Raw genomic sequence first — 55,410 nt, 5'->3', positions numbered from 1 at the left:
TCCCACAGTTTTGATCCCGGTGTTCACAGACTTAGCGTCGACCCGTGCTCCTACAATTTAGAAGAAGCTGTATTTAACACCGACCCGCAGCCGCAACTGGCGATCGCTGTCGACCGAGTTGACTTTAATATCACCCACTTCAAAGAACGGTGCCCAGCGTTTATCCCACTGGTATTTGACCACGGCGTTCTGTTCATAGTCGTCGGTGCCGCCGTTATAGCGAATGTAGTCGGCATCGAAGTAAGTCAACTGATATTCATAGGCCCACGGTCCTTGGGGGCCATAGTTGATATATACATCGTAACGATTGACCGTCTGATCGTCCTGCCCATTATGCGGCACGTCACGGTCGATCTTGTCGCGGTCCAGTTTGGCTGAATCCAAACGGTAGCGACCGGCGATGCTCAACTCTTTGGTCACGCGGTAACCCAGGCGCAGGCCCAGCTTGTAGGTGGTGGATTCTTCGTCGCTGTCCAAGGCCAACGAGGGCGTCAGCATCCAGCGATCATTGATCTTGTGCTGGTAGTTGACGGTAAATTCATGACCGCTGCCGACGGTATTGTCGAAGGCGACGTCTTGCCGGTCACCGGCGGTCTTGTATTTGAGTTCACCCTCCAGACCCAGGCCACTGTCCAGCCGAATACCAAACTTGGCACGGTCGGCATGCATGCGACTTTTTTCCGCATATTGGTGGCGTACATTGATATAGCCGGTATCGGCCTGGGCAATAACCGAAGTAAACAAGGAAGCGAGAGAAAGTATTACCAATGTCTTTTTCATGTTTTTTTATTCTTGTTGGTTGAACGGGTTAGTTGGGTTAAACGCTAAATCACAGGCGAGCGCGTGCGCGGCATTGAAACCTGGGGTTCAACGTCTTTTACGGGTTAAAACAAATGCAACTGATGAATCAGGGTTTAATTCAAACGGCGACAGGGATGCCTTGTATGTCGCGACTGGCCTGCACCAGCAAACGGGTGTACGCGTGCGTGGCACCGTCACTCGCCAGAAGCTGACTGTCGAGCGTCTCCACCACCCTGCCCTGCTGCATCACCGCGACCCGATCGCACAAGTGCGCAACCACCGCCAGATCGTGGGTCACCATCAGGTAGGTCAGGCCTTCCTGGCGGCGCAAGTCGGCCAGCAGGTTGAGGATTTCCGCCTGCACCGAGACATCCAGCGCCGAGGTCGGTTCGTCCAGCAACAGCACCCGGGGACGCAGGATCAACGCGCGGGCGATCGCCACGCGCTGGCGCTGGCCACCGGATAATTGATGCGGGTAACGAAAGCGGAAGCTGTCGTTCAAGCCGACCTTGCGCAGGATCTCGCTGACCTTCTGCGCACGCCCGTCGATGCCGTGGATGCGCAACGGTTCCTGCAACGCGGCATCAATGGTGTAGCGCGGATGCAGCGAGGCGTAGGGATCCTGGAACACCATCTGCACCGTACGATAGTGGTTCAGCGGCAGGTTGCGGGTCACGGCCTGGCCGGCGATCTGCAGTTGCCCGGTCCAATGCTGATACTGCCCGGCCAGACAGCGCAGCACGGTGGTCTTGCCCGAACCGGACTCCCCTACCAGGCCGAATGCCTCGCCTTCGGCAACACTCAAATCGACGTCGTGCAATACCGCGTTCAGTGCCGCGCCGGTGCCAAAACAAAGGTTCAGGCCGGCGATTTCAATCATGCTCATGACAGGCTCCTCAAGCATTCAACCACTGCGGGTCACGCTGCAACACCGGCAGCGTGGCGCGTCGATGATCCAGGCTCGGCAGTGCGGCCAGCAGGCCACGGGTATAGGGATGGCTGGCTTGATCCAGGTCGGCGGCGGCAATCGACTCGACCACGCGGCCGGCGTACATCACCAGCACGCGGTCACAGAAATTCCGCACGAGATTCAAATCGTGGCTGATGAAAATCAGCCCGAGGTCGCGCTCGCTGACCAACTCCTCCAGCACGTTGAGCACCTGCCGGCGCACCGACACATCCAGGGCAGAAGTGGGTTCGTCGGCGATGATCACCTGGGGGTCGGTGATCACCATCATGGCGATCATGATCCGCTGGCCCATGCCGCCCGAGACTTCATGGGGGTACAGGTCGTAGACCCGCTGCGGGTCGCGAATGTGTACCTTGGCGAGCATGTCCAGGGCGCGTTCGCGGGCCTCGCGATGGGGCACTTTGTGATGGGCCAGATAGGCCTCGGCGATTTGTTCGCCGACCCGCACCACCGGGTTCAGCGAGTACTTGGGGTCTTGCATGATCATCGACATGCGCGCACCGCGAATCGCCTGGATCTGCTTTTCGCTGGCGGCCAGCAAGTCGATATCGGCAAAACGCAACGTCTTGGCGGTGACTCGCGCCGTCGGCGGATGCAAGCGCAAGAGACTGCGGCCAACGGTGGACTTGCCCGAACCGGACTCACCAACGATGGCGAGTTTTTCCCGGCCCAAAGTGAACGACACGTCACGCACCGCCCGGGAGATTTTGCCGGCGTTGCGAAACTCCACACACAAGTCCTGTACGGCAAGTTTTATCTCAGTCATGGGGCTGCTCCTCAGGATTGGCTACGTGGGTCAAGGACGTCGCGCAAACCGTCGCCCAACAGGTTGAAGGCCAGGCTGACCAGCATGATCGCCGCACCGGGCGCCGCCACCAGCCACCAGCTTTCGAGCATGTAGCGCCGTCCGGTCGAGATCATAGCGCCCCATTCCGGCAACGGTGCCTGGGCGCCGAGGCCGAGAAAGCCCAGGGCGGCGGCGGTGAGAATGATGCTCGCCATGTTCATGGTCAGGCGGATGATCACCGAGGACAGGCACATCGGAATGATGTGGCGCAGGATGACCCGGGTACTCGACGCGCCTTGAAGCTGCACCGCCACGACGAAGTCAGCGTTGCGCAGCGGCAGGGTTTCAGCGCGAGCGAGTCGGGCAATCGGCGGCCAGGCGGTCAGTGCGATGGCGATCACCGCATGCTCAAGGCCCGGGCCGAGGGCAGCGATGAACGCCAGCGCCAGGACCAGGCTGGGAAACGAGATGAAGATGTCGGTGATGCGCATGAACAGGCTGTCGACCCAACCGCCGAAGTAACCGGACACCGTGCCCACCAGCAAGCCGATTGGCCCGACAATCACGGTCACCAGCAAAACGATGTACAGGGTGATGCGCGAGCCGTAAACCAAGCGGGCGAAGACATCGCGACCGTATTCGTCAGTGCCGAACCAGTGGACGCTGCTGGGTGCTTGCAACGCCCCGGCAAGGTTCTGCAACAGCGGATCGTGACCGGCAATCCATGGCGCGAAAACCGCGACCAGCATCAGGGTCGAGACGACGATCAGGCCGGCAAAGGTCATCGGGTTGCGCAGCAGGAAACGCAGCAGGCGCAAGGCACTGACGGCCATCGCTGCCGTACTTGAAGATGGCAGCGCGGCACTGCCGGCTGCGCTGGAAGCAAGAGGCAGGTTCATTAGCGAGTCCTCGGGTCGAAGATCTTGTACAGCGCGTCGCTGATCAGGTTCAGCGTCACGAAGATGAGGCCGATCAGCAGGACACAGGCCATCACCGCGTTCATGTCGCCAAGCAAAAGGCTGCTGGTCAGGTACTGACCGAAGCCCGGCCAGGCAAATACGGTTTCGATCAGCACCGCGCCTTCCAACAGCCCGCCGTAGGCCAGCGCAACGATGGTCAACAGCTGCACGCGGATGTTGCCGAAGGCATGGCCCCAGACAATGCGCCGCTGGGACAAACCCTTGACCCGGGCGGTGATGATGTATTCCTGGGACAGCTGCTCGAGCATGAAGCTGCGGGTCATGCGGCTGATGTAAGCCACCGAGTTGAAACTGAGGATCACCGCCGGCAGCAGGATGTGGCGCAACGCGCTGCGAAAGGCCTCCCAGTCGCCGGACCAGGCGGTGTCGATCAACAGCAGCCCGGTGTGTTTGGGGATCAGCCCATCGTAGGCCAGGCCGATGCGCCCGACGCCACCGGCCCAACCCAGCCAGGCGTAGAACACTAGGAAGGCCATCATGCCGATCCAGAAAATCGGCGTGGAGTAACCGAACAGCGTGATCAGCCGCGCGATATGGTCCCCGGCACGCCCCTGATGTGTCGCCGCGTAGACGCCCAGCGGCAAGCCCGCCAACACGCCGAACAGAATGGCCAGGGTGGCCAGTTCCAAGGTGGCCGGGAAGACCCGGGCGATGTCGGTGATGACCGGGTTGCCTGTCAGCAAGGCCATGCCGAAGTCACCGTGCAGCAGATCCCCGAGGTAGATCGCGAACTGCGTCCACAACGGTTTATCCAGGCCCAGCTCTTGGTGCACCTGGGCATAGGCCGAGGTGTCAGCGTCCGGGCCGACAATGGCCAGCACCGGGTCCAGGGGCATGACCCGTCCGATGAAAAAGGTCAGTAGCAGCAGCCCCAGCAGCGTCACCGCCACCGACCCGCTGCGCCGGGACGCCGAAGCGACCCGGGATGTCCAGATTGAAAAGGATGCAGTCGACATGTTCATTCCTGCCTTGGCCCTGCGGCCGTCGATTTCAGCGCTGCTTGTAAACGTCCCGAAGACGTGTGGTGGCGGCGGTATGGCCGATGTAGTTGCGCACGTCAGCGTGGATCACCACTTCGTCGACCATCTGTGAAACCGGCATGATTGCTCCGGCCTGCTGGTCGTAGAGGGTCTGGATCTGCGCGTACATTTCCCGCTGGCGCGCGGAGTCTTGCTCGCGCTCGGCCTGCTCGATCAACTGATTGAGCTGCGGGTTGAAGAACGAGGTGCGCCAGCCCTGGAAGTTGCTCAGCTTGGCTTCGGTGCGGTTGTCCGGGTTGTAGACCAGGGCCCGCAGGCTTGAATGCGGATGACGCTCCGCCCCGCCCCCACCACGACCGACGAGGATGTCGAACTGGCGGTCGCGCATTGCACCGTAAATCTGATTTCCCGTGCCGGTGATGATCGTGGCCTGGATACCTGCCTGGGCCAGCGTCGCTTGCAGGCTGGTGGCGATGTTGATGAACGGCGGATCGGTCAGCGAGCGGATGCTCACCTTGAAGCCTTCGGCGTGCCCCGCCGCCGCCAGCAGACGCTTCGCCTCGGCCACATCCAGGCGATAGCCAGGATCTTCCAGGCGTGCCGGCAGCCCCAGTTGCATCGGCCGCTGATTGATCACCCCGTAGTGCGGCATCACCACATCGTTGATGCCCTGGTAGTCGATCAGCAGGCGGATGGCTTGGCGCACGCGGATGTCCTGGAACAGCGGCTGTTGCATGCTCATCGCCACGTAATACAGCGTGCCACGGGCGATGCTCTGGATGCGTACCTCATCGACCTTGCCCAGCGCCTTGATGTCAGTGGCCGCCATGCCTCGGGCGACGTCCAGGTCACCGCGCTCGACCATCAGGCGCAAGGCCTGGGACTCGGTCATGTTGCGCATGATCACCCGGCGCAACTTCGCGGGGCCGCGCCAATAGTCGTCATGACGACTCATCAGAATCACGTCGTTGGCGCGCCAGATGTCGAGCTTGAAGGCACCGGAGCCGGCTGTGTGGGTCGCCAGCCACGCGGCGCCCTGATCGTCACCGACCTGATGTTGCAAAGCGACCGAGCGATCAATGATGAAGGCGCTGGGAGAGGTCGCCAGAGTGTTAAGCACCAGCATCGGGTCGGTGCTGCGCGGCAGGTCCATGACAAAGGTATGCGGCCCTTCGGCGCGCATCAGTTTGCTGACGTTGTCGGCGGTGAAACCGTAGGCTTTCCAGGTCGAAGCCAGGGCGCGGTTGAGGGTGACCACCCGTTGTAGCGACCAGGCGACGTCTTGCGCGGTGAGCGGTGCGCCGGAGTGAAAACGCACGTCATCGCGCAACTGGAAGGTCAGGCGCATGCGGTCGGGGCTGACCTCCCAGGTTTTCGCCAGGGCCGGGATCAGCGTGTCCGGTTGCGCCGCGTCCTGCTCCAGGAGCATGTCATAAACGTTGGCGTTAACCTCGGCGACCTCCAGGCCGGTTGCCGCGGCGGGGTCCAGGGACAGCAGGTTTATCATGCTCATGCCCACCACCAATTGGTCGGCGGGCGTTTCGCCTTGAGCCAGGCTGACGGGCACCTGCACTGTGCACAGGGCCACGGTGACACACAGCAGCCTGGTCAGGCGCTTGGGCCAGAGTTTCATGGTTCAGTCCTTTCTTATATTTATAAAGACTTGTCGTCCGGGCAGCTATCGGCCGCGGACGTGGTGCGCGATCAATGTCGAGACAAGGTATTGGCCTCGATATACGCGAAGTTGATGTCCTCGCCCAACCCAGGCCGATCAGACAGGTGCACAAAACCGTCGGCGTCCATCGGGTCGACGATGCTATTGAGGTGCGCAGGGACTTCTTCGTAGTCGAGGAAGGGATGCAACAGGCCGCGCTCGTACCAGCGGCAATTGCTGATTGCACCGACTACAGCCAGGTTCGCCGCGCCATTGCCGTGGACTTCACAGTCCATGCCGAACGACTCGGCCAGGTGCGCCACCTTCAGGCACGGCCCGATCCCCCCGACCCCGGCCACGCCCGCGCGCAGGATGTCACAGGACTTATGGGTGACCCAACTGGCGCGGCTGTGGAACTTGCCGGCGATGCTTTCCGGGCCCAGTACCGGGATGTCCAGATTGGCCGCCAGCCAGGCATAGGACTCAGCGGAATCTTCCATCATCGGTTCTTCGAACCAGGCGAAATTGAGTTGCTCGAGCGCCCTGCCAATGGTCAGCGCGTCCATGCGGCTGTACCAGTGGTAGCCGTCGAGCATCAGCGCGATGTCCGGACCGACTGCCTCACGCACGGCGGCGCAGGCTTGAATGTCCATCTGCGGATTCGGGGCGAAGGAAATCGGCGGCATCCAGGTGTGCAACTTGATGGCCTTGTAGCCGCGCTGGACCAGTTTTTCGGCGAACTGGCCGTACTCGTCCGGCGTGGACAAGCCCCCCGGCAGATCATCGCCACACATCGTCGAACCGTACGCCGGCACTTTGTCGCGATAGCCGCCAATCAGCTTGTGTACCGGCAACTTGAGCTTGCGCCCGGCCAGGTCCCACAGCGCTTGTTCCACCAGCGCCAACGCGCGGTCGGTGAACTGCCCGGCGCTGCCGCGCTGCCAGTGCGCCAAGTCTTGCCAGATGCTTTCGCGGTCCATTGGGTCCCGGCCGATCAGCACCTTGCGCACAAAGGACTCGATGATGTGCGGACGAACCAACTCAGGCGGACCGAAGGCATAGCCCTCGCTGCCGTCATCGCAGCCAATTCGCAGCAAGGCCATCTTGATCAGAACCTCCTCGCCCGGATGAGCGTGGCCGGCGCTGTCTTGAGCGCGGCGCGAAGGGGTGGAAAAGACTTCGACGTGAACGCCTGTGATTCTCATAAGGGGAAGAACACCATGTATTGTGATTTTTATTTGTATGTCGTCATACAACGTAGCTGATTATTCGGACGTTTCCGTCAGACTGTCAACCGGTAAATCACACAAAAACCAACAGATGATGGGGTCTCCATAGCGAAGAGGTTATTTCTCACATCATAAAAAACAGAAGTCGTCATACCACAGCGTTACCAGGTAGGACTTGGAAAGACCGGAACACCGGCGATCAAAACTGTGGGAACGAGCTTGCTCGCGATAGCGGTCTGTCTGAACCGGTGATGTTGGATGGGCCGCCGTCATCGCGAGCAAGCTCGCTCCCACAGGGGATCTGTGGCGGGCACAAAATTCGTGAACACCGTCAATCAAAACTGTGGGAGCGAGCTTGCTCGCGATGGCGGTCTGCCTGAACCGGTGATGTTGAATGTGCCGCCGTCTTCGCGAGCAGGCTCGCTCCCACAGGGGATGTGGGGCGGGCACAAAATTCGTGAACACCACCAATCAAAACTGTGTGAGCGAGCTTGCTCGCGATAGGGGTCTGTCTGAACCGGTGATGTTGGATGGGCCGCCGTCATCGCGAGCAAGCTCGCTCCCACAGGGGTTCTGTGGCGGGCACAAAATTCGTGAACACCACCAATCAAAACTGTGGGAGCGAGCCTGCTCGCGATAGCGGTCTGCCTGAAACGGTGATGTTGAATGTGCCGCCGTCATCGCGAGCAAGCTCGCTCCCACAGGGGATCTGTGGCGGGCATAGAATCTGTGAACACCGCGATCAAAACTGTGGGAGCGAGCTTGCTCGCGATAGGGGTCTGTCTGAACCGGTGATGTTGGATGGGCCGCCGTCATCGCGAGCAGGCTCGCTCCCACAGGGGATGTGTGGCGGGCACAAAATTCGTGAACACCACCAATCAAAACTGTGGGAGCGAGCTTGCTCGCGATGGCGGTCTGCCTGAAACGGTGATGTTGGATGGGTCGCCGTCATCGCGAGCAGGCTCGCTCCCACAGGGGATCTGTGGCGGGCACAAAATTCGTGAACACACCGATCAAAACTGTGGGAGCGAGCTTGCTCGCGATAGGGGTCTGTCTGAAGCGGTGATGTTGGATGGACCGCCGTCTTCGCGAGCAAGCTCGCTCCCACAGGGGATGTGTTGCGAGCACAAAATTCGTGAACACACCGATCAAAACTGTGGGAGCGAGCCTGCTCGCGATAGCGGTCTGCCTGAAACGGTGATGTTGGATGGGCCGCCGTCATCGCGAGCAGGCTCGCCCCCACAGGGGATGTGTGGCGGGCTTTCGCTTATAGCGTTCCAATACAAAATCCGTATTCACTTACTTCCATCAGGTCTTGGCTACTGTCAGATATGACAGTGGTCCTCACTGCGGCTCACTTCTAACCTGATCCAGCCTCGCAAGTACGCGAAGCCAATCTTCGATGACCCGCAAGGAGTTCATGATGAACACAAGATACTGTCCCACTAAACCGACCCTGCTGGCTCTTTCCCTATTATTGAGCGGCATGACTTTTCAAGCTTTCGCGGCAGGACGCGAGCCTTGCAGTGCGGACAAGGTCGCGCAAGCCAAGGATTTGAAACCAGGGGGATGGGTGAAACGGCTCTGTCCGAAGAAGAGTACGTAACGCAACTGAACCTGGAAGCGGTCAGGGTCACCGGAGTAGTCATGACCAAGGACTTGAGAAGTGATCGTCTCACTGTGGTTACCGACAGCTCCAGCAGCAAAATAGTGACCGACATGTACTGCAAATGAACGGTCCCGAAGGACTCGCCACATGCCCCCTCATTGAAGTGGCATGTGGCTGTCACCCTGCGCCACTTCACCCCCCGAGTTTCCGTATTCACTCAGGGTCACTGACATCAGGCCAAAAGATGCCTGGAGATCAGCTTCGATATTTCGACGATGCCTGTCTTGCCGGTGAATTCGAACTTCACCTTGCCCAGGGATGAAAAGTAAATCTCCAGTTCCGAATCCAGGTCGAAGGTGCCGGAGGTTTCTACCGAGTAGGCCACGATGTTTTTATAAGGCAGAGAGGTGAAGTCTTTTTTGCTGCCGGTGATGCCTTGCACGTTCACTGCGATGATGCGTTTGTTGGTGAAGACTACGCCGTCGCGCATGGACTTATAGGCGTCGATGACCTGTTCGCCATCCAGCAGCAGGGCTGTTACGCGTTCGGCGTACTCATCGTTCTGCTTGAGCTTGAAGAAGCCTTTGTTGTTGAAGTCGATCATCGGTAAATCCTTGTGGGGTTGAAAAGCGTTCCAGACTTCCTGGGCCCATACAGAGAAGGGCGTGGGGATTCTGGCTCAGCCCCGGATGACGTCACAAGACTACGGCGGCCCCCATTCTCCTGCTCATCGGCCTAGCGCCTCCGACACCAGGCGCGAGGCAAGCGAACAGGCCAGTAGCCATTATTTCGCTTTTATGGTTTCCTGACCCCCGTTACGGTTGCAGGCTGAAACCTTTCGCCCTGTTTCGGTCCCGATGGTTGTCGCCCCAGCCCTGGAAGGCTCTAACGCACCCTTTTGAGGCGTTAGCCAATACTCGCGATTTTTCCCGCACTGACCGTCACAATCCCCCGGCAAACTGTTTTTCTGCCTAGACTTGCAACTGTCCGCCGTGCGCTGTGTTTTGAATGAGCCCGCACGATAAATACAAAAACAAAGAGGAAACCCCACAATGTTCAAACCTATCTGGAAAGCGCTCGCCTGTACGCTGGCACTCAGTGCGTTGAGCACGGCCATGGCGGCGGATCCTGTCGTCATCAAGTTCTCCCACGTAGTAGCCGAACAAACGCCCAAGGGCCAGGGCGCACTGATGTTCAAGAAGCTCGTGGAAGAGCGTCTGCCAGGCAAAGTGAAGGTCGAGGTGTACCCCAACTCCTCGCTGTTCGGCGATGGCAAGGAAATGGAAGCCCTGCTGCTGGGCGACGTGCAGATGATTGCGCCGTCGCTGGCCAAGTTCGAGCACTACACCAAGTCCGTGCAGTTGTTCGACCTGCCGTTTCTGTTCGATGACATCTCCGCCGTGGACCGCTTCCAGTTGAGCCCTGAAGGCCAGAAGCTGCTCAAGTCCATGGAAAGCAAGAACATCACCGGCCTGGCCTATTGGCACAACGGCATGAAGCAGTTGTCGGCGAACAAGCCACTGCGTGAACCCAAGGATGCCCGTGGCCTGAAGTTCCGCGTGCAGGCCTCGGCCGTGCTGGAAGAGCAGTTCAAGGCGGTGAACGCCAACCCGCGCAAAATGAGTTTCGCCGAGGTGTATCAAGGCCTGCAGACTGGCGTGGTCAACGGTGCGGAAAACCCGTACTCGAACATCTACAGCCAGAAAATGCATGAAGTACAGAAGTACATCACCGAGTCCAACCACGGTGTACTCGACTACATGCTGATCACCAACACCAAGTTCTGGAACGGCCTGCAACCTGACATCCGTACCGAGCTGGACAAGATTCTGGTTGAAGTCACTGCCCACGTGAACAACGAGGCGGCGCAACTGAACCAGAAAGACAAGCAGCGCATCCTGGACGCCAAGACCACCGAAATCATCACCCTCACGCCTGAAGAGCGCGGCGAGTGGCGCGACAAGATGAAGCCGGTGTGGAAGAAGTTTGAAGGTGACATCGGTGCTGATCTGATCAAAGCCGCCGAAGCCTCCAACAAGGCTCAGTAATGGGTTGGCCGGTGCTGCCGCCCTGGCAGCGCCGGCCTGTCGTCCCCCCTGCAGGAGATGTCATCCATGAACGCCCTTCGGCGCATCTGGGAACACTTCGAGGAAGGTTTCATTGCCTTTCTTCTGGCCGCCATGACGCTGGTTACTTTCGTCTACGTGGTGCTCAACAACCTCTACACCGTTTTTTATAGCCTCGGCGACAACTGGCCAGCCGCCAGCGAGCCGGCGTTCGCCATTGGTGACGGCATCATGGGCATGGCCCAGGCGATGACCTGGAGCACCTCGCTGACCAAGGCTCTGTTTGGCTGGCTGATCTTTTTCGGGTTGTCCTACGGCGTGCGCACGGCCGGGCATATCGGCGTGGATGCGCTGGTGAAACTGGCGAGCAAACCGGTACAACGCTTTATCGGCGTGATCGCTTGCCTGTGCTGCCTGACTTACGCCGGGCTGCTGGCCGTCGCCAGTTACGAGTGGATCAATACCCTGATGATCGCGCAGATCGGCGCAGAGGACCTGGGCCACTTCGGCATCATGCAATGGCACATCGGCCTGATCGTGCCGGTGGGTTTTGCGTTGGTGTTTATCCGTTTCGCGGAAATTCTCGTGCGCATCCTGATGAATCGTCAGACCGGCCTGGGCCTGGCCGATGAAGCGGCCGAAGCCATCAAATTGACTGAACACGAGGAAGACAAGCCATGACCATTGCCTTCCTGTTCGTGGCGCTGTTCGTGCTGATGTTTATCGGCGTGCCCATCGCCATTTCGTTGGGGCTGGCCGGTTCGCTGACCATCATTTTCTTCAGCCCGGACTCCGTGCGCTCCCTGGCGATCAAGCTGTTCGAAACCTCTGAGCACTACACACTGCTGGCGATTCCGTTCTTCCTGCTGGCCGGTGCGTTCATGACCACCGGTGGCGTGGCGCGACGCCTGATCGACTTTGCCAACGCCTGCGTCGGGCATATCCGTGGCGGTCTGGCGATTGCGGCGGTACTGGCGTGCATGCTGTTTGCCGCGTTGTCGGGTTCAAGCCCTGCGACGGTGGCGGCGGTCGGTTCCATCGCCATTGCCGGTATGGTGCGCTCGGGTTATCCACAGGCGTTCGGCGCCGGCATCGTCTGCAACGCCGGCACCTTGGGCATCCTGATTCCGCCGTCGATCGTGATGGTGGTGTACGCCGCCGCGACCGAAACCTCGGTGGGCAAGCTGTTCATGGCCGGGGTGATTCCGGGCCTGCTGCTGGGGTTGTCGTTGATGGTGGCGATCTACGTCGTTGCTGTGAAGAAAAACCTGCCGGCCCTGCCTCGGGCGACGTTTCGTGAATGGCTGTCCACGGCGCGCAAGGCCCTCTGGGGTCTGCTGCTGATGGTGATCATCCTCGGCGGGATTTATTCCGGGATGTTCACACCCACCGAAGCGGCGGCTGTGGCAGCGGTGTATTCAGCCTTCATCGCACTGTTCGTCTACAAGGACCTCACGTTCCGTGAGACGCCCAAGGTGCTGCTCGAATCGGCCAAGCTGAGCATCATGCTGATGTTCATCATCGCCAACGCCATGCTCTTCGCCCATGTGCTGACCACCGAGCAACTGCCGCAGCAAATCACCGCCTGGGTGATCGAGGCCGGGCTGACGCCGGTGACCTTCCTGCTGGTGGTGAACATCGTGCTGTTGATTGCCGGTGCGTTCATGGAGCCTTCGGCGATCATCCTGATCCTGGCGCCGATTCTGTTCCCTATCGCCATGCAACTGGGCATCGACCCGATCCACCTGGGCATCATCATGGTGGTGAACCTGGAGATCGGCCTGATCACGCCTCCGGTGGGGCTGAACCTGTTCGTCACCTCGGCGGTGACCGGCATGTCGCTGCCCGCCACCATCCGCGCAGCCATGCCATGGCTGATGATCCTGCTGGCGTTCCTGATGCTGATTACCTATGTGCCATGGATCTCGCTGGCCTTGCCGAACTGGTTGGGGATGAACTAGCCCCGACTCAAGACAGGCGCAGCGGCGAGGGCATTTGTTCCCTCGCCACTGCGCTGTCGGGCTAAGCCTGCGTGTCGCACCGTCGACCAATAAAAGGGAAGCCTCACCATGCTAAAACCTCTTTGCAAAGCGCTCGTCTGTACCTTGAGTTTCAGCCTGCTGGGCTCAGCCATGGCGGCTGAACCGATCGTGATCAAGTTTTCCCATGTCGTGGCCGAGCAAACGCCCAAGGGCCAGGGCGCGTTGATGTTCAAGAAACTGGCGGATGAACGATTGCCAGGCCGGGTGAAGGTCGAGGTGTATCCCAACTCCACGTTGTTTGGCGATGACAAGGAGATGGAAGCGCTGCTGCTGGGTGACGTGCAGATCATTGCGCGCTCGCTGGCCAAGTTCGATCAGTACACCCGATCCGTGCAGTTGTTCGACTTGCCGTTTCTGTTCAACGACATTGCCGCGGTGGACCGCTTCCAGCAGAGCGCGGAAGGCCAGAAACTGCTCAAGTCCATGGAAAGCAAGAACGTCACTGGCCTGGCCTATTGGCACAACGGCATGAAGCAGTTGTCGGCCAACAAACCACTGCGTGTACCCGAGGATGCCCGTGGCTTGAAGTTCCGGGTGCAGAGTTCGGCCGTGCTGGAAGAACAATTCAAGGCCGTGAGCGCCATCCCCCAACCGATGATTTTCTCTGTGGTATACCAGGGCCTGCGCACCGGTTTGGTCAACGGCACGGAAAACACCTACTCAAACTTCTACAACCAGAAACAGCATCAAGTGCAGAAGTACATCACCGAATCCAACCACGGCATTCTCGACTACATGCTGATCGCCTCGTCCGACTTCTGGAACGGCCTGCCGCCGGATATCCGTACCGAACTGGACAAGATCGTGGTCGAGGCCACCGCCTATGCAAACAGTGAGGCGGACCGACTGAACCAGCAGGACAAGCAGTTCATCCTCGACGCCGGGACCACCGAGATCATCAGCCTCACCCCCCAGCAGCGCAACGCCTGGCGCGAGAAGATGAAACCGGTGTGGGCAAAGTTTGAAAAAGAGATTGGGCCGGATCTGATTAAAGCCGCTGAAGCTTCCAATCAGGCGCAGTGAGGCAGCAAAGCCCAGTGCAGCCTGTGGCGAGAGAGCTTGCTCCCTCGCCACAAGAGCTGGAGCACGTCGCCTTTTCACCGAGTCCCAGTTCTCCAGCGCATTGCGTTATGATCCCCGCCTCCATCGGAGCCAGAGCTTTACCCGCGAATGTTGCCGTCCTCATCTGACATCTCCCCTGCCCTGCCCCCTGTCCTGGTCGGCCCGCTGCTGCGGCGACTGGAGCCCACACGGCTGGTGATGTGGCTGGTGGGTACACGCCCCCTCACGTTGACGCTGCGTGTGGCCGGTGTGGGCGATCTCACCCTGGATGCCCCGCGCTGCACCGTAGTGCCGGTGGGGCAGCAGGCTTTTGTGCACCTGATCGATGTACGACTCGACACCGCCCTGCCCCAGGACGTGGTGATTGACTACGACCTGCTGGTGGACGGCGCGCCCATTGCCGAATGGGCGCCCCATCTGTTGTATGGCCAGGCGCAGTGCCCGAACTTCGTCCTGCATTCGCGTATCGATCAACTGGTCCATGGTTCCTGCCGCAAACCCCACTATCCGACCCACGACGGCTTGCTCTGCGTCGACCGGCTGTTGGCACAAGCCCCACAGCAGCGTCCGGCGTTGTTGATGATGAGCGGCGATCAGGTCTATGCCGATGACGTCGCCGGGCCCATGCTGCGGGCGATTCATGCGTTGATCGAGCGGCTGGGGCTGTTCGAGGAATGCCTGGACGGCGCGGTGGTTGAAGACAGCGCCAAGCTCTATGAACACCCGGCCAGCTACTACCACCGCGCCGATTTATTACCGGCGCTGGAAAGCAATGAAACCCTGCGCGAGCGTTTTTTCGGCGGGGCCCGCAAGCCAATATTCACCAGCAGCAGCGCCGACAATCATCTGGTGACCTTCGCTGAAGTGATGGCGATGTATTTGCTGGTGTGGTCACCCGTGCCGTGGACCCTGATCGACCCGCAACCGCCGGAACTGACCGCCGAGCGGCGCCAGCGCTATGCGCTGGAACAGCAGCGCATCGAGGGTTTCAAGACCGGTCTTGGGGGCGCGGCGCGGGTGTTTGCACACCTGTCGTGCCTGATGATTTTCGACGATCACGACATCACCGATGACTGGAATCTATCCGCGCAGTGGGAAGAAACGGCCTACGGCCACCCGTTCTCCAAGCGCATCATCGGCAACGCACTGATCGCCTACATGCTCTGCCAGGGCTGGGGCAACAACCCCGACGCGTTTGATGAGGTGATCCAGCAAACCCTGGCCCTGAGCGACACCGCCCGGGACCGCTACCTGGACAGCGGCCCACAGGACAAACTGATCGACACGCTGCTGGGTTTCCAGCAATGGCACTACGTGTTGCCCACCACCCCGGCCCTGGTGGTGCTCGACACCCGCACCCGCCGCTGGCGCAGCGAGCGCAACCTCAAGCAGCCTTCGGGACTGCTCGATTGGGAAGCCCTGAGCGAACTTCAGCAGGAACTGCTGGATCATCCCTCGGCGATCATCGTTTCACCGGCGCCGATCTTCGGTGTCAAGCTGATCGAAACCGTGCAACGGGTGTTCAGTTGGTGCGGTTATCCACTGCTGGTGGACGCGGAAAACTGGATGGCCCATCGCGGCGCGGCGCAAGTGATCCTGAACATTTTCCGGCACTCGCGCACGCCCGGTAATTACGTGGTGCTGTCCGGGGATGTGCATTATTCCTTCGTCTATGAGGTGCTGATCCCACACCGTAAGGGCGGTCCGCGCATCTGGCAGATCACCAGCAGCGGCATCAAGAATGAGTTCCCGCCGGCGCTGCTGGAATGGTTCGATCGTCTGAACCGTTGGCTCTACTCTCCCCGCTCGCCCCTGAACTGGTTCACCAAGCGTCGCAGCATGCGCATCATTCCTCACACCCCCGAACACGCCGAGGCGGGAGAGCGGTTGTGGAACTCGGCGGGGATCGGGCAGGTGTTCTTCAATGAACAGGGGCAGCCGACGCAGATATTCCAGCACAACGCCAACGGCCAACCGCCGACGCGCATGCTGGCGCCGCAAGAGCCTTCGGCCTGAACCGAGTGAGTCCTGTGTGGGAGCGAGCCTGCTCGCGATAGCGCAGGCCCATCCAACATCCATGCAAGCTGACCTTCCGCGATCGCGAGCAGGCTCGCTCCCACAAGGGATTTGCAGTGTTATGGGTTTGCGGCCAAATGAAATAACTCAAAACACCAACTGCAGCGTCTGCTGACCTTCCAGGCTCAGCAGGAACTGTTTGGCCGCAAGGCCGCCCGCAAAGCCGGTAAGGCTGCCGGAGGTGCCGATGACGCGGTGGCAGGGGGCGATGATGGAGATGGGGTTGCGGCCGTTGGCGGCGCCTACCGCCCGCACCGCCGTGGGCTGGCCGATCTGGATGGCGATGTCGCGGTAGCTGCGGGTTTCACCGAACGGAATGGTCAGCAGCGCCTGCCAGACCCGGACTTGGAAGTCGGTGCCGGCAAAGTCCAGCGCCAGGTCGAAACGGCGGCGCTGGCCGGCGAAATACTCCATGAGCTGGCGCTCGGTTTCCTTGAGGATCGGATGCTGGCTGTCCTCTTCCAAAGGCCCCAGGCGCACGCGGTTGAGACGCTCGTTTTCCCAGAGGATGGCCGCCAGTTTTGTATCCCGGGCGACGAGGATCAGTTGGCCTACGGGGGATGGGATGGTTTTGTACAGGGGTAACATCAAGCATTCCTTATCGCTGACCAACTGCTTGGCACAAGTAACCAGTCCTAGCCCAACAACCCCAGCACCTTCGCCCGCGCCACGGCCTGGGTGCGGCGCTCCACGCCGAGTTTGCTGTTGATGTGGCTGGCGTGGGTCTTGACCGTGTGCAGCGAGATGAACAGCTGCTCACTGATTTCCTGGTTCGAACAGCCTTGGGCAATCAATTGCAGCACCGCCCGCTCGCGGCTGCTGAGGGTTTCGACGGGGGCCGGTGAATCAGCAGCCACCGTCGACGGCAAGCGCTCAAGCAGGTTCTGGCGCAAGGGGCTGGGGGGTGCGCGCAACAATTGCTCGCGCAGCCACTCCCGATGTTCGCCCAGCAACCATTCGAACGGCTGCAGCACACCGCCAGCGGCGGCTTCGAGGGCTTGGGCCAGGGTACTGCGGGCTTCGGGTTCGCGGCCGACGCTCAGCAGCAAGGCGACCTTCTGGTTGAGCGCCATCACACTGAGCATCTGCCGGCCGGTTTGCTGGCCGTGTTCAAGCAAGGCATTGAGCCGTCCTTCGGCCAACATGGGCTGGCCGCGGATGGACTCCAGCACCGCCTGTTGCAGTTCGACGTGCAGCGGCAGTTGCGGGTGGAATTCCGGCGGCGCGGCGGCCCGCTCACCGGTGTAGGTCTGCCCCAGCCGCGCCAGCCAGGCTTCGGCCAGGTCCGTACGCCCCTGGGCCAGCCAGAGTTCGCATTTGACCAGGGTGATCATCGCCAGGTAATAAATCGGCGGAACGTCCCAGATATGCATCAGGCGCTCGGCTTCGGCCAGTTCGGCAAAGGCCCGGGCGAATTCACGAGCGTGGCCTTCAACCCGCGCGATCACGCAGTGGCCGATCAACACGCTGATGTCGCGGCACGCCCGCGCTTCGGTAAGACCGGCCTGCAACCGCGCCAAGCCGGCCTGGGGCTGCATGCGCAAGGTCAGCAGGAACCCCTCGTACAGAATCAATCGCGCCCGCACGGCATACAGCCGTTGCGGCGAGAGTGCGTGCAGGCGTTGCAGGCCCTGGCGCACTTCATCGAGCGCCCGCAAGATCTCCCCTCGCGCTTGCAACACCCGGGCGCGGTCGTAATGGGCCAGGGCCTCGAACAACGGGTTACCGACGCGCTGCGCCAGCTCCAGGGAGTCACGGTTCAAGGCCCGGGCGCGCCACAGGTCACCGTCGGCAATCGCCAGGTTCGACAGCGTGGACAGGCACATCAGACGTTGGCCATAGCGCTTTTGCGGCAGGCTCTCCAGGGCTTCGGTGCAGTAACGCACAGTGGCCTCGCGATCCCCACGGCCACGGGCAATGATCCCGCTCAGGGCCAGCCATTGGGCAAGCATGGATTTTTGCGCAGTGGCCGAAGGCGCCGGCAGGAACCGGCTCAGGTGGGCGGCCAGTTCTTCAGCGGCGTCCAACTGGCAGGCCAGCCCCAGCGCCCAGCTGTACAGCACGATCAAGCGCGGTGTGCTGATGAGCAGGCTGTCGGGCAAGTCCATTTTCCAGCGCAGCAACATGCCGACGTTCTGCTCGGCCAGCAATTGCTCCTCCGAGAGGTTCTGCACCAGGTTCGCCGCCACATCCAGGTGCCCGGCCCGCAGCGCCTGCTCCACGGCCTCGTCGATCAAGCCCTGGGCATTGAACCAGCGGCAGGCCCGCAGGTGCAGGGTCGCAGCCGGCACCATGGCCGGCGCACTGGGACGGCTGCGCAGCAAATCGGAAAACAGATGGTGGTAACGGTACCAGTGGCCATGCTCGTCCAGCGGCACCAGGAACACCTGGTGCGCCGCCAGATACTCCAGGATTTCGGCGCTGTCATGGGCTTCGCGCACGGCATCACACAGTTCGCTGCAGAAACGTTCCTGGGACGCGGTGTCGTAGAGAAACGCCTGCACTTCGGCGGGCAGACAGTCGATGACTTCCTCAAGCAGGTAATCGCGAATCAGCCCTTCGCCGCCATGCAGAGCCTGGGGCATGCGGCCCTCAGTCCCGGCCTCGGAAGCGGCCAGCAACCAGAAACGCAGCCCGGCCACCCAGCCTTCGCTGCGCTGGATCAGGCTCTCCAGGGCTTCCCCGCGCAACGAACTGCTGTGGTGCTGCAGCAGGGTCAGGGCTTCTTCATGGGTCAGGCGCAAGTCCTGTTCGTTCAGTTCGAGCAATTGGCGTGACAGACGCAGGCGCGCCAGATGCCAGTCCGGGCGCTGCCGACTGGTGACCAGCACCAGCAAACCTTCGGGCAGGTGATTAAGGAAAAATTGCAGGCAACGGTCCAGCACCGGGCTTTGGGCCAGGTGGTAGTCGTCGAGCACCAGCAGCAAGGGTGTATCCGGCGACAGATGCGCGGACAGTTCATCCAGCAGGCCGTCGAGCCATTCTTCGAAGGCGAAAGGTTGGTGGCGCTGGCGCATTTTCAGCAGCCCCAACGCCCGACCTCCCAACTGCGGGAAGAACGCCTGGAGCCCTTCGAGCAGCCGCTCCAGAAAGCGTCCCGGGTCGTTGTCCCGGGCACTGAGCCCCAGCCAGAGGCTTTGCCAGTGGGCCGGCAGGCTCTGGCAGAACTCCACCGCCAGTGAGCTTTTGCCGAACCCCGCCGGGGCGCTCACCAACAGCAACCGACCTCCAAGCCCCGCACTCAAGCGCTCGCACAACCGCGGCCGCACGACATGGCCGTCAGGCAAGGGCGGGCGGTAGAAGCGCCCGTCCTGGACCGCGACGGCGGTGCGGGCAGAACCCGGGAGTGAAGACAGATCAGTCATGGCCGGCTCTTGTTGAAATGCGGGTGGCGGCGTTGCAGATGTCCGCAGACTAGCGGTAAACGAGGAGGTATTGAAGGGAGTTGCTACAAATGGCTACAAAAAGGCTACAAGCCGACCGATTCGAAAAACTCAGGCAGCCACCGCTCTTGTGGCGAGGGAGTTTTGATCATTCCCACGCAGGAGCGAGGGAATGCTAGAGCTTTTTGGGGCGGCTTCGCAGCCCAGCGGGGATAAATCCCCTCGCCACAGGGGAGTTGTGTTGGGCAAAAAAAAAGCCCCGAACCAGTCGGGGCGTTTTTTCGAGGATGCGGCCTCGGGTGAAGCTGTTTAGCGGATACCCTCCTGGCGCAATGCGTTGGGAGTAAACTCGGCGGTGCTGGCGGTGAAGCCGAAGTCGTAGGCCGATTTCTCTTCGTTCTTCATGCCCAGCGCCAGATAGCGGCCGGACTGCAGGTCGTAGAGGGTTTCCAGGGCGTACCACGGCACTTGCTTGTCGTAGTAGTTCTCGGCATGGGCCTCGGCAACGCGCCACAGTTGGCCACGACCGTCGTAATGGTCGATCACCGCGGCTTGCCAGGTGTCTTCGTCGATGTAGAAGTCACGCTTGGCGTAGATGTGGCGTTGGCCTTCCTTCAGGGTCGCGGTCACATGCCAGACCCGACGCAGCTCGTAGCGAGCCAGGTCCTGGTTGATATGGCCGGCCTTGATGATGTCGGCGTACTTGAGCTGAGGCGAATCGATCTTGTAGCTGTTGGAAGCAATGTACAGTTCTTTCTTGCCCACCAGTTTCCAGTCGTAGCGATCCGGCGCACCGTTGTACATGTCCAGGTTGTCGGAGGTACGCAGGCCGTCGGCAGCGGTGCCCGGGCCGTCATAGGAGACCTGTGGCGCACGGCGCACACGGCGCTGGCCGGCGTTGTAGACCCACGCAGAACGCGGTTCCTTCACCTGGTCGAGGGTTTCGTGCACCAGCAGCACACCACCGGCCAGACGCGCCGGCGCGGTGACTTGCTGCTTGAAGTAGAACAGGATGTTGCCAGGGTTGGCCGGATCGAAATCCTTCATCTTGTCGCGGAACACGAACTGGTCCCTGAAGTACACCAGGCTGTAGGAGCCGTTGGGCTGCGGCGTGGCCTGGGTCACCAGGCGGGTCACGCTGCCGCCGCGATAGCGGGTGATGTGGTTCCAGATCACTTCCACACCGCTCTGGGGAATCGGGAACGGCACAGCCGTCTCGAAGTTCTCCAGACCGTTACCGCCGGACACCAGCTTGGTGTTCACCGCGTTTTTCTTGATGGAGGCATACACGTCATCCGGCACGGTGGCGCCGCGATGGGATGGGTAGACCGGCATCTTGAAGGATTCCGGGTAACGCTTGAACATCGCGTACTGGCCCGGCGCGAGCTTGTCTTTGTACTGGTCGACGTTCTGCGCAGTGATGGTGAACAGCGGCTTTTCACTGGCGTACGGGTCGGAAAGGAAGCCCTTGCTGTCTACGCTGCCGGCGTTCTTGGCCATGGGTTTCCAGGCCGGGATCGAACCGTCGGCATTGCCGGCCATTTCGGCGCCCATCGGCGTCAGGCTTTTGCCCAGTTTGTCGGCTTCGGCGGCAGGCACCGCCGCCATGACGCTGGCGGCCAGCAGGGATAGCCCCAAAACACCGACCTGCAACAGACTCTTTGTTATTTTCATAGTGTGTCGTCCTGAAATACTGTGCTTAGAAGGTCACGCCGACGCTGAGCGCCAGGAAATCGCGATCGTCCACGGTGCTGAAGTCGCCACCAAAGAAGTTGGTGTAGGCCAGGCTCGCGTTGTAGGTGTTCTGGTACTCGGCATCCAGTCCGAGGCTGACGGCTTTGCGGCCTTCTTCAAAGTTGGCGCCCGGGCCTGGCGAGTAGCCTTTGACGTCATGGGACCAGGCCACGTTGGGCTTGAGGTTCACGCCGGCGAACACATCCGGATACTCCCAGATGGCGCGGGCACGGTAGCCCCAGGAAGTGGAGGTGGTGAAGCCGTCGTTGTTGCAGTTGCTGTTCACATCGGCACTGGTCTGGCCACCACCGGCCGCAGTCGAGCCATTGAGCACGTTACAGAAACCGTTGGGCAGTTCTCCCGGGCCAAACACCGGGTCACGGCCATAACGAGCGTCGGATTTGCTTTCCAGGCCGCCCACGTAGGTCACGCCGACTTCGCCCACCAGGGTCAGACGGCTGGCGCCCATGACCTGATCCAGGAAGTGGGTGAACGTGGTCTGGAACTGAGTGATTTCCTTACGGTTATAGCCATGCAGGTCCTGACCCGGCGAGCCAGGGAGGATCGAAGCATTGCCAAGACCGGGAAGCGGGGTCACACCGGCGAAAAGAATGTCCGTGGTGCTCAGTTGCACCGGGGCGTTCGGACGATAGCTCAGTTCACCGCTCCACGCCGTACCGGTAGGCAAGGTGGTGGAGAAACTCAAACCGTAGAGACGGATATCTTCAGGGTACTCGATGAAATAGTTCGAGTTACCCGCCACCAGCAGAGGCGACAGCGCGGCGAACGCAGGCGGCAGTCCTGCTGCCAGGTCAAAGACGGACTGTGGAGCACCGGTGGCACTGAAAATCGGCGCACGGCTGTGGTAGTTCATGAAGTAGGCACCAAACTCGGTGTCCAGCGGCTCGAACATGTACTTGAACGACACGCCCCACTGGCCACTGTCGCGAGCATCACGATCCGGACCGCGACGCACCAGCACGCCTTCTTCGTTGACGTTGACGCCAAGCGCCTCCGCTGGGCCCAGGGCGGCGGCCGGGAGCGTAGAGCGTTTGTTCAGCACTCGCAGGTTGTCGCTGCAACCATCGGCAACCACGTCCGGCTGCGAGAAGAACGTGCCGCAGTTATCGACGACCGTCTGGTCCCACTCCAACTGGTAGAACGCCTCGGCCGACAGGTTGTCGGTCAGGCTCTGGGACACATAGAACATGTTGACCGGAATCAGGCCTTCCTTGATCTCGGCACCAGGACGACGGAACGCCGACACGTCGACCGGGTTGATCGAGTTGATCCCGCCCTGGATGAAGGTGCTTTCACCCCAGCTGACCACCTGTTTACCCAGGCGAACCGAACCTGGCTGATCGCCAATGGCGTAGTTGTGGTAGATGAAGGCATCGAGGATCTGCCCGCCGGACGACTTGGCGCCTTCCTTGCGGTTGCTGTCGCTGATGTCCTTGTACAGGCGATGTTCGTCCTTGAGTTCGAAGTCGTACCAGTACTTGCCGCGCACAAACACGCCGGTATCGCCGTACTTGAGTTCCAGGTCGTGGATACCCTTGAAGATCTTCGAAAAGGTTTCCCCGCGCTTGAAGTTCAGGTGACCGTCGTCGGAGGTCTGGGACAGGCCCTTGCCGCCGTTGTTGACGCCGATCAGGTCCCTGTTGGCCTTGGCCGTGGACCAGCTTGCGCCGACCGACAGGGACGAGTCGAACTGGCCCTCGATTTCACCGATGTTGAAACTGACGCCGAATGCTGGCCCGGCGAGCGAAGAGGCGAGACTGACCGCCAGAGGCAGTTTTGCCCGGCGCCAGAACGTGTTTGCTGAGGTCATCGACGCTACTCCATGTGCTTTTATTTTTATGGCAGTCAGTATTTTCCAAGAACACTTTCAACGGCTGGGAATGGCAACGTTCCACCCCGTTCAAAGTCGCATCGCCCGTTTAGTGCGTGCGCCCCGTTCTTGAAAATCCTTAAACGGACTATAGCCAGCAGGTAGTACGGCTTGATCCCTCTAAAGTGTGATTTGCAGCCCGCGACCACTCTGGAACAGTCCTTTCGCCAGGCCGACAGATGTCGGCACGGCAAGGATGGCTGAAATTTTCGGTTTGACAAGGCAAGCGCTTGCTTGGTGGGGCTGCCGTGCCCTTTTGGACACGGCAAAAACGTTTAAAGCGTCGACAGGAAGGTGCTGTTATTGCTCTGCCATTCGGTGACGTCGATGCGGATACGCTTCTTGTCGAGCTTGCCGACGCTGGTCTTGGGAATTTCCGTAACAAGGGCGATCTGGCTCGGGATCGCCCACTTGCTCAGGTGCCCCAATTCGACGAACGGCTTGAGATGTTCCTTGAGCTCGCGAGCCCCGATCTGATGCCCTTCGCGGATGACCAGCAAGGCAAATGGGCGCTCGCCCCACTGCGGATCGGGAATCCCCACCACTGCTACTTCGCGTACCGCGACGTGACGGCTGATGAGGTCTTCCAGGTCCAGGGACGAGATCCATTCACCGCCAGTCTTGATCACGTCCTTGATGCGGTCGCGAATATCGATCACGCCCATGCTGTCCAGCGTGGCGACATCGCCGGTGTGCAGCCAGCCGCCGGCCCAGAGCTCGGCGCCCTTCTGCGGCTCGTTGAAATAACCCTCGGTGAGCCACGGTGCGCGCAGCACCAGCTCGCCCTGGGTCTCGCCGTCAGCGGGCAGGAAATGCCCCTCGGCGTCGACAATCGCCGCTTCCACCAATGGCCCTGGTACGCCGGCCTTGATCCGGTAGGTGATGCGTTCGTCTTCGCTGCCGGCCATCAATTCGTCGTTGAGGTGGGCGCAGGACACCAGCGGGCCGGTTTCCGACATGCCATAGGCGGCGGTGAGCTGGATGCCCCTGGCCTTGGCCGCTTCATACAGGCTGCGGTTCAGCGCGCTGCCGCCGATGACGATTTTCCAGCCAGCGAAATCGGTGTCCTGGGCGCCCTTGGCATTGAGGACCATTTGCAGGATGGTCGGCACGCAGTGGGAAAAGGTGACTTTCTCCTTGCGCCACAACTGGACCAGGAATTCGGGGTCATAACGACCGGGGTAGACCTGCTTGAGCCCGAGCATGGTCGCCACGTACGGCAGGCCCCAGGCATGGACATGGAACATCGGCGTAATCGGCATGTACACGTCGTTGGTACCCAGCAACCGCACACTGTCAATGGCGCCCATGATGGTCGACACGCCCATGGTGTGCAGCACCAGTTGCCGATGGGTGAAATACACGCCCTTGGGGTTGCCGGTGGTGCCGGTGGTATAGAACGTGGTGGCGACCGAGTTTTCGTCGAAGTCCTGGAAATCGTAGGCGGGGCTGGCAGCGGCGAGCAGTTGTTCGTATTCGCCCACCAGGTTCGGCAGGTCGGCGGTTTTTTCAGGCAGGTCGGTCAGCAGGAGGGTTTTTTCTACGGTTGTCAGGTGTCCGGCAATCGCCTGGTACAAACCGACGAACTCGCTGTTGACCAGCACGAAGCGGTCTTCAGCGTGATTCATGGTGTAGAGGATCTGTTCCGGTGACAGGCGCACGTTGATGGTGTGGATCACCGCGCCGATCATCGGGATCGCAAACATGCACTCCAGATAACGATGGCTGTCCCAGTCCATCACCGCCACGGTATCCCCGGCCTTGACCCCGGCCTCGGTCAGCACATTGGCCAGCCGCGCGACGCGTTCGATCAGGGTCGGATAGCTGTAGCGAAACTGGTCGCGGTAAATGATCTCGCGGGTTTTCTCGTAACGCGCACCGGACATCAGCAGCCGCTTGATCAGCAGCGGGTATTGATAAGCGCCTTCGGCTGGAGGAATAACGCGAGTCTGCAACATAAGAGTCCCTTTTCTGACTGCACGGTCTTGGCTGGAAGTAAGCACTGTAGAGCGCCGGTACGCGGATCAAATCAGCCAAAGGAATGATTTGATCCGCCCGCAAATACTAGCCTTGAGCCATATACCGTCACCTGCAGTCAGGAGTCGGGGCGATCAACGCATCTCGGTAAACGCCAATTTGACGCCAATGGCAACGAGTACCGCGCCCATGGTCCGGTCGAACCAGTGGCCCATGCGGGCAAACCCGGCGCGCACTCGCTGTTGGCTGAACAGCATGGCCACCAGACAGAACCACACTGCCGTCGCCGCCGCCAGGTACACGCCGTAACCGGCCTGGATTGCCAGGGGGGTATGAGGGTTGATGACCACGGTGAACAGCGACAGGAAAAACAGCGTCGCCTTGGGGTTCAGGCCGTTGGTGACGAAGCCCGAGGTGAAAGCGCCACGGGCGGTACGTTGGCCGGCCTCTTTGTGCAGGTTGTCCGCCGTCGGCTTGACCGGTTGCGCCCGCAACGCCTTGAAGCCGATGTACAGCAGGTAGGCGGCGGCGGCCCATTTCAGCGCGTTGAACAGCACGATCGATTGCGACACGATCAGGCCAATGCCCAGCAGCGAATACCCCACATGCAGGAAAATCGCCGTGCCCACGCCCAGCGCAGTCCAGGTTCCGGCGCGGCGACCATGGGTCACGCTCTCGCGCACCACCACGGCAAAATCCGGCCCGGGGCTGGCCACGGCCAACAGGTGGATCAGGGCGACGGTGAGGAATTCGGTGAGGTACATGGGGACTCCTTGGCTAGCTCAATCTCAAGACAAACATCAACTGTGAGTGAGGGGCTGTGTGGGAGCAAAGCTTGCTCCCACAGACATCTGATAGGCTCGCCACATTACGCCTTCGATTCCTGCGATAAAAGGTACAGCTGATGACGAACAACGGCCGCGCAGTTTTCCTCGATCACCCGTCCCTGGACCTCGGCGATCTGGACCTGGGACCACTGCGCAACTGCTTCAGTGAACTGCAACTGTTCGCCCGCACGAGCCGGGATGAAGTGAGCGAGCGGCTCAAGGGCGCCACGGTGGCGATCACCAACAAGGTCGTGATCGATGCGACCGCCATGGCCGCCAACCCCGAGCTGAAGCTGATCCTGATCAGCGCCACCGGCACCAATAACGTCGACCTGGACGCCGCGCGCCAACACGGCATAACAGTGTGCAACTGTCAGGGCTACGGCACGCCGTCGGTGGCCCAGCACACGATCATGCTGCTCTTGAATCTGGCGACGCGCCTGGGTGATTACCAAAAAGCAGTCGGCGCAGGTCGGTGGCAGCAGGCTTCGCAGTTTTGCCTGCTGGACTATCCCATTGTCGAACTGGAAGGCAAAACCCTCGGGCTGTTGGGTCATGGTGAACTGGGCAGCGCCGTCGGACGACTGGCCGAGGCCTTTGGCATGCGCGTGCTGTTGGGGCAGATCCCCGGACGCCCTGCTCGTCCCGACCGCTTGCCTCTGGATCAACTGTTGCCGCAGATCGATGCCCTGACCTTGCACTGTCCTCTCAACGAACACACGCGCAACTTCATCGGCGCCCGGCAACTGGCGCAGCTCAAACCCGGCGCCTTTGTGCTCAACACCGCCCGCGGCGGCCTGATCGACGAACAGGCCCTGGCCGATGCCTTGCGCAGCGGCCATTTGGGCGGCGCGGCCACCGATGTACTGAGCGTGGAGCCACCGACCCAGGGCAATCCGCTGCTGGCCGCCGACATTCCGCGGTTGATCGTCACGCCCCATAACGCCTGGGGCAGCCGCGAGGCGCGGCAACGGATCGTTGGCCAACTGACGGAAAACGCCCAAGGTTTTTTCAGCGGTACAGCGCTACGAGTCGTCAGTTGATAAACTGCCGCACTTTTTTTCAAGGAGCAGACCATGGATCCGCGCAGTGAAGTACTGCTTCGTCAGGCCGAGTTGTTTCAGGGTTCGGTCCTGCTGGCCGGCCTGCCCGCCGACGATCTGCTCGGCCGCTTGCCCCAAGCCCACGGCTGGTGCTGGCACGCCGGTGATCAGGCCGCGCTGGATGCCCGCTTCCCCGAGCGCAGCCACTTTGGCGTGAACGTGCCGGCCCGTGAGTTCGAGACCGCCGTGGTGTTCCTGCCCAAGGCCAAGGACCTGACCGACTACATCCTCAACGCCGTGGCCTCGCGCCTGGCCGGTCGCGAGGTGTATCTGGTGGGGGAAAAGCGCAGCGGCATCGAAGGCGCGTCCAAGCAGCTCAATGCCTTCGGCAAGCCGCGCAAGCTCGACAGCGCGCGCCATTGTCAGCTATGGCAGGTCACCGTGGCCGACGTCCCCGAGGCCAAGCCTTTGGAAAGCCTCGCCCAGACCTACGAGCTGCCCCTGGCCGAAGGCGCACTGAAGGTCATCAGCCTGCCGGGGGTGTTCAGCCACGGTCGCCTGGATCGCGGCAGTGCGCTGTTGCTGGAACACCTGGATAAACTGCCCAGCGGCCACCTGCTGGACTTCGGTTGTGGCGCCGGGGTGCTGGGGGCAGTGGTCAAGCGTCGCTATCCGCACAACACCGTCACGCTGCTGGACGTGGATGCGTTCGCTGCCGCCAGCAGCCGCCTGACCCTGGCCGCCAATGGTCTGGAGGCCGAGGTGCTGACCGGCGACGGTATCGACGCCGCGCCCATGGGATTAAGCGCGATTCTGAGCAACCCGCCGTTCCATGTCGGCGTGCACACCGACTATCACGCCACGGAAAATCTGCTGCGAAAAGCAGCGAAACATCTGAAAAATGGCGGCGAACTGCGCTTGGTGGCGAACAGTTTCCTCAAGTATCAGCCACTGATCGAAGAGCATCTGGGCGTGTGCGCGATCAAGGCCGAAGGCCAGGGTTTTCGCATCTACCGGGCCAAGCGCGGCTGAAGCAAATTTAAGAAACAGCACTTGCCCAATCGGATTTGCCTAGGCAGAATCCGCTCCGTCCTAGGGGAGTAGTCTCCCGCGAGCGCCATGCTCGCCCGGCATACGTCAACATACTTGGTCAGCAGACCATGGCGTATGCGGCCCAAGCGTCCACGCAGATGGTCGCTGGGTTTGACAAGACCTATGACACGCACACCTTACCCGGGGCGGGAAGGCTGTACGTGTCATAGCCGTGTCGACCCGCCCCTCTAGGAATCACCTGATGCTGGACTCTTTCCTCGTACCTACCGCTATCGTTGCGCTGGCCGAAATCGGCGACAAGACGCAACTGCTCGCGCTTATTCTCGCGGCTCGCTTTCGCAAACCCTGGCCCATCATTGCCGGCATCGTTGCCGCGACCTTGGCCAACCATGCGGCAGCCGGCGCGGTGGGAGCCTGGGTCGGTAGTATTTTCTCGGACGCGGTCCTGCACTGGATCCTGGCGGTGAGCTTTGCCGCCACGGCGCTGTGGACGTTGGTGCCGGACAAACTGGACGATGACGAAGCCAGTACGGCCCGCAAGTTCGGGCCTTTCCTGACCACGCTGATCGCGTTCTTCCTGGCGGAAATCGGCGACAAGACCCAGATCGCCACAGTGATGCTCGCCGCGCAGTACCCGGAACTGTGGCTGGTGATCATCGGCACCACCGTGGGCATGCTGATTGCCAACGTGCCGGTGGTCCTGGCGGGCAATTTCGCCGCCGAGAAGCTGCCTCTGACACTGATCCGCCGTCTGGCCGCCTCGGCGTTCTTGGTCCTGGCGATCGTGGCGGTGTACAAGGCGATGCAGAGCAGTGGGTGGGTTTGATCGGGTAGGTGAGTAATACCGCGTTATCGTTCATCGCGAGCAGGCTCGCTCCCACACTGGCTGCGGGTGTTCACAAGAATATCGAACACGGCCAATCTCTTGTGGGAGCGAGCCTGCCCGCGATGAACGATGACGCGGTCTGATTGAAGTCTGCGTCGCCTCTGTGCGAGCAAGCTTTGCTCCCACAACGATGATTACTTTCTAGCCTGCTGATACAGCGGCATCACCTTCGGAATCGCCGCCTGCAGCGACGCGATCCGGCTGCTGGAGGACGGGTGGGTGCTCATGAATTCCGGCGGCGCGCCTTCCGAAGCCTTGGCCATCTTGTTCCACAACGTGATCGCGGCATTCGGGTCGTAGCCGGCGCGAGCGGCCAGTTCCAGGCCGATCAGGTCGGCTTCGTTCTCATTGCCGCGACTGTTGGGCAGGGTCATGCCGTAGTTGGCCACAGTATCGGCCAACGCCAGGCTGTCCTGGCCCAGACCGAACAATGCACCGGCGCCCTGCTTGGCCATTTCGATGCCGTAGGCCTTGGACATCGCTTCGCGGCCGTGCTCGCGCAAGGCGTGGGCGATTTCGTGGCCGATGATCGCGGCGATTTCATCGTCAGTGAGCTTGAGCTTGTTGATCAAGCCGGTATAGAAAATGATTTTGCCGCCAGGGCCGCAACTGGCGTTGAGCTCATCGCTCTTGATCAGGTTCACTTCCCAGTTCCATTGCGCCGAATCCGGGCGGAACACAGGTGCCTGAGCGATCAGCCGACTGGAGATGGCCTGGACGCGCTTGGCATCGCTACTCGTCTTGTCCAATACACCCTTGGCGCTCGCTTCGCCCATGGTCTTTTGGTAGGACTGGGCATACATCTGATTGACCTGGTCGGTGGACAGCATGCTGAACATGTATTGCTTGCGCTCCACGCCCACGGCTCCGCCGCTGGTAGTGTTGACCGACTGGCAACCGGCAAGCAGCAAGCCCACACTCAGTGCACTCACCATCAATATCTTGTTCATGTAAGAAGCTCCCTGGAAACGTGGGCGTATCCTAGGCGCTGATTTGTATCGGCGCCAGATACATAGCGTGGGATTACAGTTTTTTCAGACAGACCCTACTCCAGTCCATTTACGACACCCACAAAGCCAAAACAGTCATCCGACGAACAGCGCCTCATGCTGGGCCAAAGAATCGCCGATACAGGCTTCAGACGTCATTCCCGCGTCCGGAGCCTTTATGAAATTCAAATCGATCCAGTTTTCCGTGGCCGCTCTGGCCGGCGCCATCATCCTCAGTGTGGTCGGCGCCCTGGTGCTGTACGCGCTGTTTGCCGGCGCCCGCACCCAGGACATGGTGCAACAGCGGACCAAGGCGCAGTTCGAGCATCTGATCGAACAACGCCTCGACGCGCTGGCCCGCACCCAGGCCAGCCTGATCCAGCGAGAACTGGAGGCACCGCTGTTGCTTGCCCGGGGCCTGGCGACCACCAATGCCTTGATGGGCATGAACGGCCCGGACGGCAACGCACAACTGAAGGTGCCCCGCGAGCAGATGATCAGCCTGCTGCGCGAAACCGTGGTGCGCAACCCGAAGATTCTCGGCGCCTACATCGCCTGGGAACCGAACGCCATTGACCACGACGACGCCAATTACGTGAACAGCCCGGTGCTGGGCATGGAAACCGACGGGCGCTTCCTGCCGTGGTGGTTTCGCAACCAGGACGGCACCCTGGGCCTGGAAAAGCTCGCCGATGTGGCGGACCAGAAACTGCTGTCCACCGGTATTCGCGCCAGTGAGTATTACCTGTGCTCCCGGGACAGCAAGAAAGCCTGCGTGATCGACCCGGCGCCTTATCGCGTCGGCAACACCATGACCATGCTCGCCTCGTTCATCGAGCCGATCATGGTCGATGGCAAGTTCCAGGGCATCGTCGGCGCCGACCTGTCGGTGAACTTCATCCAGGACATGCTCGTCGCTGCCGACCGCGAGCTGTATGAGGGCGCCGGAGAAATGGCGTTGCTCTCCAGCAACAACCGCTTGGTGGCCTTCACGAAGGACCCGTCCAAACTGGGAGAAAAGGCCAGCGACCTGCTGGACGCCAATGAACTGGACAACCTGTCCAAGCTCAGCGTCGGCCAGGTACGTTACGACGTCGATGAAGCCCATGGGCACATCGAGGTGTACATGCCGTTCGGCATCGGTGAAACCCAAGCCCGTTGGACGCTGATGCTGCAACTGCCACTGGATGCGGTGATGGCCGAACTGCAAGCGTTGCAAAAAGACCTGGATGCGCAACGCCAGACCGACATCTTCGGCATGGCCATGGTGGGCCTGGTGATTGCCGGCATCGGCCTGCTGGTGATCTGGCTGGTGGCCCACGGCATCGCCCGTCCCCTCAAGCAAATGGTGGCGATGCTCGATGACATCGCCCAGGGCGAAGGCGACCTGACCCGTCGCCTGGTGAGCGACCGCGCGGATGAACTGGGTGCGATCGCCAAGGGCTTCAATACCTTCCTGAGCAAGTTGCAAGGGATGATCACCCAGGTCGTCACCTCGGTGCAGAGCGTCAGCGATTCCTCGGAGCACACTGCCGACATCGCCATCCGCACCAACCAGGGCGTGCACAAGCAAATGGTGGAGATCGATCAGGTCGCCACCGCCGTGCACGAGATGACCGCCACCGCCCAGGACGTGGCCCGCAACGCGACCCAGGCCGCCCAAGCCGCTGGTCACGCAGACCAGGCTGCCAGCCAGGGCATGCAGATCGTGCGGGACACTTCCACCTCCATCGGCGCCCTGGCCGTGGAAATCGGTAAGGCCGTGGGCGTGGTGCAGGCTCTGGCCAAGGACAGTGAGAACATCAACGCGATTCTCACCGCCATCCGCGGGATCGCCGAACAGACCAACCTGCTGGCCCTCAACGCGGCCATCGAAGCAGCTCGCGCCGGTGAACAGGGGCGTGGATTTGCGGTGGTGGCCGATGAGGTGCGCAACCTGGCGCAGAAAACGCAGCAGGCCACTGAAGAAATCCAGACGATGATCCAACAGTTGCAACAAGGCACCCGGGATGTGGTGCGGGTGATGGAAGACAGCCAGCACCGCACCGATGAAAGCGTGCAACACGCAGCGAAAGCGGCCCAGGCCCTGGAGACCATCACCCAGGCGGTATCGGTGATCAATGACATGAACACCCAGATCGCCAGCGCCGCCGAGGAACAAAGCGCGGTGGCCGATGACATCAACCGTAACGTGATCAACATCGGGCAAGTGGCAAATGAAGTGGCCGGTGGCGCGGACGAATCCAGCGCGGCCAGTGCGGATCTGACCAAACTGGCGGAGCAGCAGCGGCGGTTGATCAATCAGTTCAAGGTTTGATCCTCGGGCCCCATCGCGAGCAGGCTCGCTCCCACAGGGGGCGGGGGGGTGAACACCATTTCTGTGTATCCCCCAGTCCAATGTGGGAGCGAGCCTGCTCGCGATGGGGCCAGCACAGGCGCCTCAACACTCAAGCCGGAGTCAGGCACTCCGGCCCGTTGAGCTTCGGATCATTGACCATGTTGGCCAGTACCCGCTCGCGCAGTGCCGCCGGCTCACTGGCCAGCAAGCCTTGCAATACATGCAGGGGCGTCTCGGGATCGAGCCACAGGCGCTGGCCCTCTTCATCCAGGATCAACGGCCGACGCTGCCCTGCCGCCGCCTGGGTGACGACTGCGGTGCTCAGCCACACCTGTTCCTGCACGGGATAGGCTTCCCAGATCGCGGCGAAAAACAACGAAGAGCCCTCACCCGGCGTCAACCAGTAAGGGCGTTTGCGCGTGCCACCGCGCCATTCATAGAAGCCGTTGGCCGGCAGCAGGCAACGGCGCAGGCGCAGGGCCTCACGAAACATCGGCTGCTCGGCCACGGTTTCGGCCCGGGCGTGGGCCGGGGTACGGGACAGGTCGGTCAGCCAGGGCGGCGTGAGGCCCCAGCGGGCCCGGGCCAGTTCGCGCTGCCCCTCAGCGCCGGCGCGCAGCATCAGCACCGAATCGTTGGGCGAAATATTCCACTGGGCCTTCTGGTCGGCAGGGAAGCCGGGCAAGGCCGCAAAGGCGGGGTTCCAGCGAAACAGGGCATAACGTCCACACATGGGGCAACACGACTCTTGATCAAACGGTCGCCAGCCTAACAGACCAATGTGCCGGGGTAACTGTCCGGCTCATCGCCGGGCAATGGCAGCGCGGCATTGTAGGCGGCGATCAGCTCCCGGGCGTATTGCGCCTGGTCGTCCTCCACCGCCAGTCCCAGCAGGCCATACATCGGCAACTCGCCGGCGCCGCCCACCAGGTCACGGCCCACCAGGTGGGCGGTGATGCCTTCGCTGGCGAGCATGCCCTGGAGCAGTTCGCCTTCCATCAGGTTTTCCAGCTCGTAGATTCGCTGCATGGACGTCCCCCATCATTCGTTTTCACTGAAGACTTCCAGATGCCATTCCTCATCGTGGACCTGCAGGACAAATGTTATCGGTCGGCAACAGACCTGACAGTCCTCGATATAGGTCTGATCACCGCCGGACAGGTCCACCAGCGTTTCCACTTCCTCACCACAATACGGACATTCATACGGAGCGGTTTCCAGCATCGCGGTCTCCCAGGTGACTTGTGCGTATAATCGCCGGTCTATTTGCAGGGCTATTTTTGTCTGGCGGATCTTCCAGGCCGTGCCCTGTCGGTTTTTCGATCGAACCTTTACTTACCCTAGCCGTTTCCTACAAGAGAGCATGATGGGCGAATTCGATGCCATCCGACCTTACGACGACAGCGAAGTCCCAGCGGTGCTGGCACGGCTGCTCGGCGACAAGGCGTTTCTAGATATCCTCACCCACTTCCGCTTCCCACGCCTGGCCGGGGCTTTCGGCTGGATGCTCAAGCCTCTTATAGCGCAAAGGTTGCGTCGTGAGTTCGCCGGCGTGACATCGGTCGCCACTTTGCAGGACAAAGTGGAGTTCTATGTCGACCACACGATCGAGCGTGCCACCGATGGCGTGACCTACACCGGGGTGGAGCAATTCAAATCCGGTAGCGCGTACCTGTTCATCGCCAACCACCGCGACATCGTGATGGACCCGGCCTTCGTCAACTACGCCGTGTACCACGCCGGCTTGCCGACGCCACGCATCGCCATCGGCGACAACCTGCTGCAGAAGCCCTTTGTCAGCGATCTGATGCGTCTGAACAAAAGCTTCATCGTGCACCGCTCCATCACCGGACGGCGGGAAAAAATGGCCGCGTACCAGTTGCTCTCGGCCTATATCAATCACTCGATCCGCAACGACTGCGCCTCGATCTGGATTGCCCAGGCCGAGGGTCGGGCCAAGGACGGTGACGACCGCACCGAATCGGCGATCCTCAAGATGTTCCACATGAGCCGCAAGGACGAACCCTTCGGCGAGGTCATCCAGTCGCTGAACCTCACGCCGGTGTCCATCAGCTACGAATACGACCCGTGCGACCAGGCCAAGGCCCGCGAGCTGTACATCCGCGCCACCACCGGCACCTACACCAAGGCACCGGGCGAAGACGACGTGAGCATCGCCAAGGGCATTACCGGCTACAAGGGTCGGGTCCACGTGAACTTCGCCGCGCCGATCACCGAGCTGTTCGAGGACACCAAGCAACTGGCCCAGGAAATGGACCGGCAGATTCTCGGCGGCTACCGCCTGTTCCCGGTGCATTACCTGGCTTACGCCCAATGGGCCGACGCCGACCCGCAGTTGCAGGTGCCGACAGCGGCCCAGGTATTCGGCGCCGATGAACTGGCCAAGGCCCAGGAAGAATGGCAGCGCCGGCTGGACGCTTGCCCGGCGGAGCACCGCCCATTCCTGGTGCTGCAATACGCGACACCGGTGCGTAATCAGTATCGGGTCAAGGCGGGATTGGCGCTTTAAGCGACGCCTGTCAAAAAGATCGCAGCCTTCGCCAGCGCCTACATGAATCGATTGTTCATCTTGTAGGCGCTGGCGAAGGCTGCGATCTTTTTTTATCCATCAGAACTGGGTGCTGACCCACGACACCAGCAGTGCCAGGCCCAGGCAGGCAAAGCCGAAACGGTAGAAAAACCGGTTCATGCGCTGGGTCGCCAGGTCCAGCAAGGCTTCGAATCGCTCGTCGCCGTCGCTCTTGCGCGCCTCAAGGCAGGCCCGCGCCCGTTGTTCACGGCGACGCGTGGCATGCAGCACCCAACCGCCCGGGCAGGCAAACAACAATGCGAGCAGGTTGATCAGTTTGGCGGGGTGAGCAGCGAACAACGAAAACAAATGCAGCGACATCACAAACCTCAAGCAATAAACGGACAGGACGCGCCCGGGACCTACGAACGGCGTGAATTCTACCGAAAGCGCCCTCGCCTACTGCACTTTTTCCGACCAATAACGATCCCCTTGCCCTGCATGCCATATTCCTTTGTGGCGAGGGAGCTTGCTCCCGCTGGGGTGCGAAGCGCCCCCAATGAAGCTGAGGCAATCAACCTCAGACACCGCAGCGACAAGTTTGGGGCTGCTGTGCAGCCCAGCGGGAGCAAGCTCCCTCGCCACAGAATCCGTCAGCAAGCCCTGGGTTAATTTTTCACGTCACGGTTTCGTCATCTGAATAGGCCACCCTGTCGCCCTTCAAACCTGCCCGGAACCCACCATGCTCCACGCCGAAAACCAGGATCGTCTCTATCTCATCAGCCCGAGCGACGAACAACAGAACCTCGTCGGCAGCCTGTCCTTCAACGTACAGGATCGGCATTGGCTGGTGTATTGCGCCCTTGGCGGCCATCAACACGCCGACCTTCCGGAGACCGATCTGCTGACTGGGATCAGCGTGCTGGAGCTGTATTCCCAGGCTGCATGAAGGTTTCTTGCTTGCAAAAAAACTGTGGGAGCGAGCCTGCTCGCGATAGCGGAGTGTCAGTCACCTCAATGTTGACTGATCCGCCATCGCGAGCAGGCTCGCTCCCACAGGGGGTACGGAACGTCCTACTTACTCAGCCAGCACCTGACCAATGGTCGGGTCCTTGAACAGGCGTGTCAGGGCATCGCTCAACACGTCGCTGACCAGCTTGGTGTTGGTGTCCTGGTTAGGCGCCATGCCGAAGCGCTGGTCCAGCGAGGCACCGTAACGACCGCTGTAACGACGATTGGCGTTCTGCACCTCGGAGCGGAAGGTCGCGCCGATGGTGGCTTCGGTCACATACATGCCTTCCTTGGGCGACTGGTACTTCAACTCGGCCAGGGTGACGGTCAGTTGCGGTGCATTCATCGCATTGGCGGTAGGGGTGAAGCCCAGCAAACGTACCGCCGCTTCGGCCTGGGCCTGCAGCTTGGGCAAAATCTGCGCGCCCTGCACCGTGATCACACTGGTTTCCGGGTACAGCCCGCCGCGGGTGCCGAGGGTCGGCGACGGACGACCGTCCACCACCCGTACCACCACCGGCTGGCCGCGACCCACGGGCGCCAGTTGGGCGTTGAGCTTGGGCTCCGGGTTAAGTTGTTGCGGGCTGTGGGCGCAGCCGACGAGGGCCAGACTGGTCACAGCGATCAAACCGAACAACAGGCGTTGCAACATGCTCTTCTCTCCAGAATCGGGCACAAACAGGCCCGCAGTATAGCGGTGCGCTATGGCGGTGAACTAGCGCTGCACGATGAATACTCAAATGTCTGACACCCCATGGGAAAACCGGTTCGTGTCATGCCATTGTCATGATCCTTACATCGGCATGTCATGGCCTCCTGTCAGCCTTGGCACAAGCTCCCCGACACGGTGTCCGACCATGCGTTTTCTCATTTCCCTGTTCACTCCGCGCCCACAGCACCGCTGCTTCGCCCTGCTGGACCGCAACGGCCGTTGCCAGGCATTCAAGCAATGCAACCTGCAGCCCATGGGTGAAGGTTGGGTGGAAATCGAAGAGATTCGCCTGAACTGGCTGCACCAGCCATTGCCCGCCAGCGCCCGCGTGCAAACCCTTGGCGCTCGCCCACGCAACCGTCAACTGTTGGCCGTCTGACCGGATGGCTAATAAAAGTCATTAAACACGACCATTTCCCTGCGTTTCTTCGATACAATCTGCCCCCGATTATAAGGACGTCTCCTGATCGGGCCTCGCAACACCGCTAATGCGCTGGTATTGGCACCCCGCACCGCCCACAGAGAGCCGCCCACACAGATCGAGTGAAGCTGGCGCGCTTGCTGTTTTTCAAGCAAATCACCACTTTTCGCGAATCTGCAGAGCTGTCATTACGCTCGGTCACTGAGCTGTCTGCCCGTTTTGCCTGTCATGTATTACATGGGGGCAAACCAAACCGGGCGCGGTGCCAGGCTGGGACAGCCCTTTTTTGAGGTTCACGTCTTCAAAAGAGCGTGAAAAAACGGGTTTTCACAACTTCACGAGAGTGTGGCGAGCAAATGAATAGTTTTGCGTCTGAACAAGCACCATTAGCGTCTGAAACAGCCCAACGACACAGGACCGCCTATCGTTCAAGAACCGGCGCCTGAAGCCTGTCCGCTACGGATTTGGTTGCACGAACGGATGTCTCGGCCATAAGTCGAATTGCCTGCCCGGCGCTTAAATGAGTTCATGGGACTCTGAGGCCAGGCTGCATGCATCCGCAGTAGTTGCGAAAAATTGCGAAGATTCGGACATGGCGATCCTGGCCATGGATACCTGGGGCGCAACTGACCTGCCCCGCCACTCCTGGCCGCCATGCCGACAATTTGGTGCTGCAGATTTTGGAGACGCGTTAAATGGCGCATAACGAAGCAGTCGATGTAGTTCTGGTAGGGGCCGGCATCATGAGTGCCACCCTGGCCGTGCTGCTCAAGGAACTCGACCCCGCGATCTCGCTGGAAGTCGTCGAGTTGATGGATTCCGGTGCCGCGGAGAGTTCCAACCCGTGGAACAACGCCGGCACCGGCCACGCCGGGCTGTGTGAGCTGAACTACACGCCCCAGGCGGCCGATGGCAGTGTCGACATCAAGAAAGCCGTGCACATCAACACCCAGTTCGAGGTGTCGAAGCAGTTCTGGACGTACCTGACCAAAAAAGGCACGTTCGGCTCATCCAAATCCTTCATTGCCCCCGTCCCGCACCTGAGCTTCGTGCAGGGTGAAAAAGGCGTGTCGTTCCTGAAAAAGCGCTTTGAACTGATGCGCCAGCATCACGCCTTCGCTGACATGGAATACACCGAGGACAAGGCCGTTATGGCCGAGTGGATGCCGCTGATGATGCCGGGCCGGCCAGCTGACGAAGTCATCGCCGCCACCCGCGTCATGAACGGCACCGACGTCAACTTCGGCGCCCTGACCAACCAGTTGCTCAAGCACCTGACCAGCGCCCCGGACACCCAGGTCAAGTATTGCAAGCGCGTCACCGGCCTCAAGCGCAACGGCGCGGGCTGGACCGTCAGCATCAAGGACGTCAATTCCGGCAGCAGCCGTGACGTCGATGCCAAGTTTGTCTTCCTGGGCGCCGGTGGGGCGGCATTGCCGCTGCTGCAAGCGTCGGGCATCGAAGAAAGCAAAGGCTTCGGTGGCTTCCCGGTCAGCGGCCAGTGGCTGCGTTGCGACAACCCGGAAGTGGTCAAACATCACCAGGCCAAAGTCTACAGCCAGGCCGCCGTGGGCTCGCCACCGATGTCCGTGCCGCACCTGGACACCCGCGTGGTCGATGGCAAGAAATCCCTGCTGTTCGGGCCATACGCCGGTTTCACCACCAAGTTCCTCAAGCATGGCTCGCTGATGGACCTGCCACTGTCGGTACGTGCCGGCAACATCGGCCCGATGCTGGCCGTGGCCCGGGACAACATGGACCTGACCAAGTACCTGATCAGCGAAGTGATGCAGTCCATGGAGCAGCGCCTGGAATCCCTGCGTCGCTTCTATCCCGAGGCGAAAGCCGAGGACTGGCGCCTGGAAGTGGCCGGCCAACGGGTTCAGATCATCAAGAAAGACCCGAAGAAAGGCGGTGTCCTGCAGTTCGGCACCGAACTGGTGGCGGCCAAGGACGGCACCCTCGCCGCCTTGCTCGGCGCCTCGCCCGGTGCTTCGGTGACCGTCTCGATCATGCTGGACCTGATCGAGCGCTGCTTCCCGGACAAAGCCAAGGGAGAATGGGCGAGCAAACTCGCTGAGATCTTCCCGGCGCGGGAAAAAGTGCTGGAAACCGACGCGGCGCTGTATCGCAAGGTCAATGCGCAGAACAACGTCGCCCTGGAACTGGTTGAAGAAAGCAGCGAGACACCCAGCTTCGCTTGATTCTGCCGGATAAAAAAACGCCCCGTTCTTTCTGAGAACGGGGCGTTTTTTTATGGGAGAAGCTGTCGTGGCGAGGGGGCTTGCTCCCGCTGGCCTGCGAGGCAGGCCGCCAAGTAATCAGCCACGAGCCTTGTTGATCAACTCGATGTATTCCTCGGCATTACGCTGGTCCTGGATCAGCGCCACGAAATCGTTGCCATGCTCATCCTTGCCGTTGAGGTCGTAGCCGGCCTCGACGAAAAACGTCAGAAAACGCTCGAAGTCGTCGACCCGCAGGCCACGGTAGGCCTTGATCAGTTTGTGCAGCGACGGCGAAGTAGCATCGACCGGATCGAAATTGAGGAACAGCTTGATCTGCTCATCGCCAATCTCGTCACCAATCACTTGTTTCTTGTCTTTACGCATTGCCGGGCTCCAGCTCGCACAGTTCACGGGGGCGGGCAGTTTACCCCCGGCAGGCCTCGGGGCTCAACGCGGGCGTACAGCGCCGGTGTGCAGGTCGGCCCAGATATGGCCGTTGGCGTAGCTGAGGAACTGCACGTACACCGTGTCGCTGCGCAGCAGATCGATCACCACTTGATACTGGGCCTGTGGATAAGACAGGGTCAGAGTCTTGCTCGCCTCGTCGAAGGCAGGTTTTTTCAGGCTTTTGCTTTCGCCATCGAAGTTCAGGATCACCTGGTTGAGGGTGGCGCCTTTGTTCAGGGGTTTACCTTTGAGGCGCACCAGCAACGGCGATGTAACCGGTATCGGTTGCTGGTTGGACTGACGCTGATTGCCCAGCACCACCGAATACTCGGTGACCTGGAGCAATTGCTGGTGTTCGGGTTGTTCCTGACGTACCGCCAGATCGTCGGGGGGCAGAAATTGATTGTGCATCGGCGCGCCAACGGCCGCCCACGACAGGCTGGACATCAGCAGCAGAGCGGCGCAGCGACGGGTCAGTACACTCATGACAGGCTCCAGGGTCTTGGCCCGGCACTCTAGCATGAGCCCAGGCGGTAAAAATAACGATCCAGGTCAATACATCCGCGCCACGAGCACGGCATACTCAAAGAGCCATCAGCCCCGGCCTGCCGGTGTATGCCTTTGTGGCGAGGGAGCTTGCTCCCGCTGGGTTGCGCAGCGGTTCCAAGATTTTGCGAGCGCTACGCACTCGAGCGGGAGCAAGCTCCCTCGCCACGGGTTTTGTGTTTGGCAAAGCTCAGGATGTATCCCTTTCTTTCATGCGTGGAGTGCCCATGTCCTTCTCCGCCCCACCGATATTCGCCGCTTGGCGCCAAACCTGGCGCGCCGGTTACACCCTTGATCGCCTGCGTGGCGATCTGGTGGCCGGGCTGACCGTCGGCATCATTGCCATCCCCTTGGCCATGGCCCTGGCAATCGCCGTGGGCGTGCCGCCGCAGCATGGCTTGTACACGGTGCTGGTAGCCGCCCCCCTGATCGCCCTCACCGGCGGCTCGCGCTTCAACGTGAGCGGGCCGACAGCGGCGTTCGTGGTGATCCTGCTGCCCATTACCCAGCAATACGGCCTGGGCGGCCTGCTGCTGTGCACGATGCTGGCGGGCATGATCCTGATAGCGCTGGGCCTGATGCGGGCCGGGCGGCTGATCCAGTACATTCCTTATCCGGTCGTTCTCGGTTTTACCGCTGGGATCGGCGTGGTCATTGCCACCCTGCAACTCAAAGACCTGTTGGGCCTGACCACTGTCGGCAACGCCGAGCATTACATCGAGCAATTGGGCGCCTTGATCACGGCGCTGCCCAGCGCCCGGCTCGGCGACGGCCTTATCGGCCTCATCTGCCTGGCGGTATTGATTGCCTGGCCGCGCTGGGTGCCGCGTGTTCCGGGACATCTGGTCGCCCTGTTGGTGGGTGCGCTGTTGGGGCTGGCGCTGGAAAGCGGCGGCTGGGAAATCGCGACATTGGGCGAACGTTTCAGCTACGTGGTCGACGGCATCAGTTACCCCGGCATCCCGCCATTTTTGCCGAGTTTCGACTGGCCTTGGAATCTCCCGGACAATCAGGGCCGCTCCTTGGAACTGTCCTACGATCTGATCCGCCAATTGCTCGGGCCTGCCTTTGCCATCGCCATGCTCGGTGCCATTGAGTCGCTGTTGTGCGCGGTGGTGGCCGACGGCATGACCGGCAGTAAACACGACCCCAACGCCGAACTGATCGGCCAGGGCCTGGGCAATCTGGTGGCGCCACTGTTCGGCGGCATCACTGCCACGGCGGCGATTGCCCGCAGCGCCACCAATGTGCGCAGCGGCGCGTTTTCGCCATTGGCCGCAATCATTCACAGCCTCGTGGTATTGGGGGCGATTGTGCTGCTGGCGCCGTTGTTCAGCTATCTGCCCATGGCAGCGCTGGCGGCGTTGCTGGTGATGGTGGCCTGGAACATGAGCGAAGCCGGACACGTGCTGCACACCTTGCGTATCGCCCCACGCAGTGACGTGCTGGTGCTACTGACCTGCCTGAGCCTGACCGTACTGTTCGACATGGTCCTGGCCGTCGCCGTCGGCCTGCTGCTGGCCGCCGGGCTGTTCATCAAACGCATGAGCGAGCTGACGGACACCGCCGAACTGCCGCGCCATTTCCATCAGGCCCTGCTGGAGATGCCCGAGCACGTTCGCTGCTACGCCATTCGCGGACCGCTGTTTTTCGGCGCGGCAGAAAAGGCCCTGGATGTGCTGCGCAAATTCGATCCGGGGATTCGGGTGATGGTGGTGGAAATGAGCGCCGTGCCGATGCTGGACATGACTGCGCTGGCGGCTTTTGAAAGCATCCTCAAGGACTACCGCAAGCAGGGCATCGGCCTGATTCTGGTGGCAACCGCGCCACGGGTACGCCTGAAGTTGCGCCGCGCCGGCATCCATCGCGAGCAGCGCCAACTGGCGTATGTGCAGACCCTGGAGCAGGCACGGGCCAAAAGCGAAAAATGGCTCGCCGGTAGCGCTGCACACTCGAGCCCGGCCTGATTGATCTGTTGCCACGCAGCTTTTTGTGGCGAGGGAGCTTGCTCCCGCTTGGGTGCGTAGCATCCACCTGCAATTGGGGCTGCTGCGCAGCCCAGCGGGAGCAAGCTCCCTCGCCACAGAAGCCTCGCTACCGCACCGCTCAGTCGAACTGAGCGCGCATCCAGGCCTGGTACTGCGCCACCCCCGCCTCGCCTTCGCGGGGCGCCCAGGGGGCCAGTTCACCGTCGCCCACCGGGCGGTAAGGCCCGGCCTTGCACTCGAACATCAGGCTGTCGGCTTCCAGCACCACTAAACCGTGGTAAACGCCCGCCGGCAGGTCGACACCGAGGCAATCGCCACCGGCCTGCAGGATACGCTTGTCCACCACCGTCCCGGTTTCATCAAAGATCAACACACCGAGCCGGCCCTTGAGCACCAGCAGGGTTTCAGCCTTGTCAGCGCTCAGGTGGCGATGCGGCGGGATGTAAGTGGACGGCTGCAAGCCAACCGCCATGCGATGGCAAGGCTCGTCCATCTGATGAAAATTGTGGTGTTGGCGCCCGCGAGGACTGGCCGTGGCTTTCTCGGCCAGTTCGTTGAACAGCGCTTGATCCAGAAAACCCGGCCGGTTCATCGATTACATTCCTTTGACGGCGAAAATACCGTTGGCATTGCGCCAGTAACCTTTGTAGTCCATGCCGTAGCCGAAGATGTAGCGGTCAATGCACGGCAGGCCGACGAAATCGGCTTTCAGGTCCGGACGGGCCTTGCGGTCATGGTCCTTGTCGATCAGCACGGCGGTGTGCACGGCGCGGGCACCGGCGTGTTTGCAGAAGTCGATGATGGCGCCCAGGGTGTGACCTTCGTCGAGGATGTCGTCGATGATCAGCACGTCACGGTCGATGAACGAAACTTCCGGCTTGGCTTTCCAGAACAGGTCGCCACCGCTGGTTTCGTTGCGGTAACGGGTGGCGTGCAGATAGGACGCTTCCAGCGGGAAGTTCAGGTAGGTCAGCAGCTTGCCGGAGAAAATCAGCCCACCGTTCATGACGCAGAACACCACCGGGTTGGAATCGGCCAACTGGTCGTTGATTTGCGCGCCGACACGGGCGATGGCCGCTTCGACTTCGGCTTCGGTGTACAGGCAGTCAGCCTCTCGCATGATTTGACGGATATGCTCGAGATCAGCGGACATGGCGCTCTCCAGGGGTGGCAGGTCGGAAAAGCGGGCAAAGGTACGCATCCCGCCCGGCCAGATCAAGCGTTTGTGGACTAACGTTCTGTATTGTCTATAGGACAACACCCTCGGATAGATTAATCTAGGCCGGTTTTTTTGCCCGCCGCCGGAGCTTTCCCCATGCCCATCCTCGAGATCCGCCACCCGCTGATCAGACATAAACTTGGCCTGATGCGCCGCGCCGACATTAGCACGAAGAACTTCCGCGAACTTGCCCAGGAAGTCGGTGCACTGCTCACCTACGAAGCCACCAAGGACCTGCCGCTGGAGTCCTATGAAATCGACGGTTGGGCCGGCACGGTCCAGGTGGAAAAAATCGCCGGCAAGAAAATCACCGTGGTGCCGATCCTGCGTGCCGGCATCGGCATGCTCGAAGGCGTGCTGAGCCTGATCCCGGGCGCCAAAGTCAGCGCCGTGGGCGTGGCCCGCAACGAGCAGACCCTGCAGGCGCACACCTACCTGGAAAAACTGGTGCCGGAAATCGACGAGCGCCTGGCAATGATCATCGATCCGATGCTCGCCACCGGCAGCTCCATGGTCGCCACCATCGACCTGCTGAAAAAAGCCGGTTGCCGTGACATCCGCGCCATGGTGCTGGTGGCGGCCCCCGAAGGCATCAAGGCCGTGGAAGACGCTCACCCCGACGTCACCATCTACACCGCTTCCATCGACCAGAAACTCAACGAGCACGGCTACATCATTCCAGGCCTGGGCGATGCCGGCGACAAGATCTTCGGTACCAAGCAGAAGGACGCTTGAGCATGCAGGATGAGTTCAACGATCCGCTCTGGCGCCAGGTCTTATCCGGCGCGCAGATGCTGTTCGTCGCCTTCGGCGCGCTGGTACTGATGCCGCTGATCACCGGGCTGGACCCGAACGTAGCGCTGTTCACCGCAGGCCTGGGAACAATCCTGTTCCAGATCGTCACCGGGCGTCAGGTGCCGGTGTTTCTGGCATCGAGCTTTGCCTTCATCACCCCGATCATTCTCGCCAAGGGCCAGTTCGGCCTGGCCGCGACCATGGGCGGGGTGATGGCGGCCGGTTTCGTCTACACCTTCCTGGGCCTGGCGGTGAAGGTCAAGGGCACCGGATTTATCGACCGCTTGCTGCCGCCGGTGGTGATTGGGCCGGTGATCATTTCCATCGGCCTGGCCATGGCACCGATTGCCGCCAACATGGCCATGGGCAAGGCCGGCGACGGTACCGAGCTGATTGCCTACCAGACGGCGATGCTGATCTCGATGCCGGCGCTGCTCACCACCCTGATCGTCGCGGTGTTCGGCAAAGGCATTTTCCGCCTGGTGCCGATCATTTCCGGCGTGCTGGTGGGCTTTGCCATGGCGTTTTATTTTGGGGTGGTGGACACCGCCAAAATCGCCGCCGCGCCATGGTTCGCCTTGCCGAACTTCACCGCGCCGGAGTTCAACTGGCAAGCGATCCTGTTCATCGTGCCAGTGGCTTTGGCGCCAGCCATTGAGCACATCGGTGGGGTCATCGCCGTGGGCAGCGTGACCGGTCGCGACTACCTGAAAAAACCCGGCCTGCACCGCACCCTGCTCGGCGATGGCATCGCCACCACGGCAGCCGGCCTGTTCGGCGGCCCGCCCAACACCACCTACGCCGAAGTCACTGGCGCGGTGATGCTGACCAAAAACTACAATCCGAAAATCATGACCTGGGCGGCGATCTTCGCCATCAGCCTGGCGTTCATCGGCAAGTTCGGCGCGCTGCTGCAAAGCATCCCGGTGCCGGTGATGGGCGGGATCCTGTGCCTGTTGTTCGGTTCGATCGCGGCGGTGGGGATGAACACGCTGATCCGCCACAAGATCGACCTGAGCGAAGCGCGCAACCTGGTGATCGTTTCGGTGACGCTGGTGTTTGGTATCGGCGGTGTGCTGGTAGGCACCGGCACCGGCCCGGACGACTTCGGCCTCAAAGGCATCGCGCTGTGCGCGGTGGTGGCGATCGCCCTGAACCTGATCCTGCCGGGCAATGACGGCTGGAAGCAGAAGAAGGCGGATGAGCCGCTGATCTGACTCAAGCTTGAAGTTTTGTGCTGCCAGTCAGATAGCTATCGCGAGCAGGCTCGCTCCCACATCAGCGGATCTTTGAACACTCGAGATCCATTGTGGGAGCGAGCCTGCTCGCGATTGGGCCCTTGAATTTTACAAAGCGATCGGTGCCCGCTCGCACAGGGTGCTCAACGCCTGCGCCCATTGCACATCATCATTGAGACACGGCACCAGCACTAACTCCTCCCCGCCCGCCTCACGAAATTGCTCGCGCCCGCGATCACCGATTTCTTCCAGGGTTTCGATGCAGTCGGCCACGAACGCCGGGCACATCACCAGCACTTTCTTCACGCCACTTTTAGCCAATTCATCCAGGCGCGCTTCGGTGTAGGGTTCGATCCACTTGGCGCGCCCCAGTCGCGACTGGAACGACACCGACCATTGGCCATCCTTGAGCCCCATGCGCTGGGCGAACAGGTCTGCGGTGCGAATGCATTGCGCGCGGTAACACGTAGCCATGACCTCAGGCGGCGCATTTTTGCAGCAGTCGGCGTCCTTGAAGCAATGGAAACCCGTAGGGTCGAGCTTGGTCAGGTGCCGCTCCGGCAAACCATGGAAGCTCAACAGCAGGTGGTCGTAATCCTGCATCAGATACGGCTTGGCGCTGGCAACCAGGGCGTCGAGGTATTCCGGCTGATCGTAGAACGGCTGGAGAATCGAGAACTGCACATTGAGCTTCTTTTCGCGCACTACCCGCTTGGCTTCTTCGATCACCGTGGTGACTGTGCTGTCGGCAAATTGCGGATACAACGGCGCCAGCGTGATCTTCTTGTGGCCCTGGCTTGCCAGGCGCACCAGGGTCGACTCAATGGACGGCTCGCCATAACGCATCGCCAACTCAACCGGCCCCTGGGTCCATTGCGCAGTCATGGCTTGTTGCAAGCGACGGCTGAGCACCACCAGCGGCGAGCCCTCGTCCCACCAGATCGACGCATAGGCATGGGCCGATTGCTCTGGGCGCCTGATCAGGATCAGCGACACCAGCAAGCGCCGCACCGGCCACGGCAGGTCGATGACGTAGGGGTCCATCAGAAACTGATTGAGGTAGCGGCGCACATCGGCCACCGAAGTAGAAGCAGGCGAACCCAGATTCACCAGAAGCAACGCGTGATCGGTCATGCAACGTCCTATTTCAAAGGCGGTTCGACAAATCGTCGAGAGCCGCATGCAAATCAGTGAACCGGAAAGTGAAACCCGCCGCCTGCAATCGGGCCGGCGTTGCGCGCTGGCCGCCCAGCAGCAGCAATGACAATTCTCCCAATGCGACCTTCAGCGCCAGCTCCGGCATCGGCACCACGGCCGGCCGATGCAACACGCCCCCCAGGGCCTTGGCAAAATCGCGGTTGCGCACCGGGTTCGGCGCGCAGGCATTATAAGGACCGCTGGCCTCATCGCGGAGCAGAAGAAAATCAATCAGAGCGATTTGATCGGCAATGTGAATCCACGGCATCCACTGCCGGCCATTGCCAATACGCCCGCCCAACCCCAGTTTGAACGGCAGCAGCAGCCGCGACAAAAAGCCGCCCTCGGCCGACAGGACCAGACCGGTACGAACCAGTACCACCCGTATGCCCATCGCCTCGGCGCGCTGCGCGGTTTCCTCCCAGGCGATGCACAACTGGCTGGCGAAGTCCTCGCTCACCGGTCCTGAGTCCTCGGTCAGCTCACGTTCGCCACCGTCGCCGTACCACCCCACCGCGGAACCGGAAATCAATACCCCGGGTTTGTGTTCGCAACGCTCCAGCCAAGCCAGCAACGCTTCTGTCAGGGTGATGCGACTGCTCCACAACAACTTCTTGCGTTTATGGCTCCAGGGTCGATCCGCAATCGGTGCCCCCGCGAGGTTGACCACCGCATCCACCGGCTCGGCAATCTCCTCGAGCCTGGCGACACCCCGCACTTGCGCGCCGCAGATCTTCGCCACGTCTTCGGGGCGACGACTCCACACCGTCAAGCGATGGCCCTGCGCCAACCAGTGGCGGCAGAGCTGACGTCCGATCAAACCAGTACCGCCGGTCAGCAATATGTGCATGAAGTGTTCCTCGCATCGCGTTTTACCCAGCCCATTAGTCTATTTTTATAAGCAGGGATTTTTCGTATCAGGCAGGGTCTGTGTTTAACAATAGGTCACCCTGTCAAAACGCGAACGGTAAAACTTATACCAAAAACCCTAATTGTACAGGTTTAAACGACGGCGTAGTCTGTACAGAAAGGTAAACGAGGCCCTCATGACTGTACCTATCGCAATCATCGGCACCGGCATCGCCGGACTTTCAGCCGCCCAGGCCCTGACGGAGGCCGGGCATGTCGTTCAACTCTTCGATAAAAGCCATGGCAGCGGCGGACGCATGTCCAGCAAGCGCAGTGATGCCGGCGCACTGGACATGGGCGCACAGTATTTCACCGCCCGCGATCGCCGCTTCGTGATGGAAGTCCAGCGTTGGCAAGCCCAGGGCTGGGCGGCGGAATGGACACCTCAGCTTTATCATTTCAAGGATGGGCAACTGAGCCCGTCGCCGGATGAGCAGACCCGCTGGGTCGGCACTCCGCGCATGAGCGCCATCACCCGCGCCTTGCTTGGCGAGTTGCAGGTGCAGTTCTCCTGCCGCATCACTGAGGTGTACCGCGGTCAGGAGCATTGGCACTTGCAGGACGCGGAAGGTTTCACCCACGGCCCCTTCGGCCAGGTGGTGATTGCTACGCCCGCGCCCCAGGCCACGGCATTGCTGGCGGCCGTGCCAAAGCTGGCCGCAGTGGCGGCGGGCGTGAAGATGGACCCCACCTGGGCCGTGGCCCTGGCCTTCGAAACACCGCTGGATACCTCCATGGAAGGCTGCTTCGTCCAGGACAGCCCCCTCGACTGGCTGGCTCGCAACCGCAGCAAACCGGGGCGCGACAGCACGCTCGACACCTGGGTGCTGCACGCCACCAGCGACTGGAGTCGCCAACATATCGACATGGCCAAGGAAGCGGTGATCGAACACCTGCACGGCGCGTTCGCCGAGCTGCTGCACAGTGCCATGCCTGCGCCCAGCTTCAGCGTGGCCCATCGCTGGCTTTACGCGCGCCCCGCCGGCAACCATGAATGGGGCGCCTTGGCCGATGCCGACCTGGGTATGTATGTCTGTGGCGACTGGTGCCTGTCCGGTCGTGTCGAAGGTGCTTGGCTAAGCGGTCAGGAAGCCGCACGCCGTCTGCACGCCAGCCTGCAATAGAACGCGCCAGCCTACGTCACCCGCTGCTGTCGAAACAGGCAGCAGCCTGTCTGCGCAAAAACCACATCGCCCCACACGCAAAAGCGGTTGACTTGTGCGCGTTCGGATCTATGATGAAAATATTGTACACAAATGTTATTTTGTACAAGATTTGAAATCAGAGGTCGCCCATGCCCCATGATGCCGTCGTCAAACCGAAAATCGCTATCAGCGCCTGCCTGATGGGCGCTGAAGTTCGCTTCAACGGCGGACACAAGCAATCGCAGCTATGCAGCCGTACCTTGGTCGACTACTTCGACTTCGTCCCGGTCTGCCCTGAAGTCGCCATTGGCCTGGGCATCCCCCGCGAGCCGATCCGGCTGGTGGGTAATCCCGAACGGCCTGACGCGGTTGGTACGGTCAGGCACGACCTCAATGTAACCCGGCCATTGGCCGCTTACGGAGAGCAGATGGCCGAGGAACTGGATGACATCTGCGGCTACATCTTCATGCAGAAGTCGCCGTCCTGCGGACTGGAGCGGGTCAAGGTCTACGATCACAACAGCGTGCCACAGGACGGCGGCGGACGCGGCATCTATGCCCAGGCGTTTTGCGAGCGCCACCCCGACTTGCCGGTGGAGGAAGACGGTCGCCTGAACGACCCGGTGCTGCGGGAAAATTTCCTGACCCGGGTATTTGCCTACGCGGCCTGGCAACCGCTGCGCCGCAAAGGCCTGACACGCCGCGACCTGATCCACTTTCACTCGCGCTACAAATATCTGTTGATGGCCCATAACCCGGTGCAATACAAGGCCTTGGGCAATCTGTTGGGCAACATGGGCAAGGCCGATCCTGACGAGCTGGGCGCACGCTACTTCAGCGCCTTGATGGCTGCTTTGAAGAAATGCGCCACCCGCCGCACTCACACCAATGTGCTGCAGCACCTGAGCGGTTACCTCAAACGCGCCATCAACGCCGAAGACAAGCAGGAAGTGCAACACCTCATCGGGCAATACCGCCTCGGCATCGTACCCCTGGTAGTTCCGCTGACCTTGCTCAAGCATCACTTGCGCCTGCATCCCGATCCCTATCTGGCGCAGCAGGTCTACCTGCAACCACACCCGGAAAACCTCAGTCTGCGAAATGCCATTTGATGAAAAGCGAACCTGATTCCAGCGCCAGCGAAGACCTGGGCGCCGACTTCGCCAAAGCCCTGGCGCAGGGCTGGCTGCCCATACGCGAAGTTGCCCGCCAAACCGGGGTCAATGCCGTCACCCTGAGAGCCTGGGAGCGCCGTTATGGCCTGATCGTGCCGCACCGCACCCCCAAGGGTCACCGACTGTTCAATGCCGATCATGTGCAACGTATCTTGAGCATCCTCACCTGGATCGATCGGGGGGTGGCGGTGAGCAAGATAAAACCGCTGCTCGACACACCGCAGCCGCCCAGTGAACCGTTGGAAAACGACTGGCAGCGTCAGCGCCACGCCCTGATGCTGGCGGTCACGCAACTGGCCGAGCGTCAGGTCGATGATCTGGTCAACCAGGCTATGGCGCTTTATCCGCCCTGGACGGTGTGCGAGCAGTTGTTGCTGCCTTTGCTGGCCGAACTGCAATTGCGCTGGCAAGGCCAGTTCGGTGCGCAGTTGGAGCGGGTGTTTCTGTACTCCTGGCTGCGCAGCAAATTCGGCAGTCGGATCTACCACAACAATCGTCAGTTGCGCGGTGCGCCATTGCTGCTGGTCAACCATTCGGACCTGCCCCTGGAGCCCCAATTGTGGCTTAGCGCCTGGCTGGCCAGCAGCGCCGATTGCCCCGTGGAAGTGTTCGATGGGCCGATACCCGCAGGCGAACTGGCCTTGGCCGTCGAACGCCTCAAAGCCCGTGGAGTGCTGCTGTACTCCAGCAACGCGCTGAACCTGTCCCAACTGCCCAAGCTGATCAGTGGGGTGGATTGCCCGATCATCATCGCCGGCCCGGCCGCATCGATCCATCACGCTCGGTTATCCACAGGCATTTCGACCGACAACCTTACGTGGGCCGAAGATCCGTTATCGGCTTACCGCGAACTGAGTCGCAGAGCACTTATTTGAATGAAAAAGCCCACGCAACTGATCTGGCTGCGCAGCGACCTGCGCCTGCACGACAACACCGCCCTCGCCACCGCAGCAGCCCGGGGACCTTGTGTGGCGGTGTACCTGCCGAGCCCGGAACAATGGCGCGCGCATGACGATGCACCGTGCAAGATCGACTTTTGGCTGCGTAACCTCGCCTCGTTGAGCTCTGCCCTGGAGGCTTTGAACATCCCGCTGCTGATCCGCCACGCTGCACGCTGGGATCAGGCACCGCAGATTCTGCTCTCGCTGTGCCACGAACTGGCAATCGACGCCGTCCATGTCAATGAAGAATACGGCTTGAACGAAACCCACCGAGATGCCGAAGTTGCCCGAACGTTGCAGGGCCAGGGCATCGAATTTCACAGCCACCTCGACCAGTTGCTGTTCAAGCCCGGCAGTGTGCTGACCAAGACCGGCACCTATTTCCAGGTGTTCAGCCAGTTCCGCAAGGTCTGTTACAGCCGCCTGCACTTTTCGCTGCCAAGCCTGGTCGCCAAACCGGCCCGGCAGGCACCCACCGGCATTGTCAGCGACCCGGTGCCCACACAAGTCGAAGGCTTCTCGCCTGCGAGTGAAACGCTGCGCGCCCTCTGGCCTGCGGGTGAAAACGAAGCCCGGCGGCGCCTGGACACCTTCGCTGAGCAACACCTCGATTATTACCAGAGCGAACGGGACTTTCCCGCCAGACCAGGCACCAGCCAGCTCTCGGCGTACCTGGTGGGGGGTGTGATCTCGCCACGCCAATGCCTGCATGCGGCGCTGCAGGCCAACCAGGGTGAATTCGAGAGCGGAAATGTCGGTGTTGTGACATGGATCAATGAATTGCTCTGGCGTGAGTTCTATAAACACATTCTAGTGGGCTATCCACGTGTGTCTCGCCATCGCGCGTTCCGTCCGGAAACCGAAGCGCTGGCCTGGCGCAACGCCCCCGAAGAGCTGGAGGCCTGGAAACAGGCACGCACTGGCTTGCCGATCATCGACGCGGCCATGCGCCAGTTGCTGGAAACCGGGTGGATGCACAACCGTTTGCGGATGGTGGTGGCGATGTTTCTGACCAAGAACCTGCTGATCGACTGGCGCGAGGGTGAGCGCTTTTTCATGCAACACCTGATCGACGGCGACTTGGCCGCCAACAACGGCGGCTGGCAGTGGAGCGCCTCAACCGGGACGGATGCGGCGCCCTGGTTCCGGATCTTCAACCCCTTGAGTCAATCGGAGAAATTCGACCGTGAAGGATTGTTCATCAAACGCTGGTTACCTGAACTGAACGATCTCGATAAGCAACAGGTCCATAATCCAAACATGCAGGGCCGATTGTTTGGCGTGACGGATTATCCTCCGGCGATTGTCGACCTGGGTCAGTCCCGGGCTCGTGCATTGCAGGCGTTCAGAAACCTGCCAACTCGATAAGTGTAAAACCAAGAAATCGGGCGATCAGCGAACAGAAAAACACGGACCGTAAGATGCAATTTCAACCCTGCGGCCATACAGTCTTATACCAAATTCGTGCACTCTGCTCGGCGAAGGAAGTATGGAATGGGTCTAGAAACTCGTAAGCGATATTGGCTGACCGGCGCGGGCAACGGAATCGGCGTTTCGTTGGCCGAAGCGATACTCAAAACCGGCGCACACCTGGCCGTTAGCTCGCGCTCGTCGCGCTCGAGTGAAGACCTTTCGGCACGTTATCCGGGACAAGTACTGGCGGTGCCCGGCAACTTGACCGACAGCCAGACCGTACGCGAGATCGGCGAACAGATTGCCCGGCAGTGGGGCTCGCTGGACACCGTGATTCTCAATGCAGGAACCGCCGAATACATCGACGGCCAACCCGCCGACCCTTTGATCATCGAACACATTGTGCGCAGCAATCTGATAGCGGCCAGCTTCTGCATTCACACTGCCCTGCCATTGCTGCGTGCAGGCAACCGGTCCCATCTGGTGGGCATCACCAGCCCGGCGACTTATCTGCCACCGTCATATAGCGAGGCCGACGGCAAAGGCATGCGTTTTCTGTTTGAGTCGGCTCGCGTCGACCTGATGGCCGAGGGCATCGACGTGACGCTGGTTCACCCAGGCTTCGATAGCCCTTCGCTCAGCCTCGACGACTGTTTTCCGGCCCCAGTCCAGTGGACGGCCGAAACGGCGGCACATCACGTGCTGACACAACTGGCCGAGCGCCCCCATGAAGTGGCGCTCCCCGTTTCGTCCATGACCGTCCTCTGGCCGCTACCTTCATCGACCGAATCGATGCTCACTGACGTCAACTCAGATAAAGCGGGGAATGGGTGCCCGATCAAGGGCCAACCCTGAGGGGCGCGGTTGCCTTACACTGCGCGCCATGAAAACCATCCCTGTCCATCAGATCCCCCAGCCTGCCGTCACTTGTTCGACGTGCGCGGCGTGCTGTTGCCAACTGGAAGTGATGCTGCTCACTGACACTGGCGTGCCCGAACGCTTTATCGACACGGACGAATGGGGTGGAGAAGTGATGTTGCGGCTCGACGATGGTTGGTGCGCGGCGCTGGATCGCGACAGTATGAGGTGCACGATCTACGAAAAACGCCCGCTGATCTGCCGCGAGTTCGAGATGGGCGCGCCGGAATGTATTGAAGAACGCAAAGGGATTGCGACTGCATATCGGTAGCCGTGGGAGCGAGCCTGCTCGCGATAGCGGTAGACCAGTCAATATGAGGTTGTCTGATACTTCGCTATCGCGAGCAGGCTCGCTCCCACGGGTTTGGGTTACAGCGGCATCGTGTAATGCAGCGCGTAACTTTCGACACCGTCGTTGGTCGACTTGATGCCGGCGTTGGAGTAATGAGTGGCGCGAATACCCACTTCATGTCCACCGTTGAAGCGCAGGCCGAAACCAATGCGGTCCTCGAACTGAAAAGCCGTACCGAGCTGGTTGTTTTCCACTTGGGTATTTTCAAACAACGCAACACCGATACCCGCCTCGATGTAGGGTTTTACGTTTTGACCGGCAAACTCATACACAAAGACAGGCGAGAACGACAGGCTGTGGTTGCTCGAGGCCTCATCCCCTTCCCAATACGTGTAAGCGCCGCTCCAATAGCCGGTCAGGCGACCGACATCACTCTGTAACCAGCTCTTGTCCCAATCGAACTGCATACCCAAGCGGTAAGTCATGGTCGACTCGCCGGTCTGGCCCACCCCAAACTCCACACCTGCCGCTTGTGCGGAGTAAGTGTGCCCCAACAATGCAGCCGCAAGTGCGGCCAAGCAGAATAAACGCTTCATTAGAAACATCCTTTTCCGAACAGACTTAGTTAGTTTTGTTACAAACAGACAAAGCTATAGAAATCCGCGTTAAAACAGAAGTTCAGCCTGATTTAGGTATTTTTCAGGTTTTTTTACAGACTGAAGCTTCGCACAACGCCGGACGAATTCCATAGCGTTGGTAGGATTTTTCTTAAATGTATCGGATCTGCGCTACTCCAGAATCGCGTTTCGCTGGCGGGACCGGCGGCCAGGAGGCCGCGTTCAGCGAGCAGGCGTTGAAGTTGCCGGGCAACGGCGGCCCCCGTATCGATCAAGCTGATGTGCGCGGGAACCCTGTGCTTGAGCAATGGCTTGAGGAAGGGATAGTGCGTGCAACCCAGGATCAACGTGTCGCAGCCGGCGGCCAGCAACGGTTCGACATAGCCCTGCAGCAGTTGACGCAAAGCCGGGCTCTGGAGATCGCCTGCTTCAATCAGCTCTACCAGCCCGGGGCATGGCTGGGTGATCACCTGCACATCGGTGGCGAACCGATCAAGTAACGCGGCGAATTTGGCGCTTTGTAATGTGCCAGTGGTTGCCAGCACACCGACAATGCCACTTCGAGTGGCGGCCGCCGCCGGTTTGACCGCCGGCTCCATGCCGACAATGGGCCAGTGGGGATAATCGCGACGCAAATCGGCGACCCCGGCAACCGTCGCGGTATTGCAAGCCACCACCAGCGCCTTGGCGCCCTGCTGATGGAGAAAGTTGGCGATGATTGCGCAGCGCTGCCGGATGAATTCCGGGGTTTTCTCGCCGTAGGGAATATGCCCACAGTCTGCAACGTAGAGCAGTGACTCATTGGGCAACAGCCGACGGATCTCCCCCAGCACCGACAGCCCGCCGACACCCGAGTCGAACACACCGACCGGCGCTTCACTCATGCTGGCTGCCACCGCAGACGCTGCACCCCGGATCACGCTTGACCCTCAGCTCACGAAAACGGCTGCCCAAGGCGTCGATCAACAGCAGGCGCCCCACCAGTGGCTCGCCGAAGCCGGCCAACAGTTTCAAGGCTTCAAGGGCTTGCAGACTGCCTACCAACCCCACCAGCGGCCCGAGCACACCGGCTTCGCTGCAGGTCAATTCGGCTTCACTGCCGTGGCCGTAGAGGCAGTGATAGCAGGGGCTTTCCGGGCGGCGTGGATCAAACACCGACAACTGCCCTTCCAGACGAATCGCCGCACCGCTGACCAGCGGTTTGCCTGCAGCGACACACGCCGCATTCACCGCTTCGCGGGTGGAGAAATTGTCGGAACAGTCCAGCACCACATCCACTGCCGCAACGGCAGCA

The 55,410-nt window shown here is 60.9% G+C and carries 52 protein-coding genes, 1 pseudogene and 1 riboswitch (1 of these 54 cut by a window edge); of the genes and pseudogenes, 24 read left to right on the top strand and 29 right to left on the bottom strand.

The features are described 5' to 3' along the window. Positions 1 to 57: 57 nt before the first annotated feature. From GKKCFE_RS03280 to GKKCFE_RS03250, 7 genes are all read right to left on the bottom strand, one after another. Positions 58 to 780, bottom strand: coding sequence for an oligogalacturonate-specific porin KdgM family protein (locus GKKCFE_RS03280; RefSeq protein WP_076386258.1), 723 nt, complete (start codon positions 778 to 780; stop codon positions 58 to 60). A gap of 139 nt (positions 781 to 919) precedes the next feature. Further along, positions 920 to 1,687, bottom strand: a complete 768-nt coding sequence (locus tag GKKCFE_RS03275; RefSeq protein ID WP_076386259.1) for an ABC transporter ATP-binding protein — start codon at positions 1,685 to 1,687, stop codon at positions 920 to 922. 10 nt (positions 1,688 to 1,697) lie between these two features. Continuing rightward, a complete protein-coding gene (locus GKKCFE_RS03270; protein WP_076386261.1) occupies positions 1,698 to 2,537 on the bottom strand; it encodes an ABC transporter ATP-binding protein in 840 nt (279 codons plus the stop codon). 11 nt (positions 2,538 to 2,548) lie between these two features. Next, on the bottom strand, positions 2,549 to 3,457 hold the full coding sequence (locus GKKCFE_RS03265; protein WP_047230516.1) for an ABC transporter permease: 909 nt from the start codon (positions 3,455 to 3,457) through the stop codon (positions 2,549 to 2,551). After that, positions 3,457 to 4,494, bottom strand: coding sequence for an ABC transporter permease (locus GKKCFE_RS03260; protein WP_076386263.1), 1,038 nt, complete (start codon positions 4,492 to 4,494; stop codon positions 3,457 to 3,459). The genes GKKCFE_RS03265 and GKKCFE_RS03260 overlap by 1 nt, the downstream gene beginning before the upstream one ends. A gap of 34 nt (positions 4,495 to 4,528) precedes the next feature. Continuing rightward, positions 4,529 to 6,151 carry an ABC transporter substrate-binding protein gene (locus GKKCFE_RS03255; RefSeq protein ID WP_076386265.1) on the bottom strand — a complete coding sequence of 541 codons (1,623 nt, stop codon included), beginning with the start codon at positions 6,149 to 6,151 and terminating at the stop codon, positions 4,529 to 4,531. A 71-nt stretch (positions 6,152 to 6,222) separates the two neighbouring features. Next, the gene (locus tag GKKCFE_RS03250; RefSeq protein ID WP_047230519.1) at positions 6,223 to 7,377 is read right to left on the bottom strand and encodes a mandelate racemase family protein; all 1,155 of its coding nucleotides are present in this window, start codon (positions 7,375 to 7,377) and stop codon (positions 6,223 to 6,225) included. Positions 7,378 to 8,970: 1,593 nt separating this feature from the next. On the opposite strand from GKKCFE_RS03250, the gene GKKCFE_RS03245 reads away from it, so the two are divergent. Further along, positions 8,971 to 9,135 (top strand): hypothetical protein, encoded by a 165-nt coding sequence (locus GKKCFE_RS03245; protein WP_445577472.1) that lies wholly within the window; start codon positions 8,971 to 8,973, stop codon positions 9,133 to 9,135. A 107-nt stretch (positions 9,136 to 9,242) separates the two neighbouring features. On the opposite strand, the gene GKKCFE_RS03240 is transcribed toward GKKCFE_RS03245, so the two are convergent. Further along, on the bottom strand, positions 9,243 to 9,614 hold the full coding sequence (locus GKKCFE_RS03240) for a PH domain-containing protein (protein WP_047229441.1): 372 nt from the start codon (positions 9,612 to 9,614) through the stop codon (positions 9,243 to 9,245). 448 nt (positions 9,615 to 10,062) lie between these two features. On the opposite strand from GKKCFE_RS03240, the gene GKKCFE_RS03235 reads away from it, so the two are divergent. The 5 genes from GKKCFE_RS03235 (at position 10,063) to GKKCFE_RS03215 (ending at position 16,196) form a co-directional block, all read left to right on the top strand. Continuing rightward, positions 10,063 to 11,058, top strand: a complete 996-nt coding sequence (locus GKKCFE_RS03235; protein ID WP_288915410.1) for a TRAP transporter substrate-binding protein — start codon at positions 10,063 to 10,065, stop codon at positions 11,056 to 11,058. 66 nt (positions 11,059 to 11,124) lie between these two features. Beyond that, on the top strand, positions 11,125 to 11,757 hold the full coding sequence (locus GKKCFE_RS03230; RefSeq protein ID WP_288915409.1) for a TRAP transporter small permease: 633 nt from the start codon (positions 11,125 to 11,127) through the stop codon (positions 11,755 to 11,757). Next, positions 11,754 to 13,037, top strand: a complete 1,284-nt coding sequence (dctM, locus tag GKKCFE_RS03225) for a C4-dicarboxylate TRAP transporter large permease protein DctM (RefSeq protein ID WP_139051127.1) — start codon at positions 11,754 to 11,756, stop codon at positions 13,035 to 13,037. The genes GKKCFE_RS03230 and dctM overlap by 4 nt, the downstream gene beginning before the upstream one ends. 108 nt (positions 13,038 to 13,145) lie before the next feature. Further along, positions 13,146 to 14,141 (top strand): TRAP transporter substrate-binding protein, encoded by a 996-nt coding sequence (locus GKKCFE_RS03220; protein WP_047229437.1) that lies wholly within the window; start codon positions 13,146 to 13,148, stop codon positions 14,139 to 14,141. A gap of 147 nt (positions 14,142 to 14,288) precedes the next feature. Further along, entirely contained in the window at positions 14,289 to 16,196 is a 1,908-nt protein-coding gene (locus GKKCFE_RS03215; RefSeq protein WP_160893506.1) for an alkaline phosphatase D family protein, read from the top strand. A gap of 147 nt (positions 16,197 to 16,343) precedes the next feature. Here the strand turns inward: GKKCFE_RS03215 and GKKCFE_RS03210 are convergent, their stop codons facing one another. The 6 genes from GKKCFE_RS03210 to GKKCFE_RS03185 all read right to left on the bottom strand — a co-directional run bounded on the left by GKKCFE_RS03210 (position 16,344) and on the right by GKKCFE_RS03185 (position 26,005). Further along, complete coding sequence (locus GKKCFE_RS03210; protein WP_339489832.1) at positions 16,344 to 16,844, bottom strand: methylated-DNA--[protein]-cysteine S-methyltransferase; 501 nt, start codon at positions 16,842 to 16,844, stop codon at positions 16,344 to 16,346. 47 nt (positions 16,845 to 16,891) lie between these two features. After that, positions 16,892 to 19,621, bottom strand: a complete 2,730-nt coding sequence (locus tag GKKCFE_RS03205) for a LuxR C-terminal-related transcriptional regulator (protein WP_316912623.1) — start codon at positions 19,619 to 19,621, stop codon at positions 16,892 to 16,894. A gap of 327 nt (positions 19,622 to 19,948) precedes the next feature. After that, the gene (locus GKKCFE_RS03200) at positions 19,949 to 21,313 is read right to left on the bottom strand and encodes a DUF1329 domain-containing protein (protein ID WP_047229433.1); all 1,365 of its coding nucleotides are present in this window, start codon (positions 21,311 to 21,313) and stop codon (positions 19,949 to 19,951) included. Between the two features lie 25 nt (positions 21,314 to 21,338). After that, positions 21,339 to 23,204, bottom strand: coding sequence for a DUF1302 domain-containing protein (locus GKKCFE_RS03195; RefSeq protein ID WP_139051131.1), 1,866 nt, complete (start codon positions 23,202 to 23,204; stop codon positions 21,339 to 21,341). 335 nt (positions 23,205 to 23,539) lie between these two features. Then, positions 23,540 to 25,222: a fatty acid--CoA ligase gene (locus tag GKKCFE_RS03190; protein WP_139051132.1), complete on the bottom strand. Its 1,683-nt coding sequence runs from the start codon at positions 25,220 to 25,222 to the stop codon at positions 23,540 to 23,542. Positions 25,223 to 25,375: 153 nt separating this feature from the next. Further along, entirely contained in the window at positions 25,376 to 26,005 is a 630-nt protein-coding gene (locus tag GKKCFE_RS03185) for a LysE family translocator (RefSeq protein WP_076386279.1), read from the bottom strand. A gap of 140 nt (positions 26,006 to 26,145) precedes the next feature. On the opposite strand from GKKCFE_RS03185, the gene GKKCFE_RS03180 reads away from it, so the two are divergent. From GKKCFE_RS03180 to GKKCFE_RS03170, 3 genes are all read left to right on the top strand, one after another. Further along, positions 26,146 to 27,111: a 2-hydroxyacid dehydrogenase gene (locus GKKCFE_RS03180; protein ID WP_047229429.1), complete on the top strand. Its 966-nt coding sequence runs from the start codon at positions 26,146 to 26,148 to the stop codon at positions 27,109 to 27,111. A gap of 33 nt (positions 27,112 to 27,144) precedes the next feature. Continuing rightward, on the top strand, positions 27,145 to 28,143 hold the full coding sequence (locus GKKCFE_RS03175; protein WP_139051135.1) for a class I SAM-dependent methyltransferase: 999 nt from the start codon (positions 27,145 to 27,147) through the stop codon (positions 28,141 to 28,143). 50 nt (positions 28,144 to 28,193) lie between these two features. Further along, positions 28,194 to 28,316, top strand: a riboswitch (yybP-ykoY riboswitch). Positions 28,317 to 28,405: 89 nt separating this feature from the next. Further along, entirely contained in the window at positions 28,406 to 28,990 is a 585-nt protein-coding gene (locus GKKCFE_RS03170) for a TMEM165/GDT1 family protein (protein ID WP_047229427.1), read from the top strand. A gap of 194 nt (positions 28,991 to 29,184) precedes the next feature. On the opposite strand, the gene GKKCFE_RS03165 is transcribed toward GKKCFE_RS03170, so the two are convergent. After that, complete coding sequence (locus GKKCFE_RS03165; protein WP_047229426.1) at positions 29,185 to 30,000, bottom strand: M48 family metallopeptidase; 816 nt, start codon at positions 29,998 to 30,000, stop codon at positions 29,185 to 29,187. A gap of 217 nt (positions 30,001 to 30,217) precedes the next feature. Here GKKCFE_RS03165 and GKKCFE_RS03160 point away from each other — a divergent pair. Further along, a pseudogene (locus GKKCFE_RS03160) lies at positions 30,218 to 31,450 on the top strand (methyl-accepting chemotaxis protein); the annotation flags it as partial. Between the two features lie 63 nt (positions 31,451 to 31,513). Further along, complete coding sequence (locus GKKCFE_RS03155) at positions 31,514 to 32,356, top strand: methyl-accepting chemotaxis protein (RefSeq protein WP_371517060.1); 843 nt, start codon at positions 31,514 to 31,516, stop codon at positions 32,354 to 32,356. 130 nt (positions 32,357 to 32,486) lie between these two features. On the opposite strand, the gene GKKCFE_RS03150 is transcribed toward GKKCFE_RS03155, so the two are convergent. From GKKCFE_RS03150 to GKKCFE_RS03140, 3 genes are read right to left on the bottom strand one after another with little or no spacing between them, the layout of a single operon-like run. Further along, on the bottom strand, positions 32,487 to 33,110 hold the full coding sequence (locus tag GKKCFE_RS03150; RefSeq protein WP_316912620.1) for an SOS response-associated peptidase: 624 nt from the start codon (positions 33,108 to 33,110) through the stop codon (positions 32,487 to 32,489). Between the two features lie 35 nt (positions 33,111 to 33,145). Further along, positions 33,146 to 33,406 (bottom strand): putative signal transducing protein, encoded by a 261-nt coding sequence (locus tag GKKCFE_RS03145; protein WP_014340166.1) that lies wholly within the window; start codon positions 33,404 to 33,406, stop codon positions 33,146 to 33,148. A 12-nt stretch (positions 33,407 to 33,418) separates the two neighbouring features. After that, positions 33,419 to 33,601: a CPXCG motif-containing cysteine-rich protein gene (locus GKKCFE_RS03140; RefSeq protein WP_047229423.1), complete on the bottom strand. Its 183-nt coding sequence runs from the start codon at positions 33,599 to 33,601 to the stop codon at positions 33,419 to 33,421. Positions 33,602 to 33,740: 139 nt separating this feature from the next. On the opposite strand from GKKCFE_RS03140, the gene GKKCFE_RS03135 reads away from it, so the two are divergent. Then, positions 33,741 to 34,907 carry a 1-acyl-sn-glycerol-3-phosphate acyltransferase gene (locus GKKCFE_RS03135; RefSeq protein WP_107322921.1) on the top strand — a complete coding sequence of 389 codons (1,167 nt, stop codon included), beginning with the start codon at positions 33,741 to 33,743 and terminating at the stop codon, positions 34,905 to 34,907. Positions 34,908 to 35,006: 99 nt separating this feature from the next. On the opposite strand, the gene GKKCFE_RS03130 is transcribed toward GKKCFE_RS03135, so the two are convergent. Then, positions 35,007 to 35,288, bottom strand: a complete 282-nt coding sequence (locus GKKCFE_RS03130) for a hypothetical protein (protein WP_047229421.1) — start codon at positions 35,286 to 35,288, stop codon at positions 35,007 to 35,009. A gap of 361 nt (positions 35,289 to 35,649) precedes the next feature. On the opposite strand from GKKCFE_RS03130, the gene GKKCFE_RS03125 reads away from it, so the two are divergent. Further along, positions 35,650 to 35,856 carry a hypothetical protein gene (locus GKKCFE_RS03125; protein ID WP_047229420.1) on the top strand — a complete coding sequence of 69 codons (207 nt, stop codon included), beginning with the start codon at positions 35,650 to 35,652 and terminating at the stop codon, positions 35,854 to 35,856. Between the two features lie 129 nt (positions 35,857 to 35,985). Here GKKCFE_RS03125 and GKKCFE_RS03120 read toward each other — a convergent pair whose 3' ends face one another. Next, positions 35,986 to 36,570 (bottom strand): YajG family lipoprotein, encoded by a 585-nt coding sequence (locus tag GKKCFE_RS03120; protein ID WP_047229419.1) that lies wholly within the window; start codon positions 36,568 to 36,570, stop codon positions 35,986 to 35,988. 205 nt (positions 36,571 to 36,775) lie between these two features. Here GKKCFE_RS03120 and GKKCFE_RS03115 point away from each other — a divergent pair, with 205 nt between their 5' ends. Continuing rightward, positions 36,776 to 37,009, top strand: coding sequence for a hypothetical protein (locus GKKCFE_RS03115; RefSeq protein WP_047229418.1), 234 nt, complete (start codon positions 36,776 to 36,778; stop codon positions 37,007 to 37,009). A 737-nt stretch (positions 37,010 to 37,746) separates the two neighbouring features. Further along, on the top strand, positions 37,747 to 39,255 hold the full coding sequence (mqo, locus tag GKKCFE_RS03110) for a malate dehydrogenase (quinone) (protein WP_047229417.1): 1,509 nt from the start codon (positions 37,747 to 37,749) through the stop codon (positions 39,253 to 39,255). Positions 39,256 to 39,372: 117 nt separating this feature from the next. Here the strand turns inward: mqo and GKKCFE_RS03105 are convergent, their stop codons facing one another. Together GKKCFE_RS03105 and GKKCFE_RS03100 are read right to left on the bottom strand one after the other, a co-directional pair. After that, a complete protein-coding gene (locus tag GKKCFE_RS03105) occupies positions 39,373 to 39,660 on the bottom strand; it encodes a PA4642 family protein (protein WP_047229416.1) in 288 nt (95 codons plus the stop codon). 63 nt (positions 39,661 to 39,723) lie between these two features. Beyond that, positions 39,724 to 40,209, bottom strand: a complete 486-nt coding sequence (locus GKKCFE_RS03100) for a hypothetical protein (RefSeq protein ID WP_445577471.1) — start codon at positions 40,207 to 40,209, stop codon at positions 39,724 to 39,726. A gap of 287 nt (positions 40,210 to 40,496) precedes the next feature. On the opposite strand from GKKCFE_RS03100, the gene dauA reads away from it, so the two are divergent. After that, positions 40,497 to 42,236: a C4-dicarboxylic acid transporter DauA gene (gene dauA / locus GKKCFE_RS03095; RefSeq protein WP_445577470.1), complete on the top strand. Its 1,740-nt coding sequence runs from the start codon at positions 40,497 to 40,499 to the stop codon at positions 42,234 to 42,236. A gap of 139 nt (positions 42,237 to 42,375) precedes the next feature. Here the strand turns inward: dauA and GKKCFE_RS03090 are convergent, their stop codons facing one another. Together GKKCFE_RS03090 and GKKCFE_RS03085 are read right to left on the bottom strand one after the other, a co-directional pair. Then, on the bottom strand, positions 42,376 to 42,849 hold the full coding sequence (locus GKKCFE_RS03090) for a WbuC family cupin fold metalloprotein (protein WP_076386290.1): 474 nt from the start codon (positions 42,847 to 42,849) through the stop codon (positions 42,376 to 42,378). A 3-nt stretch (positions 42,850 to 42,852) separates the two neighbouring features. Next, positions 42,853 to 43,410, bottom strand: coding sequence for a hypoxanthine-guanine phosphoribosyltransferase (locus GKKCFE_RS03085; RefSeq protein ID WP_047229412.1), 558 nt, complete (start codon positions 43,408 to 43,410; stop codon positions 42,853 to 42,855). A gap of 162 nt (positions 43,411 to 43,572) precedes the next feature. On the opposite strand from GKKCFE_RS03085, the gene upp reads away from it, so the two are divergent. Continuing rightward, the gene (gene upp, locus GKKCFE_RS03080; RefSeq protein ID WP_030138594.1) at positions 43,573 to 44,211 is read left to right on the top strand and encodes a uracil phosphoribosyltransferase; all 639 of its coding nucleotides are present in this window, start codon (positions 43,573 to 43,575) and stop codon (positions 44,209 to 44,211) included. A 2-nt stretch (positions 44,212 to 44,213) separates the two neighbouring features. Continuing rightward, complete coding sequence (locus GKKCFE_RS03075; protein WP_076386292.1) at positions 44,214 to 45,488, top strand: uracil-xanthine permease family protein; 1,275 nt, start codon at positions 44,214 to 44,216, stop codon at positions 45,486 to 45,488. Positions 45,489 to 45,617: 129 nt separating this feature from the next. Here the strand turns inward: GKKCFE_RS03075 and hemH are convergent, their stop codons facing one another. Both hemH and GKKCFE_RS03065 read right to left on the bottom strand, forming a co-directional pair. After that, positions 45,618 to 46,643, bottom strand: coding sequence for a ferrochelatase (gene hemH / locus GKKCFE_RS03070; protein WP_139051139.1), 1,026 nt, complete (start codon positions 46,641 to 46,643; stop codon positions 45,618 to 45,620). 13 nt (positions 46,644 to 46,656) lie between these two features. Continuing rightward, positions 46,657 to 47,556 (bottom strand): TIGR01777 family oxidoreductase, encoded by a 900-nt coding sequence (locus tag GKKCFE_RS03065; RefSeq protein ID WP_316912617.1) that lies wholly within the window; start codon positions 47,554 to 47,556, stop codon positions 46,657 to 46,659. A 196-nt stretch (positions 47,557 to 47,752) separates the two neighbouring features. Between GKKCFE_RS03065 and GKKCFE_RS03060 the strand changes: the two genes are divergently transcribed. The 6 genes from GKKCFE_RS03060 (at position 47,753) to GKKCFE_RS03035 (ending at position 53,478) form a co-directional block, all read left to right on the top strand. After that, positions 47,753 to 48,739, top strand: coding sequence for an NAD(P)/FAD-dependent oxidoreductase (locus tag GKKCFE_RS03060; protein WP_047229408.1), 987 nt, complete (start codon positions 47,753 to 47,755; stop codon positions 48,737 to 48,739). Positions 48,740 to 48,909: 170 nt separating this feature from the next. Further along, positions 48,910 to 49,872 (top strand): YbgA family protein, encoded by a 963-nt coding sequence (locus tag GKKCFE_RS03055; RefSeq protein WP_047229407.1) that lies wholly within the window; start codon positions 48,910 to 48,912, stop codon positions 49,870 to 49,872. Next, complete coding sequence (locus tag GKKCFE_RS03050; protein WP_047229406.1) at positions 49,872 to 50,810, top strand: MerR family transcriptional regulator; 939 nt, start codon at positions 49,872 to 49,874, stop codon at positions 50,808 to 50,810. The genes GKKCFE_RS03055 and GKKCFE_RS03050 overlap by 1 nt, the downstream gene beginning before the upstream one ends. After that, the gene (gene phrB / locus GKKCFE_RS03045) at positions 50,811 to 52,244 is read left to right on the top strand and encodes a deoxyribodipyrimidine photo-lyase (RefSeq protein WP_445577469.1); all 1,434 of its coding nucleotides are present in this window, start codon (positions 50,811 to 50,813) and stop codon (positions 52,242 to 52,244) included. Between the two features lie 126 nt (positions 52,245 to 52,370). After that, positions 52,371 to 53,144, top strand: a complete 774-nt coding sequence (locus GKKCFE_RS03040) for an SDR family NAD(P)-dependent oxidoreductase (RefSeq protein WP_445577468.1) — start codon at positions 52,371 to 52,373, stop codon at positions 53,142 to 53,144. A 28-nt stretch (positions 53,145 to 53,172) separates the two neighbouring features. Next, entirely contained in the window at positions 53,173 to 53,478 is a 306-nt protein-coding gene (locus GKKCFE_RS03035) for a YkgJ family cysteine cluster protein (protein ID WP_445577467.1), read from the top strand. A 98-nt stretch (positions 53,479 to 53,576) separates the two neighbouring features. Here the strand turns inward: GKKCFE_RS03035 and GKKCFE_RS03030 are convergent, their stop codons facing one another. The 3 genes from GKKCFE_RS03030 to GKKCFE_RS03020 form a co-directional block, all read right to left on the bottom strand. Further along, positions 53,577 to 54,095 carry an acyloxyacyl hydrolase gene (locus GKKCFE_RS03030; protein WP_047229402.1) on the bottom strand — a complete coding sequence of 173 codons (519 nt, stop codon included), beginning with the start codon at positions 54,093 to 54,095 and terminating at the stop codon, positions 53,577 to 53,579. A 113-nt stretch (positions 54,096 to 54,208) separates the two neighbouring features. Further along, positions 54,209 to 55,000: a glutamate racemase gene (murI, locus tag GKKCFE_RS03025; RefSeq protein WP_445577466.1), complete on the bottom strand. Its 792-nt coding sequence runs from the start codon at positions 54,998 to 55,000 to the stop codon at positions 54,209 to 54,211. Continuing rightward, positions 54,993 to 55,410, bottom strand: partial view of a molybdopterin-synthase adenylyltransferase MoeB gene (locus tag GKKCFE_RS03020; RefSeq protein WP_139051145.1) — the 3' portion only. 341 nt of this gene lie beyond the right edge of the window; 418 of the gene's 759 nt are visible here — the last part of the coding sequence; its start codon lies off the right edge, out of view; it ends in the stop codon at positions 54,993 to 54,995. The genes murI and GKKCFE_RS03020 overlap by 8 nt, the downstream gene beginning before the upstream one ends.

It is taken from the genome of Pseudomonas sp. E141 (genome assembly GCF_052659885.1).
Note: the sequence above shows the minus strand (reverse complement) of the source record. Positions and strands in the feature narration are given on the sequence as shown.

What these genes read in the sequence shown, in the direction of transcription:
- GKKCFE_RS03210 (WP_339489832.1), bottom strand. Translation starts at nt 16,844, where the DNA reads ATGTTACCCCTGTACAAAACCATCCCATCCCCCGTAGGCCAACTGATC.
- GKKCFE_RS03140 (WP_047229423.1), bottom strand. Translation starts at nt 33,601, where the DNA reads ATGCTGGAAACCGCTCCGTATGAATGTCCGTATTGTGGTGAGGAAGTG.
- GKKCFE_RS03200 (WP_047229433.1), bottom strand. Translation starts at nt 21,313, where the DNA reads ATGAAAATAACAAAGAGTCTGTTGCAGGTCGGTGTTTTGGGGCTATCC.
- GKKCFE_RS03040 (WP_445577468.1), top strand. Translation starts at nt 52,371, where the DNA reads ATGGGTCTAGAAACTCGTAAGCGATATTGGCTGACCGGCGCGGGCAAC.
- GKKCFE_RS03235 (WP_288915410.1), top strand. Translation starts at nt 10,063, where the DNA reads ATGTTCAAACCTATCTGGAAAGCGCTCGCCTGTACGCTGGCACTCAGT.
- GKKCFE_RS03085 (WP_047229412.1), bottom strand. Translation starts at nt 43,410, where the DNA reads ATGTCCGCTGATCTCGAGCATATCCGTCAAATCATGCGAGAGGCTGAC.
- GKKCFE_RS03220 (WP_047229437.1), top strand. Translation starts at nt 13,146, where the DNA reads ATGCTAAAACCTCTTTGCAAAGCGCTCGTCTGTACCTTGAGTTTCAGC.
- GKKCFE_RS03145 (WP_014340166.1), bottom strand. Translation starts at nt 33,406, where the DNA reads ATGCAGCGAATCTACGAGCTGGAAAACCTGATGGAAGGCGAACTGCTC.
- GKKCFE_RS03185 (WP_076386279.1), bottom strand. Translation starts at nt 26,005, where the DNA reads ATGTACCTCACCGAATTCCTCACCGTCGCCCTGATCCACCTGTTGGCC.
- GKKCFE_RS03090 (WP_076386290.1), bottom strand. Translation starts at nt 42,849, where the DNA reads ATGAACCGGCCGGGTTTTCTGGATCAAGCGCTGTTCAACGAACTGGCC.
- GKKCFE_RS03065 (WP_316912617.1), bottom strand. Translation starts at nt 47,556, where the DNA reads ATGCACATATTGCTGACCGGCGGTACTGGTTTGATCGGACGTCAGCTC.
- GKKCFE_RS03115 (WP_047229418.1), top strand. Translation starts at nt 36,776, where the DNA reads ATGCGTTTTCTCATTTCCCTGTTCACTCCGCGCCCACAGCACCGCTGC.
- GKKCFE_RS03230 (WP_288915409.1), top strand. Translation starts at nt 11,125, where the DNA reads ATGAACGCCCTTCGGCGCATCTGGGAACACTTCGAGGAAGGTTTCATT.
- GKKCFE_RS03135 (WP_107322921.1), top strand. Translation starts at nt 33,741, where the DNA reads ATGATGGGCGAATTCGATGCCATCCGACCTTACGACGACAGCGAAGTC.
- GKKCFE_RS03150 (WP_316912620.1), bottom strand. Translation starts at nt 33,110, where the DNA reads ATGTGTGGACGTTATGCCCTGTTTCGCTGGAACCCCGCCTTTGCGGCC.
- dctM (WP_139051127.1), top strand. Translation starts at nt 11,754, where the DNA reads ATGACCATTGCCTTCCTGTTCGTGGCGCTGTTCGTGCTGATGTTTATC.
- GKKCFE_RS03270 (WP_076386261.1), bottom strand. Translation starts at nt 2,537, where the DNA reads ATGACTGAGATAAAACTTGCCGTACAGGACTTGTGTGTGGAGTTTCGC.
- GKKCFE_RS03055 (WP_047229407.1), top strand. Translation starts at nt 48,910, where the DNA reads ATGCCCCATGATGCCGTCGTCAAACCGAAAATCGCTATCAGCGCCTGC.
- GKKCFE_RS03165 (WP_047229426.1), bottom strand. Translation starts at nt 30,000, where the DNA reads ATGAACAAGATATTGATGGTGAGTGCACTGAGTGTGGGCTTGCTGCTT.
- GKKCFE_RS03155 (WP_371517060.1), top strand. Translation starts at nt 31,514, where the DNA reads ATGATCACCCAGGTCGTCACCTCGGTGCAGAGCGTCAGCGATTCCTCG.
- GKKCFE_RS03265 (WP_047230516.1), bottom strand. Translation starts at nt 3,457, where the DNA reads ATGAACCTGCCTCTTGCTTCCAGCGCAGCCGGCAGTGCCGCGCTGCCA.
- GKKCFE_RS03205 (WP_316912623.1), bottom strand. Translation starts at nt 19,621, where the DNA reads ATGACTGATCTGTCTTCACTCCCGGGTTCTGCCCGCACCGCCGTCGCG.
- GKKCFE_RS03180 (WP_047229429.1), top strand. Translation starts at nt 26,146, where the DNA reads ATGACGAACAACGGCCGCGCAGTTTTCCTCGATCACCCGTCCCTGGAC.
- GKKCFE_RS03195 (WP_139051131.1), bottom strand. Translation starts at nt 23,204, where the DNA reads ATGACCTCAGCAAACACGTTCTGGCGCCGGGCAAAACTGCCTCTGGCG.
- dauA (WP_445577470.1), top strand. Translation starts at nt 40,497, where the DNA reads ATGTCCTTCTCCGCCCCACCGATATTCGCCGCTTGGCGCCAAACCTGG.
- GKKCFE_RS03125 (WP_047229420.1), top strand. Translation starts at nt 35,650, where the DNA reads ATGCTCCACGCCGAAAACCAGGATCGTCTCTATCTCATCAGCCCGAGC.
- GKKCFE_RS03255 (WP_076386265.1), bottom strand. Translation starts at nt 6,151, where the DNA reads ATGAAACTCTGGCCCAAGCGCCTGACCAGGCTGCTGTGTGTCACCGTG.
- GKKCFE_RS03170 (WP_047229427.1), top strand. Translation starts at nt 28,406, where the DNA reads ATGCTGGACTCTTTCCTCGTACCTACCGCTATCGTTGCGCTGGCCGAA.
- GKKCFE_RS03120 (WP_047229419.1), bottom strand. Translation starts at nt 36,570, where the DNA reads ATGTTGCAACGCCTGTTGTTCGGTTTGATCGCTGTGACCAGTCTGGCC.
- GKKCFE_RS03215 (WP_160893506.1), top strand. Translation starts at nt 14,289, where the DNA reads ATGTTGCCGTCCTCATCTGACATCTCCCCTGCCCTGCCCCCTGTCCTG.
- GKKCFE_RS03275 (WP_076386259.1), bottom strand. Translation starts at nt 1,687, where the DNA reads ATGAGCATGATTGAAATCGCCGGCCTGAACCTTTGTTTTGGCACCGGC.
- hemH (WP_139051139.1), bottom strand. Translation starts at nt 46,643, where the DNA reads ATGACCGATCACGCGTTGCTTCTGGTGAATCTGGGTTCGCCTGCTTCT.
- GKKCFE_RS03260 (WP_076386263.1), bottom strand. Translation starts at nt 4,494, where the DNA reads ATGTCGACTGCATCCTTTTCAATCTGGACATCCCGGGTCGCTTCGGCG.
- GKKCFE_RS03105 (WP_047229416.1), bottom strand. Translation starts at nt 39,660, where the DNA reads ATGCGTAAAGACAAGAAACAAGTGATTGGTGACGAGATTGGCGATGAG.
- GKKCFE_RS03050 (WP_047229406.1), top strand. Translation starts at nt 49,872, where the DNA reads ATGAAAAGCGAACCTGATTCCAGCGCCAGCGAAGACCTGGGCGCCGAC.
- GKKCFE_RS03190 (WP_139051132.1), bottom strand. Translation starts at nt 25,222, where the DNA reads ATGTTGCAGACTCGCGTTATTCCTCCAGCCGAAGGCGCTTATCAATAC.
- phrB (WP_445577469.1), top strand. Translation starts at nt 50,811, where the DNA reads ATGAAAAAGCCCACGCAACTGATCTGGCTGCGCAGCGACCTGCGCCTG.
- GKKCFE_RS03245 (WP_445577472.1), top strand. Translation starts at nt 8,971, where the DNA reads ATGGGTGAAACGGCTCTGTCCGAAGAAGAGTACGTAACGCAACTGAAC.
- GKKCFE_RS03075 (WP_076386292.1), top strand. Translation starts at nt 44,214, where the DNA reads ATGCAGGATGAGTTCAACGATCCGCTCTGGCGCCAGGTCTTATCCGGC.
- GKKCFE_RS03060 (WP_047229408.1), top strand. Translation starts at nt 47,753, where the DNA reads ATGACTGTACCTATCGCAATCATCGGCACCGGCATCGCCGGACTTTCA.
- GKKCFE_RS03280 (WP_076386258.1), bottom strand. Translation starts at nt 780, where the DNA reads ATGAAAAAGACATTGGTAATACTTTCTCTCGCTTCCTTGTTTACTTCG.
- mqo (WP_047229417.1), top strand. Translation starts at nt 37,747, where the DNA reads ATGGCGCATAACGAAGCAGTCGATGTAGTTCTGGTAGGGGCCGGCATC.
- GKKCFE_RS03100 (WP_445577471.1), bottom strand. Translation starts at nt 40,209, where the DNA reads ATGAGTGTACTGACCCGTCGCTGCGCCGCTCTGCTGCTGATGTCCAGC.
- GKKCFE_RS03030 (WP_047229402.1), bottom strand. Translation starts at nt 54,095, where the DNA reads ATGAAGCGTTTATTCTGCTTGGCCGCACTTGCGGCTGCATTGTTGGGG.
- GKKCFE_RS03130 (WP_047229421.1), bottom strand. Translation starts at nt 35,288, where the DNA reads ATGTCGCTGCATTTGTTTTCGTTGTTCGCTGCTCACCCCGCCAAACTG.
- GKKCFE_RS03035 (WP_445577467.1), top strand. Translation starts at nt 53,173, where the DNA reads ATGAAAACCATCCCTGTCCATCAGATCCCCCAGCCTGCCGTCACTTGT.
- GKKCFE_RS03250 (WP_047230519.1), bottom strand. Translation starts at nt 7,377, where the DNA reads ATGAGAATCACAGGCGTTCACGTCGAAGTCTTTTCCACCCCTTCGCGC.
- murI (WP_445577466.1), bottom strand. Translation starts at nt 55,000, where the DNA reads ATGAGTGAAGCGCCGGTCGGTGTGTTCGACTCGGGTGTCGGCGGGCTG.
- upp (WP_030138594.1), top strand. Translation starts at nt 43,573, where the DNA reads ATGCCCATCCTCGAGATCCGCCACCCGCTGATCAGACATAAACTTGGC.
- GKKCFE_RS03240 (WP_047229441.1), bottom strand. Translation starts at nt 9,614, where the DNA reads ATGATCGACTTCAACAACAAAGGCTTCTTCAAGCTCAAGCAGAACGAT.
- GKKCFE_RS03175 (WP_139051135.1), top strand. Translation starts at nt 27,145, where the DNA reads ATGGATCCGCGCAGTGAAGTACTGCTTCGTCAGGCCGAGTTGTTTCAG.